Source organism: Streptomyces mauvecolor, from assembly GCF_039532965.1.
In the GTDB taxonomy this organism is placed as follows: Bacteria; Actinomycetota; Actinomycetes; order Streptomycetales; family Streptomycetaceae; genus Streptomyces; species Streptomyces violascens.
Genome location: NZ_BAAASQ010000004.1, coordinates 338689 through 396359, shown reverse-complemented (window position 1 = coordinate 396359; position 57671 = coordinate 338689). Strand labels below are relative to the sequence as shown.

Below are 57671 nucleotides of genomic sequence, written 5' to 3'. Positions count from 1 at the left end.
CCCAAGGGCGGCACCGGCTCCTCGGTGCGCACCCTGCTCCGGCTCGCCGAGCGCACCGCCTCGGGCGACCTCGGCTGAAAGGCCGCGCACAGCCGACACACGGTGCGGCCCCGGGCATGAATCCCGGGGCCGCCCGTGTTCACGCTCCGTACCGTCACGCTTCGGCCGGATTTCGCTGTCGATGAAATCCGTACGCCGCCGCGGTGCGGTGGAGTCACCCCTGAGAAGCGCCGAGTCCGACGATCGGACGTCTCAGACCCCGGCCCCGCGTCCCGCCTTCCGTCAACAAGTGCGAAGATGGGTTCTCGGCAGGACAGGGCCCCCACCACAGGGCCGAAGATAAGCGGCCGAACACCAGCCGCCGCCGGTCATCGACGACCGCGCCCGGCGCACATGCATGGAGGACGTGACGTGGCGAACGACGCCAGCACCGTTTTCGACCTAGTGATCCTCGGCGGTGGCAGTGGCGGCTACGCCGCGGCCCTGCGCGGAGCGCAGCTGGGCCTGGACGTCGCACTGATCGAGAAGAACAAGCTCGGCGGCACCTGCCTGCACAACGGCTGCATCCCCACGAAGGCCCTGCTGCACGCCGGCGAGATCGCCGACCAGGCGCGCGAGGCCGGCCAGTTCGGTGTCAAGGCCACCTTCGAGGGCATCGACATCAACGCGGTCCACGCGTACAAGGACGAGGTCATCTCGGGCCTGTACAAGGGTCTGCAGGGCCTGGTCGCCTCCCGCAAGGTGACCTACATCGAGGGCGAGGGACGCCTGTCCTCGGCCACCTCCGTGGACGTCAACGGCCAGCGCATCCAGGGCCGCCACGTCCTCCTCGCGACCGGCTCCGTGCCGAAGTCGCTGCCGGGCCTGGAGATCGACGGCAACCGCATCATCTCCTCCGACCACGCGCTGACCCTGGACCGCGTCCCGCAGTCCGCGATCATCCTGGGCGGCGGCGTCATCGGCGTCGAGTTCGCCTCGGCGTGGAAGTCCTTCGGCACCGACGTCACCGTCATCGAGGGCCTCAAGCACCTCGTGCCGGTCGAGGACGAGAACAGCTCCAAGATCCTGGAGCGCGCGTTCCGCAAGCGCGGCATCAAGTTCAACCTGGGCACCTTCTTCCAGAAGGCCGAGTACACCGCCAACGGTGTGAAGGTCACGCTGGCCGACGGCAAGGAGTTCGAGGCCGAGGTCCTCCTCGTCGCCATCGGCCGCGGCCCGGTCTCCCAGGGCCTCGGCTACGAGGAGCAGGGCGTCGCGATGGACCGCGGCTACGTCCTGGTCGACGAGTACATGCGCACCAACGTGCCCACCATCTCCGCCGTCGGCGACCTGGTCCCGACGCTCCAGCTCGCGCACGTCGGCTTCGCCGAGGGCATCCTGGTGGCGGAGCGTCTGGCCGGTCTCAAGACCGTCCCGATCGACTACGACGGCGTGCCCCGGGTGACGTACTGCCACCCCGAGGTCGCCTCCGTGGGCATCACCGAGGCCAAGGCCAAGGAGATCTACGGTGCGGACAAGGTCGTCGCTCTGAAGTACAACCTCGCGGGCAACGGCAAGAGCAAGATCCTCAAGACCGCGGGCGAGATCAAGCTCGTCCAGGTCAAGGACGGCGCCGTGGTCGGCGTCCACATGGTCGGTGACCGTATGGGCGAGCAGGTCGGCGAAGCCCAGCTGATCTACAACTGGGAGGCTCTGCCGGCCGAGGTCGCGCAGCTCATCCACGCGCACCCGACGCAGAACGAGGCGCTCGGCGAGGCCCACCTGGCGCTGGCCGGCAAGCCGCTGCACTCCCACGACTAACAGCCCCTCGGGCGCGACGACCACTTCCGCAATTCGTAAGGAGCAACCGAAACCATGTCGGTTTCCGTAACCCTTCCGGCGCTCGGCGAGAGCGTCACCGAGGGCACCGTCACCCGCTGGCTGAAGGCCGAGGGCGAGCGCGTCGAGGCCGACGAGCCGCTGCTCGAGGTCTCGACCGACAAGGTCGACACCGAGATCCCCGCCCCCGCCTCCGGCATCCTGGCCTCCATCAAGGTGGCCGAGGACGAGACCGTCGAGGTCGGCGCCGAGCTCGCCATCATCGACGACGGCACGGGCGCCCCCGCTGCCGCCCCGGCCGCCGAGCCGGTCGCCGCCCCCGCCCCGGCGGCTCCGGTCGCCGAGGCCCCCGCCGCGCCGGCTCCGGCCGCCGCTGCTCCGGCCGCCCCGGCCGCCGGTGGCGCCTCCGGCACCGACGTCGTCCTCCCCGCGCTCGGCGAGAGCGTCACCGAGGGCACCGTCACGCGCTGGCTCAAGGAGGTCGGCGAGGAGGTGGCCGAGGACGAGCCGCTGCTCGAGGTCTCCACCGACAAGGTCGACACCGAGATCCCCGCCCCGGTCGCCGGTGTCCTCCTGGAGATCGTGGTCGGCGAGGACGAGACCGCCGAGGTCGGCGCCAAGCTCGCCGTCATCGGTGCTCCGGGCGCGGCTCCGGCCGCCGCCCCGGCTCCGGCGGCTCCGGCCCCGGTTGCCGCTCCGGCGCCCGCCCCGGCCCCGGCCCCGGCCCCCGTGGCTGCACCGGCCGCCCCGGTCGCGCCCGCCCCGGCGCCCGCCGCCCCGGCCCCCGTGGCCGCTCCGGCTCCGGTCGCCCCGGCTCCGGCGCCCGCCGCCACCGCCGGTGACGACGGCGCGTACGTCACGCCGCTGGTCCGCAAGCTCGCCTCCGAGTCCGGTGTGGACCTGGGCGCGGTCAAGGGCACCGGCGTCGGCGGCCGTATCCGCAAGCAGGACGTCATCGCCGCCGCCGAGGCCGCCAAGGCCCCGGCCCCGGCCGCCGCCCCCGCCGCCAAGAAGGCCGCCCCGTCCGTCGAGGCGTCCCCGCTGCGCGGCCAGACGGTCAAGATGACCCGCATGCGCAAGGTCATCGGCGACAACATGATGAAGGCCCTGCACTCGCAGGCCCAGCTGACCTCGGTCGTCGAGGTCGACATCACCAAGCTGATGAAGCTGCGCGGCCAGGCGAAGGACTCCTTCGCCGCCCGTGAGGGCGTCAAGCTGTCCCCGATGCCGTTCTTCGTGAAGGCGGCGGCCCAGGCGCTGAAGGCCCACCCGGTCATCAACGCCCGGATCAACGAGGACGAGGGCACCATCACGTACTTCGACTCGGAGAACATCGGCATCGCCGTCGACTCCGAGAAGGGTCTGATGACCCCGGTCATCAAGGGTGCGGGCGACCTGAACATCGCCGGCATCTCGAAGGCCACGGCCGACCTGGCCGGCAAGGTCCGCGCCAACAAGATCACCCCGGACGAGCTGTCCGGCGCGACCTTCACCATCAGCAACACCGGCTCGCGCGGTGCGCTGTTCGACACGGTCATCGTGCCGCCGAACCAGGTCGCCATCCTGGGCATCGGCGCCACCGTCAAGCGTCCGGCGGTCATCGAGACCGCCGAGGGCACCGTCATCGGCGTCCGCGACATGACGTACCTGTCGCTCTCCTACGACCACCGTCTGGTGGACGGCGCCGACGCGGCCCGCTACTTGACGGCCGTCAAGGCGATCCTGGAGGCCGGCGAGTTCGAGGTCGAGCTCGGCCTGTAAGGCTCCCAAGGCAGCGTGGGACGGTTGTAAGACTCGTCTCACCAGCGGCCGCGCCCCCGCCCGGGCTCTTCCGGGCGGGGGCGCGGCCGTATTGTTTGGAGGTCACCGCTCGCCTTAAGGAGCCCCCATGACCGTGCCCGTCGTCCACTCGCTGCGCGAGCAGATCCGCGAGCACATCGTGGAGGGGATCGTCAGCGGGCGCTGGAAGCCCGGTGAGCGGATCGTGGAGCGGCGTATCGCGGTGGAGCTCCAGGTCAGCCAGACGCCTGTGCGCGAGGCCCTGCGCGAGCTGGAGAGCCTGCGCCTCATCGAGTCGGCACCCAACAAGGGCGTACGGGTGCGCAATCTGACCGCGGCCGACCTGGAGGAGAGCTACCCGGTGCGGGCCGGTCTGGAGCAGATCGCGGCCGAGCTGGCGGCCGGGCGGCTCGCCGAGGACTGCTCGGCCCTGGAGCCCCACGTGGCGGCCCTGTACGAGGCGGACCGGGCGGCCGACGGCACCGCGCAGGTGCGCCACACCGTCGGTTTCCACCGGGAACTGGTGCGGGCGGCCGACAACAGTGTGCTGTTGCACACATGGGAAGGCCTCGGCATCGAGGTGTTCACGGCGCTGTCCATCCGCTGGCTCGGCACCGTCCAGAAGTCCTACGCGGAGGAGCACGAGGACCTGGTCGCCGCGTTCCGGCGGCGGGATCCGGCCATCGGGGCGCTGGTGAAGGCCCATGTCCTGGGGTGCGCGCCGCGGAGCGCCTGACCTGCGCGGCCGGGTGCCGGGATCCTTCAAAAGCAAGGCACCCGGTGCCCTTTTTTGCGGCACCCTGTGCCGACTTTCGCGATTCGAAGAAGTTTTTGGCTCAGCACTTTGATCGATCATCGATCGGCGGCTTACAGTCGACGGCGGACTCACCGGTCCAAGGCCCCGTCCTGCCAGACAAAGGCCCCCTTTTCTCCACCCCCCTCCTGTCCGGAAGGCGGCGATCATGATCGACCCCGTAGCCAAGTTTCCGAGCGAGCTCGACCAGCTCCCGGACCGTGACACCGAGGAGACCGCCGAATGGGCGGCCTCCCTCGATGCCGTCGCCAAGGCCGCCGGCCCGCATAGGGCCGCGTATCTGATGCGCCGCACGCTCCAGCATGCCGAAGGCGCGGGCCTGGCCCTGCCCAAGCTGCTGGAGACGGACTACGTCAACACCATTCCCTCCTCCTCCGAGCCCGTCATCGACGGCGACGAGGAGATGGAGCGCCGGATCACCGCGTGGAACCGCTGGAACGCGGCGGCCATGGTGACCCGCGGCTCGAAGCACGGCGTCGGCGGCCACATCGCGACCTTCGCGTCCGCGGCCTGGCTGTACGAGACCGGCTTCAACCACTTCTTCCGCGGGAAGGAGGGCGACGGCTCCGGCGACCAGCTCTACATCCAGGGCCACGCCTCGCCCGGCATCTACGCCCGCGCCTTCCTCGACGGCCGCCTCACCGAGGCGCACCTCGACAAGTTCCGCCAGGAGTCGGCCGGCGACGGCCTGCCCTCCTACCCGCACCCGCGCCGCCTGCCCTGGCTGTGGGAGTTCCCGACCGTCTCCATGGGGCTCGGTCCGCTCTCCGCGATCTACCAGGCGCGCTTCAACCGGTACCTCACCAACCGGAACATCAAGGACGTATCGAACTCCCACGTGTGGGCGTTCCTCGGCGACGGCGAGATGGACGAGCCCGAGTCGACGGCGGCCCTCGCGCTCGCCTCCCGCGAGGGTCTGGACAACCTGACCTTCGTCATCAACTGCAACCTGCAGCGCCTCGACGGCCCGGTCCGCGCCAACTTCAAGATCGTGCAGGAGCTGGAGGCCCAGTTCCGCGGCGCCGGCTGGAACGTCGTGAAGTCGCTGTGGGGCGGCGCCTGGGACGAGCTCTTCCAGCTCGACACCACCGGCGCCCTGGTCCGCCGCCTGCGCGAGGTTCCCGACGCCCAGGTGCAGACGTACCAGACCCGGGACGCGGCCTACATCCGCGAGGACTTCTTCGGCAAGGACCCGGCGCTCGTCGAGATGGCGAAGCTGCTCTCGGACGACAAGATCCTGGAGTGCTTCCACCTGTCGCGCGGTGGCCACGAGCCGCGCAAGGTGTACGCCGCCTACAAGGCCGCCCTGTCCCACAAGGGTGCGCCGACCGTCATCCTGGCCCAGACCGTCAAGGGCTTCACCCTCGGTGACGGCTTCGCGTCCAAGAACGCGAACCACCAGATGAAGAAGCTCACGAACGACGAGTTCAAGAACATGCGTGACCTTCTTGAACTGCCCATCTCCGACGCCCAGTTCGTCGACGGTGTCGTTCCCTACGGCCACCCGGGCGCCGACTCCCCCGAGGTCCGCTACCTCCAGGAGCGCCGCGCGGCCCTCGGCGGCCCGGCCCCGGCCCGCCGCAGCCACGCGATCGCCCCGCTGCCGGCCCCGGCCGACAAGTCGTTCGCGGCCTTCGACAAGGGCTCCGGCCACCAGTCCATGGCCACCACCATGGCGTTCGTCCGGCTGATGAAGGACCTGATCCGCGACAAGACGACCGGCAAGCGCTGGGTCCCGATCGTCCCGGACGAGGCCCGCACCTTCGGCATGGAGTCGCTGTTCCCCTCGCTCGGCATCTACTCGCCGAAGGGCCAGACGTACGAGCCGGTCGACCGCGACCAGCTGATGTACTACCGCGAAGCCAAGGACGGCCAGATCCTCAACGAGGGCATCACCGAGGCCGGCTCGATGGCCGACTTCATCGCCGCGTCGTCCGCGTACGCCACGCACGGCGAAGCGATGATCCCCTTCTACATCTTCTACTCGATGTTCGGCTGGCAGCGCACGGCCGACCAGATGTGGCAGCTCGGCGACCAGCTCGGCCGCGGCTTCCTGGTGGGCGCCACCGCCGGCCGGACGACCCTGACCGGTGAGGGCCTCCAGCACGCGGACGGCCACTCCCCGATGATCGCGGCGACCAACCCGGCGGCGATGTCGTACGACCCGGCCTTCGCCTACGAGGTCGCGGCCATCGTCAAGGACGGTCTGCGCCGGATGTACGGCGAGGCGGCCCCGGGCGAGGACCAGAACGTCTTCTACTACCTGACGGTCTACAACGAGCCGATGCCGCAGCCGGCGAAGCCCGCGGGCATCGACGAGGGCATCGTCAAGGGCCTGTACCGCTTCAACACGGCGGAGTCCGCGGGCGTCACCGTCCCGTCCCCCAAGCTCTCGGCTTCGCTCGAGCAGGGAGGTGCCCCCATCGCCCCCCGCATCCAGCTCCTCGGCTCCGGCACCGCGATCCACTGGACCCTTGAGGCCCAGAAGCTGCTCGCCGAGGAGTGGGGCGTGGCCGCCGACGTGTGGTCCGCCACCTCCTGGACCGAGCTGCGCCGCGACGCGCTCGAGGCCGACGCGGCCCTGCTGCGCGGCGAGGAGCGAACTCCCTTCATCCGCACGGCACTTGAGGGCGTGGACTCCCCCGTCCTCGCGGTGTCCGACTACATGCGCCAGGTCCCGGACCAGATCGCGCAGTGGGTCGAGCAGGACTACTCCTCGCTCGGCGCGGACGGCTTCGGCCTCTCCGACACCCGCGAGGCGGCCCGCCGCCACTTCGGCGTCGACGCCCAGTCGATCGTCGTCGCGGCCCTGGCCCAGCTCGCCAAGCGCGGCGAGGTCCCGGTCACGGCCGTGAAGGAAGCGCGCGAGCGCTACGGCCTGTAGGCCTTCACAGGTACGCACGCGTGCCCCGTCCCGATTGCCGGGGCGGGGCACGCGTGCGTGAATGGTCGACCGGGGGCGCCACCACTCCGGGAGCACCGCATGAAGATCTACAACCGCCCGTCGGCGCCCGCCTGGGCCGACCTGTCGACGACCGACGTGGCCGCCGCCAAGGCCTTCTACGGCGGGCTCTTCGGCTGGCAGGGCGCGGACGTGCCGATGGAAGAGGCGGGCGGCTACGGGATGTTCCTGCTCGGCGACCAGTACGTCGGCGGGTACGGGCCCTGCCAGGCGCCTGGGCAGCCGGTGGCCTGGCTGGCGTACTACCAGGTCGACTCCGCCGACGCCACGGCCGCGGCGGTGACCGGCAACGGCGGCTCGATCGTCGCGGGGCCCATGGACGTCTTCGAATCGGGCCGGCTCGCGGTGTTCGCCGACCCCGAGGGCGCGGTCTTCGGCGTCTGGCAGCCCAAGGAGCACAAGGGCTTCGGGATCGCGGACAAGCCGTACAGCATGTGCTGGTTCGAGCTGCTGACCCGGAACGCGGACCAGGCCAGGACCTTCTACCGGACCGTCTTCGGCTGGAGCGGCGACAGCGAGCCGTACGGCAGCTCCGAGTACACGGAATGGGAGCTCGAAGGCAAGAGCTTCGGCGGCATGATGCGGATGAACGAGGACTTCCCGCCGGAGGTGCCGCCGCACTGGATGGTGTACGTCGAGGTCGAGGACTGCGACGCGACCGCGGCGAAGGCGCGGGAACTGGGCGGCGAGGTCCACGTCCCGCCCACGCCGATCCCGCCCGGCCGTTTCGCTCTGCTGCGTGACCCGCAGGGAGGGGTGTTCTCGGTCATCCAGCTGGACGAGGCACATCGGTAGGCATCCACCGTGCGGAACTGCGCGATCAGCCACAGCCCCGGCACATCACAGCCCGAGCACCCTGCATCATGGGCGCATGCGTGCAGCCCGGCTCATCAAGATGGTGCTCCTGCTACAGGCGCGGCCCGCCATGACCGCCACAGAGCTGGCGCGCGAGCTGGAGGTCTCGGAGCGGACCGTCACCCGGGACGCGCAGGCGCTGGCCGAAGCCGGGGTGCCGGTGTACGCGGACCGGGGCAGGACCGGCGGGTACCGCCTGGTCGGCGGCTACCGGACGCGCCTGACCGGCCTCGCCCGCTCCGAGGCCGAGGTGCTGTTCCTGTCCGGAGTGCCGGGCGCGCTGCGGGAGATGGGCCTGGAGGACGCCGCATCGGCCGCCCGGCTGAAGGTCTCGGCCGCCCTGCTCCCCTCCCTCAAGGACGCCCCGTCCGCCGCCGCCCAGCGCTTCCACCTGGACGCCCCCGGCTGGTGGCAGGAGCCCGAGACGCCGGAACTGCTGCCCGCCGTCGCCGAGGCGGTGTGGGACGACCGCAGGGTGCGGGTCGGCTACCGGCGCCCGGGCCGGGCCGAGGCGGAGCGCGAGCTGGAACCGTACGGCCTGGTCCTGAAGGCGGGCGTCTGGTACCTGTGCGCCCGGGCTGCCGACGAGGGCGACGGCTTCCGGGTGTACCGGCTCGACCGGTTCACCGCGGTCGCGGTCGGCGAGGACCGCTTCGTACGCGACGAGAACTTCGACCTGCCGCGCTTCTGGGAGGCCCGCGCCGAGGAGTTCGCGCGCTCGGTGCTCAGGGAGACCGTGGTCGTACGGGTCTCGCCGGCCGGGGCCGCGCGGCTGCCGTACCTCACCGGCGACCGCGGCGCGGTGCGCGAGGCCGTGGAGAACGGTGCGGGGCCGGACGAGCACGGCCGGCTCACGATCACGCTTCCGGTCGAGTCGCAGGACGTGGCGTACGGCCAACTGCTCAGCCTGGGGCCGGAGTTGGAAGTTCTGGAGCCCGCCGAACTGCGCGACCGCTTCGCCGAGGCGGCCCGCGCCCTGCGCCAACTCTACGAATAGGACAGCCGCATTGGCAGATACAGTCAGTTTCCGGCAGACAACTCGCCGTCATTGGCAGGAAGTTGTACGCTGGCAGGGTGCCTGGTAGCAGCGCTTCGACCGATGGACAGCGTCGTCCGCGGGATGTGGTCGCGGACGGCTTACGTGCGCTCATCACCGCCGGTGAGCTGCGGGTCGGTGAGCACATCCCGACCCAGGCCCAGCTCAGCGCGCGTTTCGCCGTGCCGCGTGGCGCGGTCCGCGGCGCGGTCGAACTCCTGGAGCGGGAAGGCCTGATCAGGCGGGCCCAGCAGGGCACCCCGCCGACGGTGGCCCGCCCCGCGGTCGTCCAGGCGTCCGTGAACAACCGGCGCGAGGTGCCCGGCGGGCGCCGCCATTCGCCGCGGCCCGCGGGGATCTTCCTGGGCGAGCGGGTGGCGCAGTGCTTCCGCCAGGAGGAGGTCACCATCGACGCGTACTGCCTCAATGGCGAGACGCTGGCCTCCGCGCTCGCGGGCCCGCTGGTCACCGTGCAGGCCGAGGGCTCGGGCCCGCGCCGGGTGGCGGTGCGCATCCTGCTGCCCGACGCCGAGGCCCCGCTCGCCCTGCCCCAGGTGATCGGCGACCTGCAGAACGGCCGGCCGCGCGAGCGGCTGCGGATCACCAGCAACCACATCTACGGCTCGCTGCGGCACTCGCTGCGCATGCTGAAGGTCCGCGACCTCGTGCCGGACGTGACGGTCGAGGCCCGCAAGGTGTCGATCACCCCGACGCAGAAGGTCTACATCCTCAACGGCCGCGAGGTTCTCGCAGGCCACTACCAGGTGACCGAGCGCACGGTGGATCTCGACCGGAATCCGATCGAGATCTACGACATGCTCGGCGTGGAAGGCATGCTCTTCCGGCACACCGTGGTGGACGACGACCAGGTCACCCGCAGCTATGTCGAGCAGACCCAGCAGTGGTTCGACTCGCTGTGGAACACCATCGCCCGCCCCATGGACCCGAACTGAGCCGGATCCGGAGCGGGCCGTCCTTCAGCCGGCTGCGGTCAGAGCGCGGCGATCAGCAGGAGCACCAGGATCACGGCCGCCACGCACACCAGGTTCGTGCGCGGCCCGGCCGGAACCGGCCCCGGCTCCCGAGGGGCCGCGCCGGCTCCGCCGCCCTTCGCGAGCAGTACGCCCAGGGCGAGCACCAGCAGGCCCGACGGGCCGAGCAGGGACACGACACCTACGTTCGAGAGCAGTTCGAGGACGATTTGCACGCGCGTCTCCAGTCCCATGGAACACCTCCTCCGGTTGTCGCCGCCGGGGACCGCAAGTACTGAGCCCGGTACCTTCATTGGCAGGCGATTGTGTTCCCTTCTCCTACCCGGCCTGAATGGTGGCCATCTATGGTCAGCCCGCTGCATATCGAGCAACACAGCTGTGCCAATGGGGACTTGAGCGACCATCAGGTCCAACCAACCGGTCAATCAGGAGAGTTGACCGATGGATGCAGCCATCTGTCCTGTCCTGACCGCGAGTTGTAGCCTCGCTGGGTGACGACCCACTCCACAGGGGCCGACCGGGACGACGCCGGGGAGACCCCCCGCTACCGACTGGTCGCCGACGCGCTGCGCCAGGACATCCAGAACGGTGTCCCCGCGCCCGGCGAGGCGCTGCCCAAGCAGGAGCAGCTCATGCGCCGTTTCCGCTGCGGGCGCGGCACCGTGCAGAAGGCGCTCCAGCTGCTGCGCGACGAGGGGCTCCTGGAGGAAGGGGTGCCGGGCCGGGGCGCCCGGGTGGCCCGCCAGGCTGCCATCGGGCGGCCATTGGTCTACTACATCTCCCGTGCCTTCGAGGCCCCGCACGTCTCGCTCGACGTCTGGTCGCTGCACACCGAGGAGCTCTCCCGGGCCGTGCAGCAGCAGGCCGAGCTCATCCGGCTCGGCGACCGGCCGGCTCCCCAGTCGGTCCGGGTACGGGTCCTGGTGCCGGATCTCGACACCCACCACCCCTACCCCCGCCACCTCGACGACCCGTCGGACCTGCGCCCGCTGCGGCGCCTTCGCCGGGTCATCCGGATGTACACGGAGGCGCTGCACCACTCGCTCACCCAGCTGGCCGAGGAGGGCACGGTCGGCTCGGTGTCCGTGGAGATCCGGAGTCTGCCGACGGTGCCCGGCGAGAAGCGCTACCTCATCAACGGCAGCCAGATGCTGACCGGCTACTACTTTCTGCGCAGGACCCGCATCCTCGTCGACGCCGAGTCCATAGAGGTACTCGAACTGCACAGCGACACCCTCTTCCCGGCCACCCTGGAGGGGAACGGCGCACGGTCCGTGGAGCGCGCGGAGTTCCAGCAGGTGCAGGCCTGGTTCGACTCGCGCTGGGAGATGGTCGCCACCGCGCTGCCCCTCGACGAGTAGCGAACCGACGGGCGGGCCGAGCACGCGCGTCGAGTGGCGAACGGATGGCGAAGACGCGGCGGGCGAATGGCTACAGGTGTGCCAGGGGTGAGCCAGGAGCGGCAACCGGACGAAAAGCGCCGCTCCGCGTGCGCCGCCTCCCCCTACCCACGATGCTGGTTCCGTGATGGACGAGACGGAGTTCTGGGAGATCGTCGACCGTACCCGCGAGGCCGCCGACGGCGACCCCGAGGAACAGGCCGACCTGCTCGTGGAGCGGCTGCTGCAGTACGACCCCGACTCCGTGCTCGACTTCGCCCGGCACTTCGAGGCGCGCTACAACCGCGCCTACCGCTGGGACCTGTGGGGAGCCGCCGCCGTGCTGCTCGACGGGGCCAGCGACGACGCCTTCGACTACTTCCGCTGCTGGCTCATCGGGCAGGGCCGCGAGGTCTTCGAGGGCGCGCTGCACGATCCGGACGCGCTGGCCGACCTCCTCGGCGAGTTCGACGAGGAGGTCGACGGCGACGGCGAGGAGCTCGGCTACGCGGCGGACGAGGCGTACGAGCAGCTCACCGGTGTCGTCGCGCCCGACCTCGGCATCCCGGCCCAGTCCGAGGAGCCGGCCGGAACGACGCTGGACTTCGAGGACGAGTCGGCGCTGGCGGCCCGCTTCCCCCGCCTGTGGGAGCGCTTCGGGACGGGCTGAGCCGGGCCGTTCACCGGCTCAGTAGTGCGTTCCGCCGTCGATGCGGATCTCGGTTCCGGTGATGAAGCGGCCGTCGTCGCTGGCCAGCATCGCGACCACGGAGGCCACCGTCTCGGGGCCCGCGAAGCCCTGGCCGATGGCCGGGGCGAGCTTCATGAAGAGCGACATGTCGGCGTCGGCGGGCAGGCCGGGGCCCACGCTCGCCCTGGAGGCGCCGGTTCCGTCGGTCATTCCGGAGGAGATCGAGCCGGGCTGTACGGCGGTGAACCGGATGCCCTGCTTGCCGTACTCGGCGGCGAGCGCGTGCGTCATCGACTGGATGCCGCCCTTGCTGGCCGCGTACGCCGCCATGTAGGGGTGGGCGAACATCGCCGAGGTCGAGCTGAAGTTCACGACGGCCGCGCCGTTGCCTTCGAGCAGCGCCGGGATCGCCTCGCGGATCATGAGGAAGGTGCCGGTCAGGTTGACCGCCACGACCTTGTTGAAGTCGGCCAGGCTCGTCTCGTGCGTGTGCGAGGAGCGCAGGATGCCGGCCGCGTTGACCAGGACGTCCAGGCCGCCGAGCGCCGAGACCGCGGCGGCGACGGCCTCGCGCACCGAGCCCTCGTCGGCTATGTCGACGACCAGGGTGGTGAGCCGGCCGATGGCGGCGCCCGCCTTCTCGGCGGTGTCCTTCAGACCGGCCTCGCTGACGTCCGCGGCGACGACGTGACCGCCCTCGGCGAGCAGGCGCAGCACGGTGGCCTGCCCGATGCCGGAGCCGCCGCCCGTGACAAGGGCGCGGCGTCCTTCGTAGCGGTCGGTGACGGTGTTGACGCTCATCGCGGTCCAGCTTTCTTGACGCAGGGGGAGCGGGAGGCTCCTGGTGGATGTTTCCACCGTACGCCTTGATGGCACGCTTTGCCACGAAGTCAATCCATGCAGATGCCCAGGCCCCGGGCGTACGCTTGCGAAGTGACCCAGCCTGTACCGCAGCCCGTTCCCCCACCCAAGGCCTCGCTCACCGAGCGCCGCAAGGCCGCGACCCAGCTCGACATCGCCCGTGCCGCGGCCGCGCTCTTCGCCGAGCACGGGCCCGACGGAACCACCGCCGAGGCCATCGCCCGGCACGCCGGGGTCGCCCTTCGCACCTTCTACCGCTACTTCCGCTCCAAGCAGGACGCGGTCGGCCCGCTGCTCTCGGGCGGCGCCGAACGCTGGCGGGCGCTGCTCGAAGCGGCCGAGCCCGGCCCCCTGGCGAAGACCCTGGAGGTCGCCGTCCGGGAGGCCCTCGCGGTGCCGGACGCGCACGCCGCCGAGCAGTTCCGGTGGACCCGGGGACTGCTGCGCGCGGCCGAGCACGACGCGGCGCTGCGCGCGGTCTGGTACCGCGTGAACCAGGACTCCGAGGAGCGCCTGCTGCCCGTGCTCGCGCGCCTCGCGGGGCCGGGGGCCGACGCCCTGGAGGTACGGCTCGCGGCGGCCGCGGCCACCGACGCGATCCGGGTGGCCCTCGAAGCCTGGTCCGCCACCGACGCCGCGGCCACAGGCCCGGGCTCCCCCGCCGAGCTCGCGGTGCGCTGCCTGCGCGAACTCACGGGCGGAATGCGGCTGTTGGGCCACTGAGCCCGTTCAGCCGAGGTCGAGCCAGGCCAGCGCGGCGGTCGTCAGGGCCGTGACGCCGGTGGTCAGGGTGGGTTCGACCAGCGGGGCGAAGAAGGGCGAGTGGTTGGAGGGGATGTCCTGGTCGACGGTACCCGCGGCGGACGCGGCGCCGAACACCTCGGCGTCCGCGCCCCCGAACAGCCAGTAGCAGACCGGCACCTGGGCCTCCGTACCGAACAGGCCGACGTCCTCGCTGCCCGTCACCGGACCCGGGTCGAGCACCTTGTCGTCGCCTATGACCGCGCCGACGGCGGCCATCGTCCGCGCCACCGCGTCGGCGTCGTTGACGACCACCGGGAAGGAGTCGATCCCGGTGATGTCGGGCTCGCGGTCCGCCCCGGCGACGGCGGCCTCGCCCCGCACGATCCGTTCGACGGCGGCAAGGACCCTGGCCCGCACGGTCTCCTTGTACGTCCGGATGTTGATCTTCAGCTCGGCCTCGTCCGGGATGATGTTGTCCTTGGTCCCGGCGTTCAGCGCGCCGACGGTCACGACGGCCGTCTCGCCGCCCGGGATCTCGCGCGAGACGATCGTCTGGAGCCGCAGCACGGTCGAGGCGGCCATCACCACCGGGTCGACGGACGTCTCGGGCCGCGAGGCGTGCGCCCCCTTGCCGTACATGACGACCTTGAGCCCGTCGGTGGCGGCGAAGGCGGGGCCCGCGTGCGCGCCGATCAGCCCGGCCGGGAACGGGCCCACGTGCTGGCCGAGCACGACGTCGGGCGTCCCGAACCGCTCGTAGAGCCCGTCGTCGAGCATGGCCCGTGCGCCCTGCGCGATCTCCTCGGCGGGCTGGAACACGCCAAGGACGGTGCCGCTCCACAGCGAGCGGGAGTCGGCGAGCAGCTTGAGCGCGCCGAGCAGGCAGGTCACGTGCATGTCGTGCCCGCAGGCGTGCATGACCCCCTCGACGGTGGAGGCGTAGTCGAGCCCGGTCCGCTCGCCGACCGGCAGCGCGTCGAAGTCGGCCCGGAGCAGCACGGTGGGCCCGGGCCCGTTCCTCAGGACGGCGACGACGCCGGTGCGCCCGACCCCGGTGGTCACCTCGCACCCGAACTCCCTTGCCCGGTCGGCGACTTCGGCGGCGGTGCGGTGCTCGGCGAAGGACAGCTCGGGGTGCGCGTGCAGATCGCGGTAGACGGCGGCGAGGTCGGCGCGGATGGCATCGAGCCCGCGCAGGGCGATACCGGCCGCGTCGGCGGCGGCCTTGGCGGCATGGTTCGAGTGGCTGGGGTGTGACACGGGCCTGCCTTTCGGGGGTGATCGGCGGTCAGGCGGTCAGGGCACGTCCCATGAGGACGTCGTCCACGTACTCGCCTTCGAGGAGGAACTCGCCGGGCAGTACGCCTTCCACCGCGAAGCCCTCCGCCTCGTACAAGGCGCGGGCCGGGGCGTTGTGGCCGAGGACACGCAGGGTGATGCGGGTGGCGCCCTGACGGCGCGCGTGCTCGCAGGCGGCGCGCAGAAGGGCTCGCGCGACGCCCCGGCCACGCGCGGCTTCGGCGACTTCGAGCCCCTGGATCTGCCGGACGTGCCGGTTGCAGGCGAGCGAGGTGGCCGAAACCAGCCGGATGAACCCGACGACCTGACCGTCCGTCTCCGCGACGAGATAGTCCGAAGGCTGGTGCCGCTCGTCGAAGAAGGGCTCGTACGGAGGTGTCGGACGCGGCTGTACGGAGTGCAGTGGGGACCAGGCGGCCCGGCTGAGCGCGCCCAGCGGCTCGCCGTCGGGGCACTGGGCGGCGCGTATGAGCAGAGGAGGAGAAGTACTGGGCTCGGTGTACGACTCGGGCATGCGGCCACTGTGCCATGCGGGCCGTGGAGCGCGAGGATGGGATCCATGAAGATCGCGGTGACGGGTTCGACAGGACTGATCGGTGCGGAGCTGGTGCGCTCGCTGCGGGCGGACGGGCATGAGGTGCTCCGTCTCGTACGGCGCGAGGCCGAGGGCCCGGACGAGGTCGAGTGGGATCCGGCGCGCCAGTACGTGGACACGGCGGGCCTGGTGGGATGCGAGGCGGTGGTGCATCTGGCCGGGGCGGGGGTGGCCGACCACCGCTGGACGGCCGCGTACAAGAAGAAGATCCGGGACAGCAGGGTGCTCGGCACGGCGGCGGTCGCGGAGGCGATCGCCTCGCTCGACACCCCGCCGAAGGTGCTGGTCAGCGGGTCGGCCATCGGCTACTACGGCGACACGGGCGGCCGTCCGGTGGACGAGTCGGCGCCGCCGGGCGACGGGTTCCTCTCACGGGTGTGCGTGGAGTGGGAGGAGGCGGCGGCCGCCGCGGAGGAGGCGGGCATCCGGACGGTGTTCGCCCGTACGGGTCTGGTGGTGGCCCGCGACGGCGGGGCCTGGGCGAAGCTGTTCCCGCTGTTCCGGGCGGGGCTGGGGGGCCGGCTCGGGAGCGGGCGCCAGTACTGGTCGTTCATCGCGCTGCACGACGAGGTGGCGGCGCTGCGGTTCCTGATCGACACGGAGTCGCTGTCCGGCCCGGTGAACCTGACCGCCCCCGAGCCTGTGACGAACCGGCAGGTGACGGCGGCGATGTCCCGCATCCTGCACCGCCCGGCCCTCCTCCCCGTCCCGGCGGCTGCGATGCGGCTCGCGGTGGGCGGGGCGGCCTCGGACGCCCTGTCCAGCCAGCGCGTCCTGCCGTCCCGGCTGCTCTCGGCGGGCTTCAGGTTCGCGTTCCCGAGCGTGGAGGGGGCGATTGGGGCGGCGGCGGGGTAGCGCTCGTCCTCACCCCACCAGGCCTCAAGGGCCAGGACCCCGATGGCGGGCTCAAGATGCCGGCCTCGCCGGCACCAGTCCCGCCAGGGGCGCGGGGAACTGCGCGAGCAACCACGGCGGCCCACAAGTCGTACTCCCACCCATCCGCGGGGGTCCGGGGCGCAGCCCCAGGGATGGCCGCCCCAGCATGGGAAACCCCTCCCCCGCCCACCCCCGGACGGGACTCGTGCGCCCGGCATGCTCCAACGTGCGCGGCCCCGCCCACCCAGAACGTACCTACTCTCTCCTCGAACTGCCGCATTCCGTGGGCCAGTTGGGGGCATGAGGCCTCCACCTACCGCGCCTACCCCGGGGAGGGCCACGTGCTCAGCACCGCACACCATGCGGACGTACTCATCGTGGGGGCCGGGCTCGCGGGCCTGTCAGCGGCTCATCAGCTGACCGGCGCGGGAGTCACGGTCAGCGTCCTGGAGGCGGCCCCTTCCGTGGGCGGCCGCATGTCGACCACCACGGTCGACGGCTTCCGCCTCGACCGGATCGGCCAGCTCCTTTCGACCTCGTACCCGGAACTGACCCGCACTCCGGGCCTGGAGGACCTGCCGCTGCGCCCGTTCTCGCCCGGCGTCCTCGTGCACAGCGAGGGCCGACGCTACCGGGCGGGCGCGACAGGGAGCGCGAGGGGCGCACTGGCCGCCGCGCGCGCCCGCGCGAGCGCCCCTCGGGGCACGGTCACCCCGCTCGGGGGCGCACTCGACCAGGCCCGGCTCGGCAAGGCGCTCGCCAGGCTGGCCGCGACCCCGGTCGAGCGGATCGTCGCCCGGCCCGAACTCCCCATCGGCCAGGCCCTGTCGGGCCGGGGCCTGCCCGCCCGCACCCTGGACGGCTTCGTCCGCCCGCTGCTCTCCGCCCTGCTCTGCGACCCGGACCTGACCACGTCGAGCCGCTGCGCCGACCTCGCACTGCGCGGCTTCGCACGCGGCCGGCTGTGCGTCCCGGCGGGCGGCGCGGCCACCCTGCCGGAGCTGCTCGCCGCGGCCCTGCCGCCCGGCACGGTGCGTACCGATGTGAAGGTGACGGCCGTCGCCACGACCTCGGTCACCACCGCCGACCACGGCGTGCTCGGCTGCCGCTCGCTGCTCCTGGCCACCGACGCCCCGGCCGCCGCCGAACTGCTGCCCGGCCTGCGGGTGCCCGCGTTCCACCCGCTCACCGTGCTGCACCACGCCGCCCCGCACGCCCCGCTCGCCGACCCCGCGCTGCTCCTGGACGCGGACCGCAGCGGCCCGGTGGCGTACAGCTCGGTCATGAGCGAGGTCGACCCGAGCCGGGCGCCGCGCGGCCGGGCGCTGATCACCTCGACCGTGCTCGGCACCCCGCCCGACGACCTGGAGCGTGCGGTGCGCCGCCAACTGGCGCGGCTGTACGCCACGTCCACGGACGGCTGGGAGCTGCTCGCCGTGCACCACACCCCCCAGGCCGTGCCGTCGATGCCCGCCCCGCACGATCTGCGCCGCCCGGTCCGGCTGCTCGCCGGCCTGTACGTGTGCGGCGACCACCGCGACACCAGCACCGTCCAGGGCGCCCTGTACTCGGGCCGCCGGGCCGCCCAGGCGATCCTCGCCGACCTGGGCGTCCAGTCCTGGCACTCGGCCCCGGAGGTGATCCGCAAGGCGGCCTGACCCCCGCCGCCCTCAGCCCAGCGCGGCCACCCGGTCCCGGTAGTTGCGCACCGCGGCGGCGTCCCGGTACGGCTCCAGGCGGCGCTCGAAGTCGCGTACGTACTCGACCGCGCGCGCCGAGCGCATCTCGCTGGCCTGCTGGGCCGCCTCCGCGCCCAGCGCGCACGCCTGGTCGAGTTCGCCGAGGCCGAGCCGGGCCGTGGCGAGCACGACCCGGCAGAACAGCCGGGACCGGGCGTAGCCGGGCGCGCGCAGCTGCAGCGAGCGCTCGGCGTGCTGGGCGGCCGCGCGGTACTGCTGGAGGTCGCGGTGGCAGTGGCCGAACTCGTCGGCGAGCTGCGCCTCGTCGAAGAAGCGCGCCCAGTGCGGCACGTCGTCGCCCGGCCGCGCGCTCTCCAGGGCCCGCTCGGCCCGCACGAGCGAGGCGGTGCACGCCCGCACCTCGCCGAGCACGCCGTGCCCGCGCGCCTCCACCGCGTTGAGGAGCGACTGCACGACGGGCGGCGCCGCCGACCCGACGCCCTGCTGGGCGACCCGGGCCAGCTGCACCGCCTCGCGGCCGTGCCCCAGATAGACCGCCTGCCGGCTCATGGTGACCAGCACGTACGAGCCGTACGCCCGGTCCCCCGCCGCCTGGGACAGCCGCAGCGCCTGCACGAAGTACCGCTGGGCGAGCCCGTGCGCGGCGATGTCGTACGAGGTCCAGCCGGCCAGTCTGGTCAGGTCCGCCGCGGCGGCGAAGAGCCGGCGGCCCACGTTCTCGCCGTACGTGCCGCGCAGCATCGGCTCGGCCTCGTGCTCCAGATAGCGCACCAGGGCCTGCCGCGCGTGCCCGCCGCCGTAGGCGTGGTCCAGGGTGCGGAACAGCTCGCCGACCGAGCGGAGCGCCGCGATGTCCCCGCTGGTCACCCGCTGGCCCGGGCCGCGGTCGGTGGTCCGCTGGCGGGGCACCGACGGGCGGCCCTGGACCGGGATGCGGGTCACGTTGCCCTGCGGGCTCGGCTCGCCGCGGCCCACCCGGTCGTCCGCCCGCCCGATCAGCCAGTCCCTGCTGGGGACCACCAGGCCCGCCGGGGTGAACGCGATCTTGCGGAGCTCGGCGTGGCTGCCCGAGTCCTTGCGCCAGAGCCCGCTGACGATGTCGACGGCCTCCTCGGGCGTCGCCGCGAACTCCAGGCCCGCGTACACGGGCGCGCAGGCGTCGAGCCCGAGGTCCTGTGCGGAGAGCCGCCGGCCGAGCCGCCGGGTGAACACCTCGGCGATCAGCGCGGGTGTGGTGCCGCGCGGTTGCTGGCCGCGCAGCCACCGCGTGACCGAGGTCTTGTCGTAGCGAAGATCCAGGCCGTGCTCCAGACCGAGCTGGTCAACGCGACGGGCGAGCCCGGCATTGGAGAACCCGGCTTCTGCGATCAGTGCGGCGAGCTGGCGGTTGGGGGTGCGCTGCGAGGGTCGTTCCGTCATCAGCTCTGCGTTCTCCTGCCTTCCGGGCCAATCTTGCAGCCCTCATGGAACGGCGAGAATTTAGCGGTCAATACGGCCGGTGCCGCCACCTTCGCCCCGCATTCATCCGATCGTGTGGTGACGTGCCGTTTCTGCCCGGGTCTGGGGGCCGTGCGGAGGCCCTCGAACACGGTCGTACAGTGAATGAGGGCGCGCACCGCATTGCATCCGCAGTGCATCCGAGAAGTTCGACAGGGGAGCTGGCGTGAACGAGCTGCGATTTGTCCGGCTGGGATTCGGCGAGGACGCGGTCGAGTACCAGGAGGCCTGGGACGAGCAGCGCCGGGTGCACGCGGCCCGGTTCGCCGACGAGATTCCGGACACCTGCCTGCTTCTGGAGCACCCCCCGGTCTACACCGCGGGCCGGCGCACCGAGGACAGCGAGCGCCCCCTGGACGGCACTCCGGTCATCGACGTCGACCGCGGCGGCAAGATCACCTGGCACGGCCCCGGCCAGCTCGTCGGCTACCCGATCCAGAAGCTGCCCCGCCCGGTGGACGTCGTCGCGCACGTACGCCGCCTCGAAGAGGCCCTGATCCGTACCGCCGCCGACTTCGGCCTGGCGACCACCCGGGTCGAGGGCCGCAGCGGCGTCTGGGTGCTCGGCGACCCCGTCGAGCAGCGCCCGAAGCTCGGCGGCCTCTCGCTCGACTTCGACCCGCGCCTGAACGACGACGAGTTCGACGCCCGCCTCAACGGCCCCGAGTACGCGCCCTCCAACGCCGGCCAGCGCCGCGAGGACCGCAAGCTGGCGGCCATCGGCATCCGCGTCGCCAAGGGCGTCACGATGCACGGCTTCTCGTTCAACGTGAACCCGGACAACACCTGGTTCGACCGGATCGTGCCGTGCGGGATCCGCGATGCGGGTGTGACGTCGCTCTCGTACGAACTGGGCCGCGAGGTGACCATCGCGGAGGTCCTCCCGGTGGCCGAAAAACACCTGCGCGACATCCTGGAGAACGCGGAACTGGCCCCGCGGGAGATCGAGCAGGCCTCGGCGTAAGGGCGGAGCCCCCAGGGCGCCGAGGGAATGCAGCAGAGCCCCCCCGGGTTACCCCCGGCGGGAGCCGCACCCCACCTAAGCAAACAACGGGCGTACCCTAGGTTCGCCGAAGAATCGAAGTCACAGGGAGCCGGACGTGTCCGCAGTCGCACCCGACGGACGCAAGATGCTGCGCCTGGAGGTCCGGAACAGCCAGACCCCCATCGAGCGCAAGCCCGAGTGGATCAAGACCCGGGCGAAGATGGGCCCCGAGTACAACCAGCTGCAGAAACTGGTGAAGAGCGAGGGGCTGCACACGGTCTGCCAGGAGGCGGGCTGTCCGAACATCTTCGAGTGCTGGGAGGACCGCGAGGCGACCTTCCTCATCGGCGGCGACCAGTGCACCCGGCGCTGCGACTTCTGCCAGATCGACACGGGCAAGCCCGAGGCGCTCGACCGTGACGAGCCCCGCCGCGTCGGCGAGTCGGTCGTCACGATGGACCTGAATTACGCCACCATCACCGGCGTCGCCCGCGACGACCTGGCGGACGGCGGCGCCTGGCTGTACGCGGAGACGGTGCGCCAGATCCACGCGCAGACCGCCGAGCGCGCCGAGGGCCGCACCAAGGTCGAGCTCCTGGCTCCCGACTTCAACGCGGTCCCCGAGCAGCTGGAAGAGGTCTTCTCCTCCCGCCCGGAGGTCTTCGCGCACAACGTCGAGACGGTGCCGCGGATCTTCAAGCGGATCCGCCCCGGCTTCCGTTACGAGCGCTCCCTCGACGTGATCACCAAGGCCCGCGACTACGGCCTGATCACCAAGTCGAACCTGATCCTCGGCATGGGCGAGACCCGCGAGGAGATCAGCGAGGCGCTGCAGCACCTGCACGACGCGGGTTGCGAACTCATCACGATCACCCAGTACCTGCGCCCCTCCGTGCGCCACCACCCCGTCGAGCGCTGGGTGAAGCCGCAGGAGTTCGTGGAGCTGAAGGAGGAGGCCGACGAGATCGGCTTCTCCGGTGTGATGTCGGGTCCGCTGGTCCGCTCCTCCTACCGTGCGGGCCGGCTGTACCAGCAGGCGATGGAAGCCCGGAGCGCCGCACCCACGGCGTAAGCCCGGCAGCCCGCACGTGAAGCCGCTCACAAGCGGCTACTGATCAGTAACGGCCGATACGACGCGGCTCGTACCTTCCCCGCAGGTCGGGGCATGCGTACGGGCCGCGTCAACGTTTTCCGGCTCCGCATCAATGTTTCATTGGCGTTTGACCGCTCGGACACGCCCTGGTAACACCAATCAGTGACCCTGGCTTTACGCACCGCGCATGCCCCCACAGCCATCGCCCGTTTCTGACTTCCCGTCCCGAGGGGGGACCTCGACGATGCAGGCCGCTACCGCTCCGCAGACCGTGCGAGCCACCACGCTTCCGTCCGTCACCGGCGCGCTGCGCGCCATGGAGTCGCTGATCATGGGCTCCGGCCAGCGCACCGCCCGCCGCAACGCCTGGACCGCGGTTCTGGAGGACCGGCGCCGGGCCAAGGACCGCGTCGAGGCCCAGCACGTACTGGAGGCCGTGGCCACCCGCCGCTCCTAGGCCACGTAAACTTCCTGGTATGGCGAGGAAGGCAACCGCAGAGAGCGCTGCGAACGATGCGAATGCGGGGCGACTGAAGCAGATCGCCCTGACCTACAAGATGACCCGCAAGGCCGATTCCAAGATCGGACTTGTCATCGCCGGCGTGGGAATCGTCGTCCTCGGCGTCTTCCTCGCGATCGGTTTCCTGCTGGGGCACCCGGTCTATCTCGGCATTCTGGGCCTCCTGGTGGCCGTGCTCGCGATGGCGATCGTCTTCGGGCGGCGTGCCGAGCGGGCGGCGTTCGGTCAGATGGAGGGCCAGCCGGGCGCGGCGGCCGCCGTGCTGCAGAACATCGGGCGCGGCTGGACCACCACCCCGGCCGTGGCGATGAACCGCAGCCAGGACGTCGTCCACCGGGCCGTCGGCCGGGCCGGCGTCGTCCTGGTGGCCGAGGGCAACCCGAACCGGGTGAAGTCCCTGCTGGCCGCCGAGAAGAAGAAGATGGCCCGCATCGTGGTGGACGTCCCGGTCCACGACGTGATCGTCGGTGACGGCGAGGGCCAGGTGCCGCTGAAGAAGGTGCGCACCACGCTCCTGAAGTTCCCCCGCGTGCTGTCCGGCCCGCAGGTGACCGCGGCCAACGACCGGCTGCGCGCCATGGGCGACCTGATGAGCAACATGCCGCTGCCGAAGGGTCCGATGCCCAAGGGCATGCGGATGCCGCGCGGCGGAAAGATGCGCTGACCCTCACCTCGTACACGAAACCTCGTACGCGAAACCTCGTACACAAACGAAGGCGGGCCGGACCGACATGGTCCGGGCCGCCTTCTGGCATGCGGGAGGCGGTTCAGATCCTGACCTGGACCGCGCGGGCCAGGCGGTCGTGCAGGCCGCGGCCGTCCCGGTCCCAGATCAGCGCGGGGATCGCCAGGCACAGCAGTACGGTGCGGACGGTGACCCGGACGATGCCGAGCCGGCCGCCCTCCTCGGCGACCACGCGCAGGCCGAGCAGCCGCTTGCCGGGGGTGAACCCGACGGTGCCGACCGTCAGCACGCCGAGCACGAAGAACACCAGGAGCGCCCAGTTGTTGGCGGCCTGCATGTTGCCGCGGGCGATCAGCTGGTAGGCGATCAGGGCGCACAGGCCCCAGTCGATGAAGATGGCGCCGAAACGCCGGCCGAGGGGGGCCACCGAGCCGGGGCCGTCCTTGGGCAGACCGAGCCGCTCGCCCCGATAGCCGAAGTCGACGCCCATCTCCTCGGCGGCCGCGCGGGGCCCCGAGAGCCACGATCCGATTGCTTGCCTGTTGTCCACGGATCCCACGGTACTGCGCCCGTTTTCGATCACTTCGGCCCGGGTCGGTCTTGGCGGCTGCGTCACCAGCCCGGTTAACTTGGGCGAAACAAACGGGTCACGCTTGAGAAATCCCGCCTGCCTATGGTCGGCTCCAGCGTGTGCCACCGCACTGGCCGCACGACCGAGCTGCAACCCCGCCCCTCCCCGGGTGGGAGTAGGAGGAGTTGGATGTTCCAGAACGGCGACGACGCGAAGAAGTTCATCGCGGACAACGACGTGAAGTTCGTCGACGTCCGGTTCTGCGACCTGCCGGGCGTGATGCAGCACTTCACGATTCCCGCGAAGGCGTTCGACGCGACGGAGGAGCTCGCCTTCGACGGCTCGTCGATCCGCGGCTTCCAGGCCATCCACGAGTCCGACATGGCGCTGCGTCCGGACCTGTCGACGGCCCGCCTCGACCCGTTCCGCCGGGACAAGACGCTGAACATCAACTTCTTCATCCACGACCCGATCACGGGCGAGCAGTACAGCCGCGACCCGCGCAACATCGCCAAGAAGGCCGAGGCCTACCTCGCCTCCACCGGCATCGCGGACACCGCGTACTTCGGCCCCGAGGCCGAGTTCTACGTCTTCGACTCGGTACGTTTCGAGACCTCCGCGAACCAGGGCTTCTACCACATCGACTCCGAGGCCGGCGCCTGGAACACCGGTGCGGAGGAGAACAACCGCGGCTACAAGGTCCGTTACAAGGGCGGCTACTTCCCGGCCCCGCCGGTCGACCACTTCGCCGACCTGCGGGCCGAGATCTCCCTGGAGCTGGAGAACTCCGGCCTCCAGGTCGAGCGCCAGCACCACGAGGTCGGCACGGCCGGCCAGGCCGAGATCAACTACAAGTTCAACACGCTGCTCGCCGCGGCCGACGACCTGATGCTCTTCAAGTACATCGTGAAGAACGTCGCCTGGCGCAACGGCAAGACCGCGACCTTCATGCCGAAGCCGATCTTCGGCGACAACGGCTCGGGCATGCACGTCCACCAGTCCCTGTGGGCCGGCGGCGACCCGCTGTTCTACGACGAGCAGGGCTACGCGGGCCTCTCGGACACCGCCCGCTACTACATCGGCGGCATCCTCAAGCACGCCCCGTCGCTGCTCGCCTTCACCAACCCGACGGTGAACTCCTACCACCGCCTGGTCCCCGGCTTCGAGGCCCCGGTCAACATGGTCTACTCGCAGCGCAACCGCTCCGCCGCGATGCGCATCCCGATCACGGGCTCCAACCCGAAGGCCAAGCGCGTCGAGTTCCGCGCCCCGGACCCGTCGTCGAACCCGTACCTCGCGTTCTCCGCGCTGCTCCTCGCGGGCCTGGACGGCATCAAGAACAAGATCGAGCCGGCCGAGCCGATCGACAAGGACCTCTACGAGCTGGCTCCCGAGGAGCACGCCAACGTCCAGCAGGTCCCGACCTCCCTGCCGGCCGTCCTGGAGGCCCTGGAGGCCGACAACGAGTACCTGCAGGCCGGCGGTGTCTTCACCTCCGACCTGATCGAGACCTGGATCGACTACAAGCGCACCCACGAGATCGCCCCGATCCAGCTCCGCCCGCACCCGCACGAGTTCGAGCTGTACTTCGACATCTAGGCCCCCGCGGCTCCGCGACACCCCGAGCCCCGCTGCCCCTCCCGGGCGGCGGGGCTCGCCGCGTTTTCCGGTTCGCTCCCCCTATTGAGTGGATCACCGTACGACACGGGCCCCCTGGGGGATTCATGCGGGAAAGTAAGCGGATTCCTAGCTAGGGGGCGGCATGGCGGAGGTGTTGGGCGGGCAGCCCGTCGATGAGCAACTGCGGTACCGGTCAAGCTCGTTGGAGGCGGCGCAGCGGCGGCCGGTGACCACGCGGACCATGGCGCGGCGGCTGCCTCAGCTCGTGCGGAAGGCGCTGGCGCTGGCCTGGCGGGTGGACCGGCGGGCCGTGCTCGTACTGCTCTGCTGTCAGGCTCTCTCGGGGTTCTTCGAGGCGTTCGGGCTGCTCGCCACGACGCGTACGATCACCGCGCTGATCGCGAGCGGCGACATCGCGCACCGGCTGCGCGACGCGCTGCCGTCGATCGCGGTGCTGGCCGGGGCGGCCGGGCTGCGGGCGCTGCTCGGGATCGTGGTGGTGAACATCTCCGGCCGGCTCTCGCCGCGGATCTCCCGCGAGGCCGAGATGCAGATGCTCGGGGCCGCCGTACAGGCCGAGTTGTCGGCGTACGACCAGCCCGGGTTCAACGACAAGCGCGAGGCGGCCGACCGGGGCGCCGAGGTCGCGCAGCAGCTCCTCACCGACTCGCAGGACCTCATGGCGTGCGTGGCCTCGCTGATCGCGGCGGCCGGGGTCGTGACCGTCCTGCATCCCGCGCTGCTCCCCCTGCTCCTGCTCGCCGCGCTGCCTCAGGGCATCGCCGGGGTGAAGGCCGCGCGGGTGCACTACGAGGCGTCGCGGGCGATGAGCGCCGAGCGGCGCACGCTGAGTCTGCTGCGCTGGTTCGTGATCGACAAGGACACCGCCGACCAGCTGCGGTCCTGCACGATGGCGGACTTCCTGCTGGAGCGGTACCGGGCGATCGGGCGACGGGTGGACGCGGCGACCGACAAGGCGGTGCACCAGGGCGCCCGTTACTCGGTGATCGGCGCCCTGGCGGGCGGCCTGGCGGCGGGCCTGGTGTGGGGCGCGCTGGCCTGGCTGCTCGGGTCGGGGCGCATGTCGGTGGCGTCGGCGGGCACCGCGGTGTTCGCGCTGCGTACGGTCGCCTCCTCGCTGCACGGTGTCGTCGGGTACGGGACGCGGCTGTTCCGGACCGGGCTCTACCTGGACGACTGGGCGGAGTTCATCGAGCAGGCCGGCGGGCACCGGATGGCGCGCGGCACACTGGCGCCGCCCGCGCCGGACGTCGTGCGGGCCGAGTCGCTGACGTACCGCTATCCCGGCAGCGAGCGGCCCGCCCTGGAGAAGGTGACGGTCGAGGTGCGCAGGGGCGAGGTGCTGGCGCTGGTCGGTGAGAACGGGTCCGGCAAGACCACCCTCAGCAAGCTGCTCACCGGCCTCTATCTGCCCAGCGAAGGGGCAGTGACCTGGGACGGGGTCGGGGTGGAGCGGTGCGATCCGCTCGCCCTGTGGCGGCGGACCGCGGTCGTGCCGCAGGACTTCGCGCACTGGCCCATGTCCGCGCGCGACAACATCACGCTGGGGCAGCCGCACGGCGGCGACGAGTCGGTACGCCGGGCCGCCGCCCACTCCGGCGCGGCGGAGGTCGTCGACGGGCTGCGCAGCGGGCTCGACACGCTGCTCGCGCGGGAGTGGTTCGGGGGTGTGGAGCTGTCCGGCGGACAGTGGCAGCGGATCGCGATCGCGCGGGCCTTCCACCGCCCGGCCGGGCTGCTGGTGATGGACGAGCCCACGAGCGCCCTCGACGCGCGCGCCGAGCACCGCATCTTCACCGGGCTGCGGACGATCGCCCGCGACCGGGCGGTGGTCCTGGTGACCCACCGCCTCGCGAACGTCGCCGTCGCGGACCGCATCGTGGTCCTCGACCGGGGCCGGGTCATCCAGGAGGGCACCTTCGCCCAACTCGTCGAGGACGACGGCCTGTTCAGGGAGTTGTGGACGCTGCAGAACGACCGCGGAGGGGTGCCGGGGCCGCGTGAGGGTGCGTAGCCGCACCGGGGCCCGGGCAACAGGCCGGCTCCTCACGCACCCGGGCCCGCCGCCCACTTCTGCTCGACCTTGCCGAGCCTCCAGTACGCCAGCGCCGCCGCCCACACCACCACGAACAGGCCGACGATGACGAAGCCGACGTTGTCCAGGTTCAGGTCCGCGATCCAGCCGCTGACCGGGTCGGTGAGGTCGAGCTTCTCGTGCAGGACGCCGACCAGTTCGATGGTGCCGATGAAGAAGGCCACCGCGATCGAGAGGCCGGTGATGGTGAGGTTGTAGTAGACCTTGCGGACCGGGTTCGAGAACGCCCACTGGTAGGCGAAGTTCATGAACGTGCCGTCCAGCGTGTCGAACAGGCTCATCCCGGCCGCGAACAGCAGCGGCAGGCACAGGATCGCGTACCAGGGAAGTCCGGCGGCGGCGCCGGTGCCGGCCATCACCATCAGGGTGACCTCGGTCGCGGTGTCGAAGCCGAGGCCGAAGAGGAAGCCGAGCGGGTACATCTGGCCGGGCCGCGAGATGGATTTGGTGAAGCGGCCCAGGATGCGGTTCATGAAGCCCCGCGAGTCCAGGTGCGCTTCGAGTTCCTTCTCGTCGTACGCACCGGCGCGCATCGCCCGAAACACCTTCAGGATGCCGAACAGGGCGACCAGGTTGAGGGCGGCGATCAGATAGAGGAAGGAGCCGGAAGCGGTGGTTCCGACCACGCCCATCACCTGGTGGGCGCTGGAGTCCTCGTCCATCAGGGTGCCCGCGAGGTGGGCGCCGCCGGCCACCAGGCCCGCCATGACCACGACGACGCTGGAGTGGCCGAGCGCGAACCAGAAGCCGACGGACACCGGACGCTTGCCGTCGGCCATCAGCTTGCGGGTGGTGTTGTCGATGGCCGCGATGTGGTCGGCGTCGAAGGCGTGCCGCATGCCGAGGGTGTAGGCGGTGATGCCGAGGCCGATGCCGTACGTCTTGGTGCCGACCGCGTAGTGCTCGGGGGCCACGAGCAGGAACAGGACGCCGAAGGCGACGACATGGAGGGCGGCTATCACCGCGAGCAGGACGGCGGTGCGGACGGTGTCCTCGCGCCGCCAGTGGAAGGACGGCACGGCGGCGGCGCCCGTCTCGGGGGACGTGCGAACGGGCAGGGTCATGCGGGTCACGCTCCAGCACCTCGTGGATCACTTCGTGAGATGCCGCGGCCGGTCTCCTGGCTGACGGGCGGGTGCCTTGGTCCCGGCCTTCCCGGGCAGGTGGATCCTGGCCAGTGGCGTCGCGAGGGGACGGCGGCTCCCCGGAACCCGGGGAACCCGATCACAGTGGCGAGGGCCGCTCCGGTTTCGCACCGGTCTTCCCGAACACCACGGCGACGTCACCCTAGACGCTGGGAAGTTGCCTGCCCAGCTGCACACCTGTGCAGGTATCGAAGATCACACGGGCCACGTGGGCACGGCCCTGCGAAAATGCGCGCATGCATCTCGTTCCCGCCGAGCGCGCCGGCCACCGCACCATCGACGGCCACCGGGTCTGCGACGCCATCGCGGCGATCGGCGACCCCGGCCGGGTACGGGCCTGGGCCGACCGGTTCTCCCTGCTCGCCGACCCCAACCGGCTCGCGCTGCTGCTCGCCCTGCACCGGGCGGGCCCGCTCGCCGTCTCCGATCTGGCGGTGGCGACGGGCATGCGCGACCCGGCCGTCTCGCAGGCCCTGCGGCTGCTGCGGGCGGCCGGAGCGGTCGCCGGTGAGAAGGAGGGGCGGGTGGTGCGCTACCGGGTGGTCGACGAGGCGACCGCGCGCCTCCTCGACGAGTACGGGGCGGAGTACGGCGCGGACGCACGGAGTTGAAGAACGGCCCGGGGCACGCCTGCGGCTTCCCGAAGGCGTGACCCGGGCCGGGACGCAGGTACTGCTCAGCGCCCGTCGTAGATCAGCGCGCGCACCATCCGGCAGGTCGTCTCCGACGGCGGGTGCACTCCGATGAGCGCGGCCACGGTGCGTATCGTGCGGTCCGGCGCCTGCTCCGGCCGGTACACCCCCGTGTCGAGCAGGGCGATGGCCAGGCGCATGGCCTTCAGACGCCGGTTGTGGGACTCGTACCACACGCGCGGACGCCCGGCGGGGAGCGGCACCTTGTGAAGGGTCTTGAGGGACAACTGTTTCGGGGCGTGCGAGGTGAGTACGGCAGCGGTCATGGGCATCCTCCTGGGCAGTCGGGAACCCTCACTTACTGCTTCAATTTTACTGGGGGGCACTGACAATCGGCCCTGGCCAGCCGGGCTTTGGGGGCGGATCGCGGGTAGCCTGGCGGGCATGGAGATCTGGATCAACCCGGCCTGTTCGAAGTGCCGCAGCGCGGTGGACCTGCTGGAAGCGGAGGGCGCCGAGTACACGGTGCGCCGCTATCTCGAAGACGTGCCCTCGCCCGACGAGATCCGGGCCGTGCTCGACCGGCTCGGGCTCGAACCGTGGGACATCGCGCGCACCCAGGAGGCTGTCGCGAAGGAGCTGGGACTGGGGGGCTGGCCTCGCGAGGCGGACTCCCGCGAGCGGTGGATCTCGGCGCTCTCCGAGCACCCCAAGCTGATCCAGCGGCCCATCATCACGGCGGACGACGGGTCGGCGGTGATCGGCCGGACCGAGGAGGCGGTTCGGGACGCTCTGTCCCGGTGAGCTCGGGGGTGCGGCTTCCCCTGCGGGGTGCTGGTCCGGTCCCTGCGGGGAGGGGTTCTTAGGCGCGGGCCGTCGTGGCTGGTCGCTCCCCCAAGTTCTCGGCTTCGCTCGAACAGGGGGGACCCCATCGCGGCGGAGCCGCACCATGGCACAGCCCCGCGCCCCTCAAGGACATGGGGCCGCAGCCCACATCACGCCCCCCCTCACCCCCGCCCCAACTGCTCCTCCGCGTCCGCCAGCAGCTCCGTGATGCGTGCCCCGAACCGTACGTCGCACGGATGCGGCACCCCCGTTCGGGACGCTTCCAGCAGGGCGTCGAGCGCCGCGCCGAACGCGTCCAATGCGCCTCCCCAGCCCGGCATCGCCGCCGCGCCCTCCTCGCCCCGCACCGAGACCTCCACACCCGCGGCGGCCGGGGGTGCGGTGAAGCTCAGGTCGACGGTGCTGGAGGCGCCCGAGGCGTGGCGCAGGATCAGGTGGGCGGTGTCGCCGGGGCCCGCCGCGGCCGTCAGGGCGGTCACCTCGCCGAGCACCCCGGTCAGCACGGCCAGCGCGTGCGGGCCCACGTCCCACAGCGCGCCCTTCTCACCCCGCCAGGGCGACGCGGCGTACGGAGTGCTCTCGGCGCCCGGGGTGAACAGCGACCCGTACCACTGGGCCCGCCCGGTGAACCAGCCGTCCACGGCGGCCTGTTGGGCCACCCACGCCGCGGTCTCCTTCGCGAAGCGCAGGGTGAAGAAGACGACGGAGGCGACCCGGGCGCGCGCGGCCGCCTCGGCCAGCTCGCGGGCGCCCGCCACGTTCGTCGCGACCGGCTTGTCCAGGAGCAGGTGGCAGCCCGCCTGAGCGGCCCGGATCGCCAGCGGGGCCTGGACGTCCGGCGGCAGCGCGAAGGCGACCGCGTCGCAGTCCGCGAACAGCGCGTCGGCGTCCTCGTACACCGCGACCCCGTGCTCCCCCGCGAGCGCGGCCGCCGCCTCGGGGCGCCTCCCCCACACGCCCACGAAGTCGACGCCGGGGTGCGCGGCGAGCGCCGGGGCGTGCGTGGCGACGGCCCAGGGGCCGGTGCCGAGGAGGCCGATGCGGGTGGTGCCGGCAGTCTGGTTCATGGGGACCAGTCTGCCGGGAACGGACACGCGGGCTCACGGCGGAGGGCCACCCCCGGTATACGAGGCAGCCGTAGGCCCGCGTACGACCGGCTCGTTCGGAGGAACCGCCGATGCTCCCGGCATCCCACTCGGCGGAACACCAGAGGCTCCCCAGAAGCGAGGGCTTCCCGGCACCCCAGGTAACACCGGGTTCACAAACGGGCAACGGACGGGAAATGCCGGGGTGTGAGGCTGCCGGGCATACAGCAGCGCCGCAGCGTGGCAGCGCGCAGGCACCCCGCAGCTCCCGCAAAGGATGGCTTCCGTGACGTACAAGGCCGAGTACATCTGGATCGACGGCACCGAGCCGACCGCCAAGCTCCGTTCCAAGACGAAGATCATGGCCGGTTCGCCCGTCGCCGTCGCCGAGCTGCCCATCTGGGGCTTCGACGGGTCCAGCACCAACCAGGCCGAGGGCCACGCGTCGGACCGCGTCCTGAAGCCGGTGTTCTCCTGCCCGGACCCGATCCGCGGCGGCGAGCACATCCTCGTACTGTGCGAGGTCCTGAACATCGACGGCACCCCGCACGAGTCCAACACGCGTGCCCTGCTGCGTCCGCTCGCCGAGCAGTTCGCGGCGCAGGAGCCTATCTTCGGCATCGAGCAGGAGTACACCTTCTTCGACGGCGACCGCCCGCTCGGCTTCCCCGTCGGCGGCTTCCCGGCCGCGCAGGGCGGCTACTACTGCGGCGTCGGCGCGGACGAGATCTTCGGCCGCGAGATCGTCGAGAAGCATCTCGACCACTGCCTCGCCGCGGGCCTCGGCATCTCCGGCATCAACGCCGAAGTGATGCCCGGCCAGTGGGAGTTCCAGGTCGGCCCGCTCTCCCCCCTTGAGGTCTCCGACCAGCTGTGGATCGCCCGCTGGCTGCTCTACCGCACCGCCGAGGACTTCAACGTCTCCGCCACCCTCGACCCCAAGCCGGTCAAGGGCGACTGGAACGGTGCGGGCGCGCACACCAACTTCTCCACCAAGGCCATGCGCGAGGGCTACGCCGCGATCATCACCGCGTGCGAGGCGCTCGGCGAGGGCTCCAAGCCCATGGACCACGTCAAGAACTATGGCGCCGGCATCGACGACCGCCTGACCGGCCTGCACGAGACCGCCCCGTGGGACCAGTACAAGTACGGCGTGTCCGACCGCGGCGCCTCGGTGCGCATCCCGTGGCAGGTCGAGGTGGACCAGAAGGGCTACATCGAGGACCGCCGCCCCAACGCCAACGTCGACCCGTACGTGGTGACCCGCCTCATCGTCGACACCTGCTGCACCGGTCTGGAGAAGGCCGGCCAGGTCTGAGCCCCGACGCGATGCGCGAAGGGCGTCCGCCGCTGATGCGGTGGGCGCCCTTCGGGGTTCTGCCGGGAGGGGCTCCCTCGTGGAGGGATGGATTCCGGTCACGCTGCGCCAAGGATCCGTATCATTCCGTGGGAGGGGGCTCCTGCTGCGGGCGGATCGTCTGGTTGAATGGGGACATGGCCAGCATCCAGAACCCCGCGACAGGTCGCAGCGACCTCGAGCCGTTCTGGCCGTCCCGCCAGGACCACGATTTCGACCGGGTGTGTTGCCGCGCGACGAACGCGCCGGCCCTCTAACGCCTCGATCCACTCCAGGCCTTCGGCCCGCGCGCAACGACGTACGTCCCCTGCCGACGACTCCCCGCGCGAAAGAGCTGACCCCTCATGGCGAACACCCGTACTCTCCCCTCCGCCGACGCCCCCACCCCCCTGCCGCTCGGCCGGCACCGACTGCGGGCCGTGGACCGCGACGAGACGGCAGGCCCTGCCCCGTCCCAGGTCGTCGACTTCCTTCCGCCGGGCGCCACTTGGCTGCCCGCACCCCAGCACACCCTGCCCGCGCTGCCGGGCCGGCCGCCGATGGTCGGCTATCTGGTGCTGGTCCCGGCCGACCAGCAGCCCGCGCTGCTCGCCGCGGCGCCCGAGCCCCTGACGCCCGCCCCGGTCGAGCCCGCCTCCTTCGGCGGGGACGCGCTCGTACGGATCGACACCGTACGGCGCACCGCCGAGGTGGACGGGGCGCAGCTCGACCTCACCTACCTCGAATTCGAGCTGCTCGCCCACCTGGTGGCCCATCCGCACCGGGTGCACACGCGCGACCAGCTGGTGACCACGGTGTGGGGCTACGGCCACGTCGGCGACGGCCGCACGGTCGACGTCCATGTCGCCCGGCTGCGGCGCAAGCTCGGGGCCGAGCACCGGGGGGCGATCCAGACGGTTCGGCGGGTGGGGTACAAGTACGCGCCCTGACAAGCGGGTTGGGTGGGGCGGGGCGCCCGTGGGGTGCCCCGCCCTTTCGCGTGCGGCGGCCCGTTCCGCTTCGCAGGGCGCCTCACCGACCGGGCGAACCGCGGGATCAGAGGGTGTTGCCAGCAACACCCCGAAAGCGGGGGCGGAGCCCAGTGACCGACGGCGGTCGGCCCGGCGACACTGGAGGCCGGGCACCAGGGAGACGGGGAAGCACATGAACACGGCCAAGGCACGGGACGCTCTGCTGGCGGGGCCACGGGGATTCGCCCTCGGTCTCGTCTCGATCGTCGGATCGATTCTGCTCTTCACGCTCACCGTCGTCTCCATCGGCCTCATACCCATCGGCGTCGGCGTGCTGGCCACCCCGCTCGTCGTCGAGCGGGTGCGGGCCCACGCGAACTTCCGGCGGGAGCTGGCCGCTCGCTGGAGCGGGGTGCGGATCCCGTCCGCGTACCGGCCGGTGCCGCACCGGCCGGGTCTGGCCGGGTGGGTGGAGCGGTGCACGGTCATGCTGCGCGACCCGGCGACCTGGCACGACCTGCGCTGGATGCTCGCCGACATGACGGCGGGGTTCGTCACCGCGCTGCTGCCACCGGTCCTGATCCTGTACATGGTGTACGGCTGGGTCCTCGCGCTCGGGGTGTGGCGGCCGATCGCGGACGCGGGCGGCGACTGGTTCCTGTTCGTCCACGTCGTCAGCCAGGGGACCGCGTACGCGGCCGCGGCGCTCGGCACCGCGATGTTCGTGCTCGGCATGTTCGTCAACCCGGCCCTGCTGCGCGGCCACTTCCAGCTGGCCCGGGCGCTGCTCGCGCCGTCCCGCGAGGCCGAGCTGGCGCAGCGCGTGGACCGGCTGACCGAGACCCGGCACGACGCGGTGGACACCTCGGCGGCCGAACTGCGCCGCATCGAGCGGGACTTGCACGACGGGGCGCAGGCCCGCCTCGTCGCGATGGGCATGAACCTGGGCACCATCGAGGCGCTCGTCGAGACGGACCCGGCGAAGGCCAAGCAGCTCCTCGCGAGGGCCCGCGCGTCCTCCGCCGAGGCGCTGACCGAGCTGCGCGACCTGGTGCGCGGCATCCACCCGCCGGTCCTCGCCGAGCGCGGACTTGCCGATGCCGTACGGGCGTTGGCGCTGCGCCTTCCCGTTCCGACCGACGTGTCGGTGGACCTTCCGGAGCGGGCCCGCGCCGAGGCGCCGGTCGAGTCGGCCGCGTACTTCGCGGTCAGCGAGGCGCTCACCAACGCGGTCAAGCACGCGGACGCGGACAGCATCTGGGTCGACCTGTCGTACGGATCGGGCGCGCTGCGCGTGTCCGTCGGCGATAACGGCAAGGGCGGTGCGCGGACCGGGGCGGGCACCGGCCTGAGCGGGGTCGAGCGCCGGCTCGGTACATTCGACGGCGTCCTGGCCGTCAGCAGCCCCGCGGGCGGTCCCACCCTGGTGACCATGGAGATCCCTTGCGAGTTGTCCTAGCCGAGGACCTGTTCCTGCTCCGCGACGGCCTGGTCAGGATGCTGGAGGCGTTCGACTTCGAGATCCTCGCCGCCGTCGAGAGCGGACCGGAGCTGACCCGGGCCTTCGCCGAACTGGAGCCGGACGTCGCGATCGTCGACGTCCGGCTTCCGCCGTCGCACACCGACGAGGGGCTCCAGTGCGCGCTCGCCGCCCGCCGCGCCCGGCCCGGCCTGCCGGTCCTGGTCCTGTCCCAGCACGTGGAGCAGCTGTACGCGCGCGAGCTCCTCGCGGACGGCAACGGCGGGGTCGGCTACCTCCTCAAGGACCGGGTGTTCGACGCGGCGCAGTTCATCGACGCGGTACGCCGGGTGGCGGGCGGCGGCACCGCGATGGACCCGCAGGTCATCCAGCAGCTCCTGTCCCGCCGGGTGCGGGACGAGCCGATGGGCGGGCTCACCCCGCGCGAGCTGGAGGTGATGGAGCTGATGGCGCAGGGCCGCTCGAACGCGGCGATAGCCGAGCGCCTGGTGGTGACCGAGCGGGCCATCGCCAAGCACACCTCCAACATCTTCGTGAAGCTGGGCCTGCCGGTCTCCGACGACGACAACCGCCGGGTCCTCGCGGTGCTCGCCTACCTCGACCGCGGCTGAGGCGAGCGGGGCCGGGGCCGCGACTGCGGGGCTCGGCGGCCGTTTCGGGTTAGCCTGGCACAACAATGAACCGCATGATCACGCCCTGGGGCGAGCACGACCTGACCCGATTCCCCGAAGACCCCCGCGACCAGCTGCGGGCCTGGGACGCCGCCGACGAGTACCTGCTGCGGCACCTCGCCGGGATCACGGACCTGGACCTCTCGGGAACCGTCGTCGTCATCGGCGACCGCTGGGGCGCGCTCACCACGGCGCTCGCCGGGCACGGCCCCGTACAGATCAGCGACTCGTTCCTGGCCCAGGAGGCGACCCGGGCCAACCTGGCGCGGGCGGGCTCCGCGCCGGATTCCGTACGTCTCCGCTCGACGCGGGACGAGGTGCCCGAGCGGGTCGACGTGCTGCTCGTACGGGTGCCCAAGAGCCTCGGGCTCCTGGAGGACCAGCTGCAGCGGATCGCGCCGTCGGTGCACGCGGGCACGGTCGTCGTCGGCACCGGCATGGTCAAGGAGATCCACACCTCGACGCTGAACCTGTTCGAGCGGATCCTCGGCCCGACGAAGACCTCGCTGGCCGAGAAGAAGGCCCGCCTGATCTTCACCACGCCGGACCCGGAGCTGGTCAGGCCCAAGAACCCGTGGCCGCTGACGTACTCCCTGGAGCTGGGGATCGGCCCCGCCTCCGGGCTCGCCGTGACCAATCACGCCGGGGTGTTCTGCGCCGACCGCCTCGACATCGGCACCCGCTTCCTGCTCCAGCACCTGCCCGAGCGCACCGGCCCGGACCACGTCGTGGACCTGGGCTGCGGCAACGGCATCGTGGGGACGGCGGCGGCGCTCGCCAACCCCGAGGCGCGGATCACCTTCGCCGACGAGTCGCACCCGGCGATGGCCTCGGCCGAGGCCACCTTCCGGATGTGTGCGGGGCCCGCGCGCGAGGCCGACTTCCGGCTCGGCGACGGCCTCGCCGACTTCGAGCCCGGCACCGCCGACCTGGTCCTGAACAACCCTCCGTTCCACACCCACCAGGCGACGACGGACCGCACCTCCTCGCGCATGTTCGCGGACGCCCGCACGGCGCTGCGCGAGGGCGGCGAGCTGTGGGTGGTCGGCAACCGCCACCTCGGCTACCACGAGAAGCTCCGCCGCATGTTCGGCAACTGCGAACTCATGGCATCGGACCCGAAGTTCGTGGTGCTGCGCGCGGTGAAGCAGGCGCGGTAAATCCTGAGGGAGTCTCAACTCTCCTGAATCTCCTGAGGCGTTGAACGCCCCACGCTTCCCATCCGTATGGAACTGCGCGCTTCAAGCGAAGGAGTTCCATGGGACGCATCGCACGCTCACCACGAAAACGGCAGGCCCTCCCCCGCCGGATGACGATGGCCGCGGCCGCACTCATTCTGGGCGGAGGCGGGCTTGTCGCGGTCAATTTCTATGCCTCCGCCAGCGAAGGCGGTTCGGGCGGTTCGGGATCGCCCGGGCACGACATGGCGCAGATGCGGATGCTGTCGACCATCGACTGCCCGGACGTGGGCAATTCCCTGTCCACCGTGCCCGATGCGGCGAAATCACGCGTGGACCGCCGGCTCGCCGACCTCGATACGCAGATCACCGACGCGTATACGAAGTTCGCCGACAACAAGGACCGCATCCAGCGCGATCCCCGCCTCGCGGACACGATGGTGCTCAACCCGCTGAAACAGCAACGCACCGATTCCATCGGCCAGATCGCGGACGCCACGGGCCAGCCGGACCTCAACAACAAGGGGCTCGCCGCCTGCACCATGCGGGCCGCCGACGTCCAGGCGTCCAATGACGGCAACCAGGCCGACGCCCAGGACAACGGCCAGGGCAACGGCCAGAACCTCGCCGACAACGTCACCGCCTCCGGCCCCGCACGCAGCGACTTCGTCGACATCCGCTCCGTACGGCCGAACGCCGCCACCCCGCAGCCCGGGCGCGGCGCCTCCACCGGCACCTTCACCAGCGACTGCGGCCGCAACCAGAACGGCAAACGCAACCCCGACAATGTCATCGTCGCGCCGGGCGTGAGCAATGGCGCCCACCATATGCACGATTACGTCGGAAACCAGGCGACGGATGCCTTCTCCAGCGATGCCGATCTCGCCCGGGGCAACACCAGCTGCCGCAATCAGGGCGACAAGTCCACCTATTACTGGCCGGTCGTACGGGTCCTCAATCAGGGCAACGACACGGACGCCCGTGCGGACGGCGGCGGCAAGGACAAGAACGTCGGAAAGATTCAGACCCCGGTCCAGGCCACGATCCAATTCGTCGGAAGCCCGGTGAGCAAGGTCACCGCGATGCCCCGGTTCCTGCGGATCATCACGGGGGACGCCAAGGCGTTCACCAATGGCAATGCGAATGCCAATGCCTCGTGGAGCTGTACCGGATTCGAGAACCGCCAGCTCAAGGACAAATACCCACTGTGCCCGCAGGGCAGCAAGGTGGTCCGTACCTTTAAATTCCAGAGCTGCTGGGACGGCAGGAACACCGACAGCGCCAATCACCGCACCCATGTCGCCTTCGCGGACAAGAGGGGTGCCTGTCCGGCCGGATTCAAGGCAATTCCCCAGCTCGTGCAGCGCATCGTCTACGACGTGCCCGCCAAGGCGGGCGCCTTCGCCGTGGACTCGTTCCCCGAGCAGCTCCACAAGCCCGTCACCGATCACGGTGACTTCATCGACGTCTTCAGCGATCAGCTGATGGGAAAGGCGGTGAACTGCATCAACACCGGGCGCTCCTGCGCCTGACCCCCTGCGCGTGCGCGCGAGGAGGCATCTGCCGCTGCGCGGCCGACCCGGTCAGTGTCCGGAATGCATGGTCCCGGTCTCGACACTGCCACCGAGCCGGCCGTGCAGTGCCGTGACCACCGGCTGTTCGCCGACCGCCACCCACTTGCGCCCGACCAGGTAGACGCCGCCGTAGTCCCGCGCCTCGTTGATCCACTCCCGCTGGCCGCGGTCGGTGGCGAAGGTGGCGAGCACGTAACGGCCGTCCTTCGTCGTGCAGTTGGCCTGTCGCAGCTCGGCCGAGTTCGTCGAGACGACGGGCTTGCAGTCGGCCCGCGCGGCCAGTTGCTCCAGCGTTCCGCTCGCGGTCGTGGGCGGGTGCGTGGACGAACCGCAGCCGGTCACCACCGCGACGGCCACAACGACCCCAAGGACCACTCGTGCATCGTTTCGCATCGCCCCATCTTCCCCCCAACTCCCTTATAAACAAGGCGACTTGGCGATATTTTCCGGGAGAAGAGACGGCCGGTTCCCCGATGGGTGATCATGGACGCATGCGTGTACCCACCCTCGCCCCCGCCTACGTCGGCGGCGTCCAGCTCATCGCGTACGCGAGCCGGCGGCTGCTCGGCGAGCGGGCCCGCCAGGACCTGCTGCGCTCGTGCTCCACCAATGTCGACAACCTGGAGGCCGGGCGGTACGGGACCCTCGCCACGAGCGCGCTGCTCGTCGAGGAGCCGATGGAACTGCCCTACGCGCTGCTCCTGCTCGCCGTGCTCGGCTGCGCGGAGTACGCGCACGGGGCCTGGTGGGCGGCCGGGGTGTTCCTGTTCGGCCACGTCGGCGCGACGCTCCTCGTCTACGGCGGGCTGCGCGCGGGCCGCCCCTCGCCCGCCACCCGCTCCGCCTTGGACGTGGGCACCAGCTACGGCCTCTACGCGACCCTCGGCGCGCTGACCTCGGCCCTGCCGCCCGGCCCGCTGCGCGCCGGCGCCCGGATCGCGCTGCTCGCCCTCGCCGCGAAGCCCCTCCTTCGACCGGAGCGCACCTTCACCGACGCGGGACATTTCACGGCACTGGGGCTCGGTCTCGGGGTGGCGACGGCCGTGGACTACCGTTCGGATCGAAACCGGTAGATTTCACCCGCTCAGGAGCCGCCCGCACATGATCGCGATCCCCGCCACCACCGTCGCCAACCTGCGCGACCTCGGCGACACTCCGCTGTCCGGCGGCCGCACGGTCCGCTCCGGGCTCGTCTTCCGCGCCGGTCAGCTCGACCGCATGGACCCGGCAGCCGATCCGGCGGTGGCCGCGCTCGGGCTGCGCACGATCCTCGACTTCCGCACCGACGCCGAGCGCGGCGACCACCCCGACCGGGTGCCGGCCGGTGCCCGCCTCGTCGTCGCCGACGCCCTTGCCGACAAGATCTCGGCGACCGGCGCGCCCGCCGCCGCCCAGCTCAAGCACATCCTGGCCGACCCGGTCGTGGCCGAGGAGCACCTCGGCGGCGGCAAGGCGCAGGCCCTGTTCGCCGACACCTACCGCTCGCTCGTCTCGTCCCACTCCGCCCGCTCCGCCTACCGCACGCTCCTGACCGAGCTCACCGCCGACGACGCGGGCCCGCTGCTCTTCCACTGCACGGCGGGCAAGGACCGCACCGGCTGGGCGGCGACGGTGATCCTCACGCTGCTCGGCGCCGACGAGGCGACCGTCGAGCGCGAGTACCTGTCGGTGAACCCGGCGGTGCGCCAGGCGTTCGCCCCGCTCATCGAGGGCTTCACCGCGCAGGGCGGCGACCCGGAGATCGCGCTCGCCATCATCGGCGTCGTACCGGAGTACCTGGCGGCGGCCCTGGAAGAGGTCGCCACGCAGTACGGCTCGATGGAGAAGTACGTCCGCGAGGGGCTCGGGGTGCCGGACGACGCGGTGGCCCGGCTGCGCGAACGACTCATCGCCTGATCGACTCGCACCGGCGTCAACTCGCCGGAGGACTCAGCCGGTTGGGTACGGGGTGACCATCTCCACATTCGCTCGTTTTGCTGAACGTGGCCCCAGAGCAGGACATCCTCAACCCACCCGCACCCTCCGTCGGCGTCGAGCAGGCCGAGGCCGCGCTCGTCGAGCACTATCCGCGACTCGTGCGGCTCGCCTACCTCGTGCTCCCGCCGTCGCTCGGGCGCAACCGCCGGGTGGTGACCGCGCACGCGATCGTGCAGCGCTCGCTGCCGCGCGGCCGGAGCGGCACCGGCGACGGCCCCGACGACGGCCTGATCCCCGGGGCGCGGCGGGCCGAGGCCGGCGGCGGTCCGGGGTATGTGTATGTGCGGCGGCGCGTGGTGCGCCAGGCGCTCGAAGCGGGGCTTCCGCTGCGCCGCAGGGCCTGGCCCAAGCGGGCGCAGTTCCCGCCGCTGCTGCCGCAGGTCTGGGGCCTGCGGCTGTTCCCGCGTTCGGGCGGAGCCGATGAACTCGCCCTGGACCAGCGCCTCTCCGCCCTCTCCGGGCCCGCCCGGGCGGCCTACGTACTGCGCGGTCTCGAGCGGCTCGGCGACGACGAGGTGTGCGCGGAGCTGAACGCGGCCGGGGTCACCGAGGCCCGCAAGGCGCTCACCGAGGCCGACGCCACCGAGACCCAGGCCGGACTGCTCGAATCCGCCGAGTTCGACCCCTGCTCGCTCCAGGCCCGGCCCACCGATCTGATGCGCCGCCGCCAGCACGGCCGGGCCGCGCTCGCCGCCGTCGCCGCCCTCGTGGTGTGCGGGGCGCTCATCGGCCTGCCGGGCGACGGCTGGGGGCCGGACGGCGCGGCCGCGCCGCCCTACACGCAGAACCCGGCGGCCCAGGCCGCGCTCGACCCCGGCCATCTGCTGCGGGTCGAGCCCACGGCGTGGACGACCGCGACCCGTACGGACTTCTCGGTGTGGCCGGCCCGGGGCGATCTGCTCGGCGACGCGGGGCTGCTGCGGCGGGCGCTCGCCGTGTGGGCGCGGCCGGGCGGGTCCGTGCAGGTCTCGGCGACGCCGGGCACCCCCTCGGGTCCGCCGATGGGCGCGCCCCAACTCCTGTTCGCGGGCGTTGTGGACCGGGCCAAGGTCGTGCTGCTCTACGACGGGCTGCGGGTCGCCCGCTATGCCGAGCCGCGTGACGGCACGGCCGGGGCCGCGCTCGACTTCGCGCGCGTGGATGCCGCCGATGCCTCGTCGGCGAGCGCGCTCGTGGTGGGCCGGACCGACGGCAACGTGCGCTATCTGACCGCGCCCTGGGTGCGCCAGGTCTCCGTACGCGATCTGCTGACCCCGGACGCCGCCGCGCGACCGCTGCACCGGGACGAGGACGGGGTGACCGACCCGGTCGTCTCGCCCGCGCAGGCCCGCCAGTGCACGTCCTGGGAGGCGCTCGAATTCCACGACGACAGCGGGGTGCGGCTCGTCACCGACCTCGGCGAGCTGGCCCCGGCCCGGCTGACATGGGGGCCGCCCCATGACCCGCACGATGTCGGCGACCGCTCCGCGCGGGAGGGCTGGGCGCGCACCGCGTGTCTGCTGCCCACCGTCCGCACGCACGGGGTGCGCTCCGTCAACAACTGGCAGTTCGCCCAGCAGGCGCTGCCCGAGAACAACGGCACCGCCGACTGGATCTGCACCCGGGCCGAGACCTGGCGGGGCGCGGGCGGCCGGGTGTTCGCCCAGTTCCAGGCGCCCTCCGCCAAGCTCGCGCCGGGCGCGATCGCGGCCCGTGCCGAGAACTCCGCGGCCTGCGGGATCCGGGAAGCGCGGGTCCTTGCCGGGGTGCTGTGGAAGTCGCGCGGCGGGAACTGGTTCGTGCTCGCGGCGGGCAGCGAACAGGTGTCGTCGGTGGCCCTGTCCGGCGGGATGACCGGCAGCGGGCGGGGCAATCTCCTTGCCGTACGGGCCAAGGAGGGGGCGCGTGCCGAACTGGGCGGGCGGCTCTCGGACGGGACTGCGATCAGCAGCCTGCGCTGACCGGTCCGGCCGAGCCCGGTCCCTCGAACAATCCGGTGCGCACCCCTGTCGCTGCGGCGTACCCGTCAGTACATTGACGCCATGTCTAATACGCCGCAGCCCGCTCCGGTCGCGGAGGAGCGCATCGAGCTCAAGGCCCGGAACGTCTCGTTCGAGTGGGAGAAGACCCCCCTCCACTGGATACCCGGCGACCCGTTCACCGGCCACACCATCAATGTGCTGCACCTGTTGCTGCCGGCCGGTGAGCGCTGGTTCGTGCATGTGTACAAGCAGGTCCTGCCGTACATCACGGACGACCGGCTGCGCGAGGACGTCATCGGCTTCATCGGGCAGGAGGCGATGCACTCCGCCGCGCACGACGACGTACTGCCCCATCTGAAGAAGCTCGGTCTCGACCCGACGCCGTACACCGCGCAGGTGGACTGGCTCTTCGAGAAGCTGCTCGGCGACCGGACCCTGCCGCCGGGCAGGGCGCGCGAGTGGTGGCTGATGGAGCGGGTCGCCACCATCGCGGCGATCGAGCACTACACCGCGTTCCTCGGCAACTGGATCCTCAACGCCGAGACGCTCGACCGGCGCGGCGCCGACCCGATGATGCTGGACCTGCTGCGCTGGCACGGCGCCGAGGAGGTCGAGCACCGGTCGGTGGCGTTCGAGCTGTTCATGCATGTCGACGGCGGCTACCGGCGCCGGGTGCGCACCTGGGCGACCGCGTTCACCGCGCTCGCCTTCCTGTGGCAGCGCGGGGCCCGCTTCTTCATGGACAACGACCCGACGCCGACGGTCGGCAGGGCGAGCCTCGGCGCGTTCTACCGGGCCGGCAAGAAGGGGATGCTGCCCTCCACCCCCGCCATGCTCAAGTCCATCCCGCGCTATCTCAGCCGCACCTACCACCCCTCCCAGGAGGGCAGCACCGCCCAGGCCGTGGCCTACCTCGCCTCCTCCCCCGGCGCCAACGGAGGCCGCTGACATGCGCCGTGCCACCACGTTCGCCCTGGCCGCCGGGGCCGCGCTGCTCACCCGGCGGGCACTGCGCCGCCGCATCGCCGCCTCGCCCCTGTGGCCGATGCCCGCCCTGGAGGAGCCCGTCTCGGGGCGCGGCACCCGGCGCTCCACCATCACCCTGAAGCTGGCCGTCACCGAGCGCACCGAGCCCGCCGAAGGCGTCGTACGGCTGCGCCTTGCGGCCCTGGACGGCTGCGAGCTGCCCGCCTGGGAGCCCGGCGCGCACCTCGATCTGGTGCTGCCGTCCGGTCTCGTACGGCAGTACTCGCTCTGCGGCGACCCGGCCGACCGCGCCTCGTACACCGTCGCGACGCGCCTCATCGAGGACGGCCGGGGCGGCTCGCGCGAGGTGCACGAGCAGCTCCAGGAGGGGGCCGAGCTGTCGGTGCGCGGGCCGCGCAACCGCTTCCCGCTGGTGACGAGCCCTGCGTACGTGTTCGTCGCGGGCGGCATCGGGATCACGCCCGTTCTCCCCATGATCAAGGCAGTTGAGGCCTCCGGCGCCGACTGGCGGCTGCTGTACGGCGGCCGCTCGCGGGCCACCATGCCCTTCCTCGACGAGATCGAGAAGCTGGGCGGGCGGGTCACCGTCGTCCCGCAGGACGAGTCGGGACTGCCGGATCTCGCCTCCTTCCTCGCCGACTCCCCTGCCGACGCGGCCGTTTACTGCTGCGGGCCCGATCCGCTGATGGACGCGGTCACCGCCGTGCTCGGCCCCGGGCGCACCCCGCACCTGGAGCGGTTCGCGCCCGGCGCGGCCCCGGCGGGCGCCGCCTTCGAGGTCGAGCTGCGCCGCTCGGGGCGCACACTGGCCGTTCCGGCGGACAAGTCGCTGCTCGCCGCCGTGCGCGAGGAGCTGCCGGGCGTCTCGTACTCCTGCGAGCAGGGTTTCTGCGGGACCTGCCAACAGCGGGTCCTGGAGGGCGAGATCGACCACCGCGACGAGCTGCTCACGGACGCGGAGCGCGACGGCTCGATGCTGATCTGTGTATCGAGGTGCCTCGGCAAGAAGCTGGTGCTCGACGTATAGGGGGTGGCCGCCAAGACAGGCCGGGTCAGGGAGCGGGGTCTGGTGCGTGCAGCTGCAAGGCGGAGGAGGGAGTCATGGCGGAGCCATGGCGAGTGACGACAACGCCGCAGATGTGCGTGCCAGACCCCGCGAGCCCGGCCTGCCTTGGCGGCCACCCCCTAGGTACTCTGTTCGCATGACGACCGGGGTACGGCGCAGGATGGGCGTCGACGAGCGCAGGCAGCAGTTGATCGGGGTCGCCCTGGAGCTGTTCAGCCACCGCTCGCCCGACGAGGTGTCCATCGACGAGATAGCGGCGGCCGCGGGGATATCGCGGCCGCTGGTGTATCACTACTTCCCCGGCAAGCAGAGCCTGTACGAGGCCGCGCTGCGCCGGGCCGCGGACGAGCTCGCGGGCCGGTTCATGGAGCCCCACGAGGGCCCGCTCGGCGCCCGGCTGCTGCGGGTGATGGGCCGGTTCTTCGACTTCGTCGACGAGCACGGGCCCGGCTTCTCCGCGCTGATGCGGGGCGGCCCCGCGGTCGGCTCGTCCACCGCGAACGCCATGATCGACGAGGTGCGCAACGCCGCCTACCTCCAGATCCTGGCGCACCTCGGGGTCCAACAGCCGCCCGCCAGGCTGGAGTTGGTCGTACGGTCCTGGGTCTCGCTCGCCGAGTCGACGGCGCTGATCTGGCTGGACGGGCGGCGGATTCCGCGCGGCGAGCTGGAGTTGCAGCTGGTGCACGACTTCGCGGCGCTCGCCGCGGTGAGCGCCGCCTACGACCCGGAGATGGCCGCGATCGTGCTGCCCATGCTGGCGCACGAACCCGCCGACGGCCCGTTCGGCGAGCTGGTGGACCGGCTGGGCGCCCTGCTCCCGCTGGTCCCCGCGCCACGCGTGGGGTGAGCCCTGCGGCATGATCGACGGCATGACGTCCGAACTCGTCCTCGACCTCGCCGACGACTCCGATGTGCCCGCGCTGACCTCGCTGTACGACGGTGCCGCGCGCTGGATGCTCGACAACGGCATCGACCAGTGGCAGCCCGGCGGCAAGGACGCCGAGCACTTCCGGCTGCGCATGGAGGAGGGCGAGGTGTGGCTCGCCCGCACCGCCGGCGGCGAAGTCGTCGGGGCGTACGAGTTGTGGTGGCAGGACGAGCCCGCCTGGGGTCCGCAGCCGCCAGTGGCCGGTTATGTGCACCGCCTGATGGTGGACCGCGCGGCCGCGCCCGCCGGCACGGGGCGGGCTCTGCTGACCCACGCGGAGGAGCGGATCGCCGCGAGCGGCCGCGCGCTGTGCCGCCTGGACTGCCGCTCCGACAACCCGGGGCTGCTCCGCTACTACCGGAGCATCGGTTACACGAGGGTCGGCGAGCAGACGGGGAAGACGGACGGCGAAGGCGGCAGCCCGTACGCGGTCACGCTGTGGGAGAAGGCCCTCGGTCCGCGCTGAGGCGCAGGGCCAGCAGGGCCACGTCGTCCTCCAGGTCGTCGCCGAAGCGGTCGAGCAGGGTGTCGCAGAGCGCCTCGGTGCCGGGCGGGGCGGCCGCCGCCGTGCGCCTGAGGCCTTCCAGTGAGTCCGCGAGGTCGGTGCCGCGGCGCTCGATGAGGCCGTCCGTCACCATCAACAGGCCGTCGCGGGGCCCCAGTTGGAGCCGGGTCGAGGGCGGGTGACGCAGGCCGAGGCCGAGCAGCGGGCCCCGCGTCTCGACGAATGAGGCCTCGCCCCGGTGGGGCAGGAGCAGTGGCGGGAGGTGTCCGGCGCCCGCGATGCGGGTCTCGCCGGTGTCCGGGTCGATGAGGGCCAGGCACAGGGTCGCGGTGGCCTCGGGGTGGTAGAGCTGGAGCATCCGGTCCAGGCGCCGGACCAGGGCGGCCGGTTCGTGGTCGTCGGTGGCGTACGCGCGCAGGGCATGGCGGAGTTCGACCATGACGGTGGCCGCGTCCAGGGAGTGCCCGACGACGTCGCCGACGCCGACGAGGAGTCCCGCGGGCGTGCTGAGCGCGGTGTAGAAGTCGCCGCCGATCTCGGCGCGGCTGGAGGCGGGGACGTAGCGCAGGGCGATGTCGGCGCCGGGCAGCCGGGGTGCGCTCTGCGGCAGGAAGCTGCGTTGCAGGGTGAGCGCGATGTGGCGTTCCTCCGCGTAGGTGCGCAGGGATTCCGCGGCGACGGCCAGGGACTGGGCGAGCCGGGAGAGCAGTTCCTCGGTCTCCTGGCCGTACGGCAGCCGGGCCGGGACGGCGAGGCAGACGGGCGGCTGGTCGGCCTGGCTGCGGGCGAGCACCAGGCGGGCCCCTTCGATGCCGAAGAGTTCCGGCAGCCACAGCGGGGCCGGGGCGAGCACGGAACGTACGCCGGTGCAGCCCGCCATGGCGCGGCGGAGCAGCACGGCGAGCGCGGGGATCCCGGTGGCCCGGGCCGGGCGGGCCGCGCCGCCCGCGTGGAGGAAGGCGTCGGTGCCGAACACGAAGGCGGTGACCGGGCCCGAGGTGAGCGGCATGGCTGCGGCCGCGGCCGCATCGGCGAGTTCCTGCGGGCAGCGCGCCAGGTGCAGGGCGGCGGTCGCCTCGGCGAGGCGGCTGAGCCGGCCGGCCAGGGCGGCCGATTCGTGGCGCAGCCGGGCGCCGCGCAGCGCGGCCCGGATGACGGCCTGGATCTCCTCGGGCTCGACCGGCACGGTGAGATAGGCCTCGGCGCCCGCGTCCAGGCCCCGGCTGCGGTCGTGCGGGGTGATGGAGGCGGCCGAGAAGTGCACGACGGGCATGGGCGCTATGCCGGGGTGGGACTTGATGCGGCGGCACAGCTCGAAGCCGTCCAGGTCGGGCAGGCCCACGTCGACGAGGGCGGCGTCGGGCAGCGCTCCCGCGCGCAGCCGGGTGTCGAGTTCGATGAGCGCGGCCGAGGCGGTGGCGAGCGACACGACGCGGTGGCCCGCGCGGCTGAGCACGGCTCCCATGGCGCAACGGTTGGCGTCGACGTCGTCGACCACCAGGACGGTCGTGTCACAGGTCGCGGACATCGTCGTACTCACCGCCGATCGTCTCCGAAGGCCCGCCGGTCAAAGCGTGTCGCTCCGCGGTACCGGCCCGTCCCCCACCGTAGCGCCGCATCTCGGACAGGGGCGGCCGCATGCGGCTTTCGTCAACTCCCGTCCGGCAAACCACCCTTGAGGGCCAGTGCGAGCCCGTCGTCGAGGCCGGTGGCCACGCCGCGGCCGAAGGCCGAGTCGTACGCCCCGTCGCCGAGCGCGGCGCGCGCCCGGCGCTCGCACTGCTCGCGCACGGCGGTCAGCTCGGGCGCGCCCATCTGCGCCTTGCCGACGGTGCGCCAGCACTCCTGGCCGACGCCGAGGAACAGGGCGCCGTCCTCGCCTTCGCCCTGGGCGGTGACCGCGCAGGCCAGCAGGTCGAGGCCGATGGCGATGCCGAAGCTGTCGTGCAGGAGGCGCTTGCCGGCGAGCATGGCGCGGGCGTGGGCGGCGGCCTCGGCGGGCCGGTCCAGGGCGAGCGCGTTCGCCGCCAGCATGTAGTCGGCGTACGCCCGCATCCAGCGCTCGCCCCGCGCGGCGCACTCGTCGCGAAGCAGCACGGCTTCGGCGGACGCCTCGGTGTGGCGGGCCAGGTTGGTGAGGGCGTAGATCCGGGCGAGCGCGCACAGTACGCGGCCGGCCGAGAAGCCGGTGTCCTGGGCGAGGGCCGGGTCGAGGATGCCGAGGGCCCGTTCGGGGTCGCCGGGCATCAGGACGCTGCCGCCGTACAAGTAGGCGGCGCGCAGCCGGAGTTCGGGGTCGGTGGCGGTCCGGGCGCACTCCTCGCCGAGCCGGTGCGCCATCACGAAGTCGCCCTGCAGGAAGGCGCACATGCCGAGCGCCCACACGGCGGTGGCCCGGTACGGTCCGGGGCCCGGGCAGCCGTCCAGGGCGCGCTGGAGGTAGCCGCGGCCCTCGCGCAGGCGGCCGCAGCAGAACCAGACGAACCAGAGCGAGCCCGCCATGTCGAGGGCCGCCTCGGGGTCGGTCGCGAGGAGGTGTTCGAGCGCGGTGCGCAGATCGGCGTGCTCGGCCTCCAGGCGTACGTACCAGTCGAGCTGCCCGGGCCCCATCCAGGCCCGGTCGGCCTCGTGGGCGATCCGGCGGAAGCGGCGGGCGTGCCGGTCGGCGACCTCGGGGGTCTCGCCGAGTTCGTCGAGCCAGCGCAGGCCGTACTCGCGGATGGTGTCCAGCATGCGGTGGCCGAAGCGGCCGGATGGTTCGAGCCGGGTGCGTACGACGGATTTGTCGATGAGACCGGCCAGCACCTGCTCGACGGCGCACGCGGGCAGCGGGCCGCCCGCGCCGATGTGCTGGGCGGCGGCGAGGTCGAACTCGCCCGCGAACACGGAGAGCCGGGCCCACAGGAGCCGTTCCAGCGGTTCGCACAGCTCGTGGCTCCAGCCGATGGCGGTGCGCATCGTCTGGTGGCGGGGCAGGGCCGCGACGCGGGTGTCGGCGAGCACCTCGAAGCGGGAGCCGAGCCGGGTGGCGAGCTGTTCGACCGACCACAACCGGAGCCGGGCGCCCGCGAGTTCGAGGGCGAGCGGGATCCCGTCGAGGCGCCGGCAGACGTCGGCGGCCGCGGCCTCGCGGGCCGGGTCGGCGAAGCTGAGGTGGGGCACGGCCTCGGTGGCGCGCTCCTTGAACAGGGTGAGCGCCTCCCCGGCGACGGCCAGCGGCTCCAGGGGGAAGACACGTTCCTGCGGCCGGCCGAGCGGTTGCCGGCTGGTGGCGAGGACGGTGAGCCCCGGCGAGGTCTGGAGGAGTTCGCCGATCAGATGGCCGCAGGCGCTGATCAGGTGCTCGCAGGTGTCGAGCACCAGGAGCGGACGTTTGTCGGCGAGCCAGGAGCAGAGCGCCTCGCAGGCGGTGCGCAGGCTCTGGTCGAAGACGTCGAAGGCGTCGGCGACGGTGGCTGCGAGTAAGTTCCGGTCCCGCAGCGGCGACAGCTCCACCCACCAGACCCCGTCGGGGTAGCGGCCCTCGATCCGCCGGGCGGTCCGCAGCGCGAGCCGGGATTTTCCGACCCCGCCGGGTCCCGTGACGGTGACGAGCCGATGCTGTTCGAGGAGGCCGTCCAGGGTGGTCAGTTCGACCGACCGACCGATGAAACTCGTGCTCTCCGCAGGAAGATTCCCCACCACGGGCACAGTCTGGACCACAGTGCGGTCATCGACTCAACCCGCGGCGGGGAACAACCGAATCAGGTCACCGAACGACCCGGAATGATCGGTTCAGTGTTGCTTGAAGACCGCAACGGTACGGGCCGGGACTGTGAAGCTCCCCGAACTCTGATCGTATGTGGCCGTCTTCACGACCGGGTCGGCCCCGGCCGCCTGGCGCGGGTGCAGCGCGTACGCGGTGCCCGCGAGGGCCGACACGCGCTGCGTCCGGGCCTCGGGGGTCGCGTTGAAGACGACGACCAGCGGGCCCAGCCGCATGGTGATCACGCCCGGGGTCTCGCCCGTGCCGGACAGCGGGAACGAGAGCGCCGACTGGACCTGGTCCGCGGTGGCGAGCCCGAACGCGCTCTCGCTGCCCCGGATGGCGAGGAGGTCCTGGTAGGCGGCCGAGGTCCCGTTGATCTGGGCGCAGCCCGGGGTCAGCGACGGATTCGTCAACAGGGGCTTGGCGTAGGGCCACTTGGACTGGTTGTCGGCCGCCATGGGAAGGCCGCGCCCGAACCCGTTGCCCGCCCGGCAGTCCCAGTGCAGCGCGTTGAACCAGTCACCGCTGTTGAACGAGTTGCGGTCGAGCGACTTCGAGCGCAGCAGGTCGCTGCCCGCCTGGGACAGGGCCGGACCCTGCGAGAGGGCCGCGGTCGCGAGGGCGAGGACCTGCATGCGGGAGCGGTCGGCGGCCGATGTACGGGCGGGCAGCTTGTAGGCGAGCGCGTCGTACAGCGACTCGTTGTCGTGGGCGTCGGCGTAGGCGAGGGCGTCGCCCGGCGCTGCCGCGTAGCCCGCCGGAGCGCCGTTGTAGTCGACCTCGGAGCCCTTGACGCTGCGGCCGGAGCTGTCGGTGAAGGTGTACGCGGCGAGGTTGCCGGTCAGGCCCACCTTGAGGAGGTCCTGGTAGTGCAGGAGGCGGGCCTTCTGCTCGGCCGGAGTGCCGTTCGCCGTCGAGGAGTTGGGGTCGGTGTAGAGGCCGGAGGCGAAGCCCTGGACACCCGGGTCGGCGTCGAAGGGTCCTCCGCCGCGCACCGCGTCGCGGGCCCGGTCGGAGAACGTGGCGATGCCGGTGCCCGCCATGTTCTTCTGGGTGGCCTGCACGAAGCGGGCGTCGTCGGCGACCTCGCCGAAGTTCCAGCCCTCGCCGTACATGATGATCTTCTTGCCGTCGACGCCGTCCCTCGCGGGCGTCAGCGCGTCGAGCGCCTTGCGCACGGCCAGGATGTTGGCCTTCGGGTGGTGGCCCATGAGGTCGAAGCGGAACCCGTCGACCTTGTACTGCTTGGCCCAGGTCACCACCGAGTCGACGACGAGCTTGCCCATCATGGCGTTCTCGGGCGCGGTGTTGGCGCAGCAGGTGGAGTCGGCGACGCTGCCGTCGGGCATCAGCCGCTGGTAGTAACCCGGCACGATCTTGTCGAGCACCGAGTCGTCGGCCTGCCCGCTCGCGGCGGTGTGGTTGTAGACGACGTCCATGACGGTGCGCAGCCCGGCATTGCCGAGCCCCTGCACCATCTGCCGGAACTCGACCGTGCGGCGGGTCCCGTCGGGATCGCTGGCGTAGGAGCCCTCGGGGACGGTGTAGTGCAGCGGGTCGTAACCCCAGTTGTACGCGTCCTTCGCGGCCGCCTTGGCGACGCAGGCCTGCTGCTCCTCTGAGTCGGGCGCGTACACCTTCAAGTCGCAGGTGGGCGTGGTCTGTTCGGACTTCTTCTCGGGGATCCCGGCGATGTCGAAGGCAGGCAGCAGATGGACGTAGGAGGTGCCGGACTTGGCGAGCTGGGCCAGGTGCTTCATGCCGTCGGAGCCGGTGTCGGTGAAGGCCAGGTACTGGCCGGGGTGGTGCGAGGTGGGGTCCGCGATGGAGAAGTCGCGGATGTGCAGCTCCTGGATCCGGGCGTCGCGCAGCGGCACGGCGGCCGGCTTCTTGAGCGTGGCCCAGCCCCTGGGGGCGAGCTTCGGGTCGGAGAGGTCGACGACCAGGCTGCGGGCCGAGTCGGCGGTGAGGGCGGTCGAGTACGGGTCGGTGACCAGGTTGGTCACGACCTTCTGCACGCTCGGCGCCCACACCTTCACGGCGTACCGGTACGGCTTGCCCGACCAGGACGCGGGCCCGGTCACCGACCAGACGCCGGAGGTGTCGTCGCGGCGCATCGCAAGCGTTCGCCCGTCGAGTTCGAGGGAGACCTGCTGTGCGGTCGGCGCCCACAGGGACAAGGTGGGACGGCCGCGGTCGAAGACCGGGCCGAGAGCGGCCTTCCCGGCGGCGCCGCTGTACAGGTCGTCGAGAATGCCCTGGGTCTGGACGCCGGTCGCGGCGAGCAGCGCCCCGTTCGCGGCCCGCTGGGTCGCGACGATCTGGCCCTTGAGGGACTCGCGGACACGGGCCCGGTCGCGGGCGTCCACGGTGAACGCCGGATAGTCCTTGAGCTGCGGGAACCTGGCCTTCTGCGCGTCACTCAGCGCGGAAGGCGTGAGCCGCAGCCACTGGCCCTCGTCCGAGAGCGCGCCGTCCTTGACGGTGATGCCGCCGCCCGGCGCGTACACCAGCTGCTCGCTGGTCGCGTCGGTCGCCTTCACCTTCCAGACGACGGTGTTCCGGTCGATCCACTGCGCCTCGGACTTGCCGAGGTCGAGCGAGACACCCGAACTCGCCTGCGGCAGAAGGTACTTGGGTTGACCGGCTAGCAGCCAGACCTCGTTGCCGTAGGTGGCGAGGTCGAGGGACTGGTCGTCGGGGAGGTCCTTCTGGTCGCCCTTGTGCAGGATGTAGCTCAGCGAGGTCGCGCCCTGGGCGAGCGGCACCTCGAAGGTGAGCCCGTACGCGTCGCGGCCGGCCGGCATCAGCGGCTTGGACCAGTCGGTGGGCGAGGCGGCGCCGGTCCAGGTGTGCAGGCCCCAGCCGTCGTAGTCGCCGTCGGGGCGGGAGTAGTGCAGGACCACCTTGGACTTGTCCTGCGGCGGGTGGGCGCCGGGCGGTGCCTGCTCGGACTGGCCGTCCTTGCCCTGCTCCACCCACACCTCACCGGTGCGGCCGAGGTCGACGGTGCGCTGCGGCCCGTCGGCGGTGTCGCCCTTGGCGACGGTGTACGCGAGCGATCCGGCGCCCTGCGGGAGCTTGATCCAGGCGAAGGCGCCGTAGGCGTCACGCCCGGTGAAGGCGGCGCTCTGGCCGTCGGCCTTCAGCTGCCAGCCGTCGTAGTCCCCGGCCGGGCGCCGGTAGTGCACGACGGCGTAGTCCCGCGCGACGGCCGTGGGCTTGGCGGGCGGCGGGTTCTGCCCCGCCGTCGTGGAGGCGAGCGCGCTCGCGGTCCGTCCGCTGCTGTCCAGCACAACTGCCTTGTAGCGCACGGGAGTTCCGGCGGCCAGGTCCAGGTACTGGGTGACTTTGTAGGGGGCGTGGTCGGCGGAGCCGAGCGTCTGCCACTTTCCGTTGCCGCTCTGCGCGGCGAAGACGACCCGGTCGAGCTGTCCGCCGCCGACGTCGGCGGAGACCTCCACGGTGCCGGTGGCGCCTGGCGCGGGAGCCTTCAGGGTGATCGTCGGCTCGGCGGCGGGCGCGGGCAGCGGGGCCGCCGCCTTCAGGACGAGGGAGGACAGCGCGGGCACCGTCACCTCGACGGTGGCGTCCGATCGGCTGCGTACCGAACCCGACCCCCCGTACAGCACACCGAAGTCGGCATCGGCCGAACCGGTGGGCACGGAGACCGTCTTCGGCCCGGTGGCGTTGTTCACGGCCACCAGGTACTCGGTGCGCGTCTTGGCGTCCGTACGCGAGAAGGCGTAGACGGAGTCCTTGGCGTAGCGCTCGGTCTGGACGCCGTCGCGCAGCGCCGGGTTGGCCTTGGTGAGGCGGGACAGGTCGGCGATGGTGCGGTAGAGCGGGTGCGTGGGGTCGTAGGCGTCCGAGGCGTGGGTGCGGTCGGTGCCCAGCTCGTCGTCGTCCAGGTAGTCGGGGACCTTCGAGGCGAACATCGTCTGGCGGGCGTCCTTGTCGCCGCCCGCGCCGGTGAAGCCCTGTTCGTCGCCGTAGTAGACGACCGGGTTGCCCCGGCTGAAGAACATCAGCTCGTTGGCGAGCCGGTCGCGCTGGAGCAGTTCGGCGTCGCTCGCTCCCGGGTGGTCCTGCTTGAGGAAGGTGCCGATGCGGCCCATGTCGTGGTTGCCGAGGAAGGTGACCTGCTCGTAGGCGTTGGCCTTGTCGGTGGTGTAGCGGTAGTCGTCGGCGAAGAGGGAGGCGAGCTTGGTGGCCGGGGCGCCCTGGGAGGCGTACTGGCGGGCCGCGTCCTGGAAGGGGAAGTCGAGGGTCGCGTCCAGGCGGCCCCGGGTGACATACGGGGAGGTGATCGCGGGGTCGGCGGAGTAGACCTCGCCGAACATGAAGAAGTCCGGCCGGCCCTGCTTCTTCGCGTACGCGTCGAGCGCGGTCGCCCACTGGGTCCAGAAGTCCAGGTCGACGTGCTTGACGGTGTCGATGCGGAAGCCGTCCACGGCGAAGTCGTGGACCCACTTCTCGTAGATCTGCTCCATGCCGGAGACGACCTCGGGCCGCTCGGTCCACAGGTCGTCGAGCCCGGAGAAGTCGCCGTACTCGGCGCTCTCACCGGCGAAGGTCGAATCACCCCGGTTGTGGTACATGGTCGGGTCGTTCAACCAGGCCGGGACCTTCTTCTCCTTGACGACGGGCGTGTAGGGGAAGGAGCTGGAGTCGACCTTCTTCATTCCGGCACGGTCGTCGAAGGGGCGGCCGCCGGTGTCGAGGTAGGGGTAGGCGCCCTTCGGGCGGTAGCCGTACTGCTTCTCGGCGTAGTCGACGGTGTCGGCGGTGTGGTTGGTGATGACGTCGAAGAAGACCTTCATGCCCTTGGCGTGGGCGCCCGCGATGAGCTTCGCGAGGTCGGCGTTGGTGCCGAAGTGCGGGTCGACCTGGGTGAAGTCGGTGATCCAGTACCCGTGGTACCCGGCGGACGCGTCCTTGCCGGTGCCCTGCACGGGCTTGTTCTTGAAGATCGGGGCGAGCCAGATGGCGGTGGTCCCGAGCCCCTTGATGTAGTCGAGCTTCTGCGTCAGGCCCTTGAGGTCGCCACCCTGGTAGAACCCCTTGTCGGTGGGGTCGTACCCGGTGTCGAGCCGCGAGCCGGTGAGTCCACCGCGATCGTTCGAGGTGTCCCCGTCGGCGAACCGGTCCGGGAGCACGAAGTAGAACTGCTCCCGGGTCGCGTCGTGCCGGGCCGGCTCGGCGGCGAGCCGCGCGTCGCCGGGCGGCGCGGGCGGCTTCGGCGCGGCCGTGGCGGGCAGCGCGGGCACGAGCGCCGCACACAGGGCGGCCGCGAGCGCGACGGCCGTTCTTCGCAGGGGGATCACCGGGTGCTCCTCAGTCGTACGGGGTTCTCGGCATTCGGGGTGGAACGGCGGGGCCGCCCGGCGCCCGGCGGGACGGGAGGGGGCGCCGGGCGGCCCGGTTCAGGGGATCAACTACCGCCGCATGTACGGGAGTCCACCTGTAGGGCAAGGGCGGTGTTGGCGCCGAGCGTGGCGGTGAACTGTCCGGAGGAGTCGACCGTCACGCCCCGTCCGCTCTGCACGTCGCAGTACGCACCGGCCGGAAGGGAGGTCTGGAAGGTGCGGGTCAGCGCGGACGACTCGTGGTTGATGGCGACGTACGCCTTGGAACCGCGGCCGAAGGCGATCTGGTTGTTCCCGTTGTCCCACCAGTTGGTGACGGACTGGCCGCGGGCGGTGTTGTGGAAGGCGACCATGCTCTGGATCTCGGGCCACTTGTGCTGGCACTTCCAGCCGTCCGTCCAGCAGGCGTTGACGGTGCCGCCGTTCGGCGGGCCCGCGTCGTTGTCGGTGAACTCGTAACCGGAGTGGACGTCGGGCGAGCCGTAGGGCCAGGCCAGCATGAAGACGTTGGCCAGGGTGTAGTTCGCGCCGTCCTTGTAGGTGAGGGTGGAGCCGTTGCGCTCGGTGTCCCAGTTGTCGACGAACACCCCGGCCTGGGCGCTGGGCAGATAGCCCCAGCCCTCGCCGAAGTTCTTCAGATAGGCGAGTTTCTCGGAGGTGAAGACCCGCTTGAGGTCGCGCCCGTACCGGAACTCCTGGACGTCGCCGTTCGGCAGGTACTCGGTGGGCTGGACCGCCTCGCCCGCCCCGTAGATGACTTCCTGCTTCAAGTAGGCGGAGGGGTTGGTCAGTTGGGCCTTGATGGCGGCGATGTCCTCGGTGGCGATGTGCTTGGCCGCGTCGATGCGCAGCCCGTCGACGCCGAGCGAGAGCAGGTCGTTGAGGTACTGGGCGATGCGGCTGCGGACGTACGGCTCGTTGGTGTCGAGGTCGGCGAGCCCGACCAGCTCGCAGTGCTGCACGTTCCAGCGGTCGCTGTAGTTGCTGACCTGGCTGGTGCAGTCGTCCATGTCCTGGGACTGGTAGATCCCGGGGTAGTTGTACTTGGTGTACGAGGAGCCGCCGGTGCCGGTGCCGGAACCGGCCGCCATGTGGTTGACGACGGCGTCCGCGACGACCTTCACGCCGGCCGCGTGGCAGGCGTCGACCATGTTCTTGAAGGACGTGCGGTCCCCGAGCCGGCCGGCGATCTTGTAGCTGACCGGCTGGTACGAGGTCCACCACTGGGGGCCCTGGACGTGCTCGGTGGCGGGCGACACCTCGACGTAGCCGTAACCGGCCGGGCCCAGGGTGTCCTTGCACTCCTTGGCGACCGAGTCGTACTTCCACTCGAAGAGCTCGGCGGTGACGTCCCGGTCACCGGGGGCCGAGGCGACGGCGGTGGGGACGCCGGGCGCGGCCAGGAAGGCCGCCGAGACGGCCGTGACGAAGGCGAGAGCGGCTGCGGTTCTTGGTATGCGGTTGGGGGGCTTCATGGGGGCGGTCCTCCTGCGGCTCCGAGGGAGGCGATTCAGCGTGGCTTGAATGTTCTTGCTGCAAGACTGAAAGCGCTTCTGAGCAGGTGACCGTAGGAGGACGTAAGGATCAGGTCAATGGTTTGGGCAGAATCCGGAGCGTGAGATTGCTCGTCTGCAAGGAGTTGCGCGGCAGGTGAGCGGGGTGCGAGTGCGGTGCGAGCGGGGCTCAGGCGGGGGCGTAGCCGCGGGCGCGGACGAGGTCGTGGGTGAGCCGGGTGAACGCGCGGGCTGCGGCACTGCGATACGCGCTCTCGCGGCGCAGCAGGGCGACCGTGCGGGCGGGCAGCGGCGGGTCCAGTGCGACGGGCGCGAGGTGCGGGTGGTCGTGCGTGACGGCGTCGGGAAGGACGGTGGCGAGCGGGGTGCGGCGGACGATCTCGGTCAGCGCCTGGATGGAGTTGGCCTCGACGGCAATGCGGGGGGTGACGTGGTGGTGCCCGAGGTAGGCGTCGATGTGACCGCGGGTGGCGAAGTCGCCGCTGAGCAGGGCGAGTTGACGCTCGGCGAGATCCCGGACCGCGAGCTCTCCGTGCCCCGGGGCCGGGGCGCCGACGACCAGACCGAGGGTCTCGGTGAACAGGGCGGCCGCTTCGATGCCGGGCAGGTGCGGCCCGTCGAAGGCGATGCCGAGATCGAGCTCGTCGGCGAGCAGAGCGGCCTCGATGCGGTCCTGCGCCAACTCCCGTACGTCCAGGGCGATTCCGGGGTGGCGGGTGTGCAGCTCGGCGACGAGGGGCCCGACGAGGTACGCGGTGAAGGTCGGGGTCACGGCGAGGCGCAGGCTGCCGCGCGAAAGGTCGGCGGTGTCCAGCACGGCACGCTCGGCAGCAGCCAGGTCCCGTAGGGCACTCCGCGCGTAGTGGGCGTAGGTCTCACCCGCGTCGGTGAGCCGCACCGCGCGCCCGGAGCGGTCGAGGAGCTGCACGCCGACCGTGCGCTCCAGCTGCTTGATCTGCTGGGACAGGGTGGGCTGGGAGATCCGCAGCTCTTCGGCGGCGCGGGTGAAGTTGCCGTGCTCGGCGACGGCGAGCAGGTAGCGCAGATGACGCAGTTCCGGGGCCATGGCCCAACTATAGATGGAATCGATAACAGTCATGGAAATTGCGTCTTGGACGCTATAGCTGCTGGTCATGCATGGTGGATCTCGTCAGCCCCTCAGGGCCGGCCACCACCGAAGGGAGTGACCATGCAAGACCTCGCCGAG

The 57671-nt window shown here is 71.6% G+C and carries 50 protein-coding genes and 1 riboswitch (2 of these 51 only partly in view); of the genes, 35 read left to right on the top strand and 15 right to left on the bottom strand.

Annotated elements, in window-relative coordinates:
• From ABD346_RS04905 to ABD346_RS04870, 8 genes are all read left to right on the top strand, one after another.
• Window positions 1-78, top strand: the final stretch of a protein-coding gene (locus ABD346_RS04905; RefSeq protein WP_344371896.1) for a leucyl aminopeptidase. 1443 nt of this gene lie to the left of the window's left edge; the window shows 78 of its 1521 coding nt (coding positions 1444-1521); its start codon lies beyond the left edge, outside the window; its stop codon occupies window positions 76-78.
• A 333-nt stretch (window positions 79-411) separates the two neighbouring features.
• Window positions 412-1800: a dihydrolipoyl dehydrogenase gene (gene lpdA / locus ABD346_RS04900; protein ID WP_189961025.1), complete on the top strand. Its 1389-nt coding sequence runs from the start codon at window positions 412-414 to the stop codon at window positions 1798-1800.
• Window positions 1801-1854: 54 nt separating this feature from the next.
• On the top strand, window positions 1855-3579 hold the full coding sequence (gene sucB, locus ABD346_RS04895) for a 2-oxoglutarate dehydrogenase, E2 component, dihydrolipoamide succinyltransferase (RefSeq protein ID WP_344371893.1): 1725 nt from the start codon (window positions 1855-1857) through the stop codon (window positions 3577-3579).
• Window positions 3580-3706: 127 nt separating this feature from the next.
• Window positions 3707-4333, top strand: coding sequence for a GntR family transcriptional regulator (locus tag ABD346_RS04890; protein WP_189961023.1), 627 nt, complete (start codon window positions 3707-3709; stop codon window positions 4331-4333).
• A gap of 226 nt (window positions 4334-4559) precedes the next feature.
• Complete coding sequence (aceE, locus tag ABD346_RS04885; RefSeq protein ID WP_344371889.1) at window positions 4560-7295, top strand: pyruvate dehydrogenase (acetyl-transferring), homodimeric type; 2736 nt, start codon at window positions 4560-4562, stop codon at window positions 7293-7295.
• 99 nt (window positions 7296-7394) lie between these two features.
• Complete coding sequence (locus ABD346_RS04880) at window positions 7395-8168, top strand: VOC family protein (protein ID WP_344371887.1); 774 nt, start codon at window positions 7395-7397, stop codon at window positions 8166-8168.
• A 76-nt stretch (window positions 8169-8244) separates the two neighbouring features.
• A complete protein-coding gene (locus tag ABD346_RS04875) occupies window positions 8245-9225 on the top strand; it encodes a helix-turn-helix transcriptional regulator (RefSeq protein ID WP_344371884.1) in 981 nt (326 codons plus the stop codon).
• 77 nt (window positions 9226-9302) lie between these two features.
• Entirely contained in the window at window positions 9303-10217 is a 915-nt protein-coding gene (locus tag ABD346_RS04870) for a GntR family transcriptional regulator (protein ID WP_344371882.1), read from the top strand.
• A 38-nt stretch (window positions 10218-10255) separates the two neighbouring features.
• On the opposite strand, the gene ABD346_RS04865 is transcribed toward ABD346_RS04870, so the two are convergent.
• On the bottom strand, window positions 10256-10489 hold the full coding sequence (locus tag ABD346_RS04865; protein ID WP_344371879.1) for a hypothetical protein: 234 nt from the start codon (window positions 10487-10489) through the stop codon (window positions 10256-10258).
• A gap of 258 nt (window positions 10490-10747) precedes the next feature.
• Here ABD346_RS04865 and ABD346_RS04860 point away from each other — a divergent pair, with 258 nt between their 5' ends.
• Together ABD346_RS04860 and ABD346_RS04855 are read left to right on the top strand one after the other, a co-directional pair.
• The gene (locus tag ABD346_RS04860; protein ID WP_344371877.1) at window positions 10748-11617 is read left to right on the top strand and encodes a GntR family transcriptional regulator; all 870 of its coding nucleotides are present in this window, start codon (window positions 10748-10750) and stop codon (window positions 11615-11617) included.
• A gap of 166 nt (window positions 11618-11783) precedes the next feature.
• The gene (locus ABD346_RS04855) at window positions 11784-12305 is read left to right on the top strand and encodes a DUF4240 domain-containing protein (RefSeq protein WP_344372186.1); all 522 of its coding nucleotides are present in this window, start codon (window positions 11784-11786) and stop codon (window positions 12303-12305) included.
• Between the two features lie 18 nt (window positions 12306-12323).
• On the opposite strand, the gene ABD346_RS04850 is transcribed toward ABD346_RS04855, so the two are convergent.
• Window positions 12324-13127 carry an SDR family NAD(P)-dependent oxidoreductase gene (locus ABD346_RS04850; RefSeq protein ID WP_344371875.1) on the bottom strand — a complete coding sequence of 268 codons (804 nt, stop codon included), beginning with the start codon at window positions 13125-13127 and terminating at the stop codon, window positions 12324-12326.
• A gap of 102 nt (window positions 13128-13229) precedes the next feature.
• On the opposite strand from ABD346_RS04850, the gene ABD346_RS04845 reads away from it, so the two are divergent.
• Window positions 13230-13910, top strand: a complete 681-nt coding sequence (locus ABD346_RS04845) for a TetR/AcrR family transcriptional regulator (RefSeq protein ID WP_381227407.1) — start codon at window positions 13230-13232, stop codon at window positions 13908-13910.
• A gap of 6 nt (window positions 13911-13916) precedes the next feature.
• Here ABD346_RS04845 and ABD346_RS04840 read toward each other — a convergent pair whose 3' ends face one another.
• Complete coding sequence (locus tag ABD346_RS04840) at window positions 13917-15134, bottom strand: amidohydrolase (RefSeq protein ID WP_381227405.1); 1218 nt, start codon at window positions 15132-15134, stop codon at window positions 13917-13919.
• An 85-nt stretch (window positions 15135-15219) separates the two neighbouring features.
• Window positions 15220-15744, bottom strand: coding sequence for a GNAT family N-acetyltransferase (locus ABD346_RS04835; RefSeq protein WP_344371871.1), 525 nt, complete (start codon window positions 15742-15744; stop codon window positions 15220-15222).
• A gap of 36 nt (window positions 15745-15780) precedes the next feature.
• Here ABD346_RS04835 and ABD346_RS04830 point away from each other — a divergent pair, with 36 nt between their 5' ends.
• On the top strand, window positions 15781-16680 hold the full coding sequence (locus ABD346_RS04830) for a TIGR01777 family oxidoreductase (RefSeq protein ID WP_344371869.1): 900 nt from the start codon (window positions 15781-15783) through the stop codon (window positions 16678-16680).
• Between the two features lie 362 nt (window positions 16681-17042).
• Window positions 17043-18359, top strand: coding sequence for an NAD(P)/FAD-dependent oxidoreductase (locus tag ABD346_RS04825; protein WP_344371867.1), 1317 nt, complete (start codon window positions 17043-17045; stop codon window positions 18357-18359).
• A gap of 12 nt (window positions 18360-18371) precedes the next feature.
• Here the strand turns inward: ABD346_RS04825 and ABD346_RS04820 are convergent, their stop codons facing one another.
• Window positions 18372-19820: an NsdA family TPR-like regulatory protein gene (locus ABD346_RS04820; RefSeq protein WP_344371865.1), complete on the bottom strand. Its 1449-nt coding sequence runs from the start codon at window positions 19818-19820 to the stop codon at window positions 18372-18374.
• A gap of 244 nt (window positions 19821-20064) precedes the next feature.
• Between ABD346_RS04820 and lipB the strand changes: the two genes are divergently transcribed.
• From lipB to ABD346_RS04800, 4 genes are all read left to right on the top strand, one after another.
• Window positions 20065-20862, top strand: a complete 798-nt coding sequence (gene lipB / locus ABD346_RS04815) for a lipoyl(octanoyl) transferase LipB (RefSeq protein ID WP_344371862.1) — start codon at window positions 20065-20067, stop codon at window positions 20860-20862.
• Between the two features lie 136 nt (window positions 20863-20998).
• Entirely contained in the window at window positions 20999-21955 is a 957-nt protein-coding gene (lipA, locus tag ABD346_RS04810) for a lipoyl synthase (protein ID WP_344371860.1), read from the top strand.
• A gap of 265 nt (window positions 21956-22220) precedes the next feature.
• Complete coding sequence (locus ABD346_RS04805; RefSeq protein WP_053723984.1) at window positions 22221-22433, top strand: SCO2195 family GlnR-regulated protein; 213 nt, start codon at window positions 22221-22223, stop codon at window positions 22431-22433.
• Window positions 22434-22452: 19 nt separating this feature from the next.
• On the top strand, window positions 22453-23160 hold the full coding sequence (locus ABD346_RS04800; protein ID WP_053723983.1) for a DUF4191 domain-containing protein: 708 nt from the start codon (window positions 22453-22455) through the stop codon (window positions 23158-23160).
• Between the two features lie 103 nt (window positions 23161-23263).
• Here the strand turns inward: ABD346_RS04800 and ABD346_RS04795 are convergent, their stop codons facing one another.
• Entirely contained in the window at window positions 23264-23731 is a 468-nt protein-coding gene (locus tag ABD346_RS04795) for an RDD family protein (protein WP_344371855.1), read from the bottom strand.
• A gap of 210 nt (window positions 23732-23941) precedes the next feature.
• Here ABD346_RS04795 and glnA point away from each other — a divergent pair, with 210 nt between their 5' ends.
• Window positions 23942-25351: a type I glutamate--ammonia ligase gene (gene glnA, locus ABD346_RS04790; RefSeq protein ID WP_344371853.1), complete on the top strand. Its 1410-nt coding sequence runs from the start codon at window positions 23942-23944 to the stop codon at window positions 25349-25351.
• Between the two features lie 163 nt (window positions 25352-25514).
• Window positions 25515-27407 carry an ABC transporter ATP-binding protein gene (locus ABD346_RS04785; protein ID WP_344371851.1) on the top strand — a complete coding sequence of 631 codons (1893 nt, stop codon included), beginning with the start codon at window positions 25515-25517 and terminating at the stop codon, window positions 27405-27407.
• 32 nt (window positions 27408-27439) lie between these two features.
• Here ABD346_RS04785 and nicT read toward each other — a convergent pair whose 3' ends face one another.
• Entirely contained in the window at window positions 27440-28552 is a 1113-nt protein-coding gene (gene nicT, locus ABD346_RS04780; protein WP_344371848.1) for a Nickel transporter NicT, read from the bottom strand.
• A 29-nt stretch (window positions 28553-28581) separates the two neighbouring features.
• Window positions 28582-28779: riboswitch (cobalamin riboswitch) on the bottom strand.
• A 90-nt stretch (window positions 28780-28869) separates the two neighbouring features.
• Here nicT and ABD346_RS04775 point away from each other — a divergent pair.
• Window positions 28870-29244, top strand: a complete 375-nt coding sequence (locus tag ABD346_RS04775) for an ArsR/SmtB family transcription factor (RefSeq protein ID WP_344371845.1) — start codon at window positions 28870-28872, stop codon at window positions 29242-29244.
• 65 nt (window positions 29245-29309) lie between these two features.
• On the opposite strand, the gene ABD346_RS04770 is transcribed toward ABD346_RS04775, so the two are convergent.
• Complete coding sequence (locus ABD346_RS04770) at window positions 29310-29591, bottom strand: hypothetical protein (RefSeq protein WP_344371842.1); 282 nt, start codon at window positions 29589-29591, stop codon at window positions 29310-29312.
• Window positions 29592-29709: 118 nt separating this feature from the next.
• Between ABD346_RS04770 and ABD346_RS04765 the strand changes: the two genes are divergently transcribed.
• Window positions 29710-30069 (top strand): arsenate reductase family protein, encoded by a 360-nt coding sequence (locus ABD346_RS04765; RefSeq protein WP_344371840.1) that lies wholly within the window; start codon window positions 29710-29712, stop codon window positions 30067-30069.
• Window positions 30070-30272: 203 nt separating this feature from the next.
• Here the strand turns inward: ABD346_RS04765 and ABD346_RS04760 are convergent, their stop codons facing one another.
• A complete protein-coding gene (locus tag ABD346_RS04760; protein WP_344371837.1) occupies window positions 30273-31178 on the bottom strand; it encodes a Gfo/Idh/MocA family protein in 906 nt (301 codons plus the stop codon).
• A 304-nt stretch (window positions 31179-31482) separates the two neighbouring features.
• Between ABD346_RS04760 and glnII the strand changes: the two genes are divergently transcribed.
• From glnII to ABD346_RS04730, 6 genes are all read left to right on the top strand, one after another.
• Complete coding sequence (gene glnII / locus ABD346_RS04755) at window positions 31483-32514, top strand: glutamine synthetase (protein WP_344371836.1); 1032 nt, start codon at window positions 31483-31485, stop codon at window positions 32512-32514.
• Between the two features lie 383 nt (window positions 32515-32897).
• On the top strand, window positions 32898-33482 hold the full coding sequence (locus ABD346_RS04750; RefSeq protein WP_344371834.1) for a winged helix-turn-helix domain-containing protein: 585 nt from the start codon (window positions 32898-32900) through the stop codon (window positions 33480-33482).
• Window positions 33483-33696: 214 nt separating this feature from the next.
• On the top strand, window positions 33697-34962 hold the full coding sequence (locus ABD346_RS04745; protein WP_344371831.1) for a sensor histidine kinase: 1266 nt from the start codon (window positions 33697-33699) through the stop codon (window positions 34960-34962).
• Entirely contained in the window at window positions 34947-35594 is a 648-nt protein-coding gene (locus ABD346_RS04740) for a LuxR C-terminal-related transcriptional regulator (RefSeq protein WP_344371828.1), read from the top strand. Before ABD346_RS04745 ends, ABD346_RS04740 begins: the two co-directional genes overlap by 16 nt.
• Before the next feature lie 74 nt (window positions 35595-35668).
• A complete protein-coding gene (locus tag ABD346_RS04735) occupies window positions 35669-36814 on the top strand; it encodes a methyltransferase (protein WP_344371826.1) in 1146 nt (381 codons plus the stop codon).
• A gap of 98 nt (window positions 36815-36912) precedes the next feature.
• Complete coding sequence (locus ABD346_RS04730) at window positions 36913-38364, top strand: DUF1996 domain-containing protein (protein WP_344371825.1); 1452 nt, start codon at window positions 36913-36915, stop codon at window positions 38362-38364.
• Between the two features lie 51 nt (window positions 38365-38415).
• Here ABD346_RS04730 and ABD346_RS04725 read toward each other — a convergent pair whose 3' ends face one another.
• The gene (locus ABD346_RS04725; protein WP_344371823.1) at window positions 38416-38799 is read right to left on the bottom strand and encodes a hypothetical protein; all 384 of its coding nucleotides are present in this window, start codon (window positions 38797-38799) and stop codon (window positions 38416-38418) included.
• Between the two features lie 98 nt (window positions 38800-38897).
• On the opposite strand from ABD346_RS04725, the gene ABD346_RS04720 reads away from it, so the two are divergent.
• From ABD346_RS04720 to ABD346_RS04690, 7 genes are all read left to right on the top strand, one after another.
• Entirely contained in the window at window positions 38898-39479 is a 582-nt protein-coding gene (locus ABD346_RS04720) for a rhomboid-like protein (protein ID WP_344371821.1), read from the top strand.
• 28 nt (window positions 39480-39507) lie between these two features.
• On the top strand, window positions 39508-40302 hold the full coding sequence (locus tag ABD346_RS04715; RefSeq protein ID WP_344371819.1) for a tyrosine-protein phosphatase: 795 nt from the start codon (window positions 39508-39510) through the stop codon (window positions 40300-40302).
• A 77-nt stretch (window positions 40303-40379) separates the two neighbouring features.
• Complete coding sequence (locus tag ABD346_RS04710) at window positions 40380-42323, top strand: hypothetical protein (RefSeq protein ID WP_381227332.1); 1944 nt, start codon at window positions 40380-40382, stop codon at window positions 42321-42323.
• Between the two features lie 81 nt (window positions 42324-42404).
• Window positions 42405-43292, top strand: coding sequence for a metal-dependent hydrolase (locus ABD346_RS04705; protein ID WP_344371814.1), 888 nt, complete (start codon window positions 42405-42407; stop codon window positions 43290-43292).
• A gap of 1 nt (window position 43293) precedes the next feature.
• On the top strand, window positions 43294-44358 hold the full coding sequence (locus tag ABD346_RS04700; protein WP_344371812.1) for a PDR/VanB family oxidoreductase: 1065 nt from the start codon (window positions 43294-43296) through the stop codon (window positions 44356-44358).
• A 175-nt stretch (window positions 44359-44533) separates the two neighbouring features.
• Window positions 44534-45247 (top strand): TetR/AcrR family transcriptional regulator, encoded by a 714-nt coding sequence (locus ABD346_RS04695; protein ID WP_344371810.1) that lies wholly within the window; start codon window positions 44534-44536, stop codon window positions 45245-45247.
• Between the two features lie 22 nt (window positions 45248-45269).
• The gene (locus ABD346_RS04690; RefSeq protein ID WP_344371808.1) at window positions 45270-45794 is read left to right on the top strand and encodes a GNAT family N-acetyltransferase; all 525 of its coding nucleotides are present in this window, start codon (window positions 45270-45272) and stop codon (window positions 45792-45794) included.
• On the opposite strand, the gene ABD346_RS04685 is transcribed toward ABD346_RS04690, so the two are convergent.
• From ABD346_RS04685 to cynR, 5 genes are all read right to left on the bottom strand, one after another.
• Window positions 45760-47373, bottom strand: a complete 1614-nt coding sequence (locus tag ABD346_RS04685) for a SpoIIE family protein phosphatase (RefSeq protein ID WP_344371806.1) — start codon at window positions 47371-47373, stop codon at window positions 45760-45762. The two genes, ABD346_RS04690 and ABD346_RS04685, sit on opposite strands and share 35 nt — an antisense overlap.
• Before the next feature lie 110 nt (window positions 47374-47483).
• Window positions 47484-49517, bottom strand: a complete 2034-nt coding sequence (locus tag ABD346_RS04680) for an ATP-binding protein (RefSeq protein WP_344371803.1) — start codon at window positions 49515-49517, stop codon at window positions 47484-47486.
• A 90-nt stretch (window positions 49518-49607) separates the two neighbouring features.
• On the bottom strand, window positions 49608-54908 hold the full coding sequence (gene pulA, locus ABD346_RS04675; RefSeq protein WP_344371801.1) for a pullulanase-type alpha-1,6-glucosidase: 5301 nt from the start codon (window positions 54906-54908) through the stop codon (window positions 49608-49610).
• A 107-nt stretch (window positions 54909-55015) separates the two neighbouring features.
• Window positions 55016-56425, bottom strand: a complete 1410-nt coding sequence (locus tag ABD346_RS04670; protein WP_344371800.1) for an alpha-amylase — start codon at window positions 56423-56425, stop codon at window positions 55016-55018.
• Window positions 56426-56633: 208 nt separating this feature from the next.
• Window positions 56634-57530 (bottom strand): transcriptional regulator CynR, encoded by an 897-nt coding sequence (gene cynR / locus ABD346_RS04665; protein ID WP_344371798.1) that lies wholly within the window; start codon window positions 57528-57530, stop codon window positions 56634-56636.
• A 123-nt stretch (window positions 57531-57653) separates the two neighbouring features.
• On the opposite strand from cynR, the gene ABD346_RS04660 reads away from it, so the two are divergent.
• Window positions 57654-57671, top strand: the 5' end (the start) of a protein-coding gene (locus ABD346_RS04660) for a carbonic anhydrase (protein WP_344371797.1). Its footprint extends 546 nt past the window's final position; only the first 18 of its 564 coding nucleotides appear in the window; the start codon lies at window positions 57654-57656; its stop codon lies beyond the right edge, outside the window.

Bases quoted from the DNA above. Each gene is read 5' to 3' on its own strand.
- sucB (WP_344371893.1), top strand. From the start codon at position 1,855: ATGTCGGTTTCCGTAACCCTTCCGGCGCTCGGCGAGAGCGTCACCGAG.
- ABD346_RS04890 (WP_189961023.1), top strand. From the start codon at position 3,707: ATGACCGTGCCCGTCGTCCACTCGCTGCGCGAGCAGATCCGCGAGCAC.
- aceE (WP_344371889.1), top strand. From the start codon at position 4,560: ATGATCGACCCCGTAGCCAAGTTTCCGAGCGAGCTCGACCAGCTCCCG.
- ABD346_RS04880 (WP_344371887.1), top strand. From the start codon at position 7,395: ATGAAGATCTACAACCGCCCGTCGGCGCCCGCCTGGGCCGACCTGTCG.
- ABD346_RS04875 (WP_344371884.1), top strand. From the start codon at position 8,245: ATGCGTGCAGCCCGGCTCATCAAGATGGTGCTCCTGCTACAGGCGCGG.
- ABD346_RS04865 (WP_344371879.1), bottom strand. From the start codon at position 10,489: ATGGGACTGGAGACGCGCGTGCAAATCGTCCTCGAACTGCTCTCGAAC.
- ABD346_RS04855 (WP_344372186.1), top strand. From the start codon at position 11,784: ATGGACGAGACGGAGTTCTGGGAGATCGTCGACCGTACCCGCGAGGCC.
- ABD346_RS04850 (WP_344371875.1), bottom strand. From the start codon at position 13,127: ATGAGCGTCAACACCGTCACCGACCGCTACGAAGGACGCCGCGCCCTT.
- ABD346_RS04845 (WP_381227407.1), top strand. From the start codon at position 13,230: ATGCCCAGGCCCCGGGCGTACGCTTGCGAAGTGACCCAGCCTGTACCG.
- ABD346_RS04835 (WP_344371871.1), bottom strand. From the start codon at position 15,744: ATGCCCGAGTCGTACACCGAGCCCAGTACTTCTCCTCCTCTGCTCATA.
- ABD346_RS04830 (WP_344371869.1), top strand. From the start codon at position 15,781: ATGGGATCCATGAAGATCGCGGTGACGGGTTCGACAGGACTGATCGGT.
- ABD346_RS04820 (WP_344371865.1), bottom strand. From the start codon at position 19,820: ATGACGGAACGACCCTCGCAGCGCACCCCCAACCGCCAGCTCGCCGCA.
- ABD346_RS04805 (WP_053723984.1), top strand. From the start codon at position 22,221: ATGCAGGCCGCTACCGCTCCGCAGACCGTGCGAGCCACCACGCTTCCG.
- ABD346_RS04800 (WP_053723983.1), top strand. From the start codon at position 22,453: ATGGCGAGGAAGGCAACCGCAGAGAGCGCTGCGAACGATGCGAATGCG.
- glnA (WP_344371853.1), top strand. From the start codon at position 23,942: ATGTTCCAGAACGGCGACGACGCGAAGAAGTTCATCGCGGACAACGAC.
- ABD346_RS04785 (WP_344371851.1), top strand. From the start codon at position 25,515: ATGGCGGAGGTGTTGGGCGGGCAGCCCGTCGATGAGCAACTGCGGTAC.
- nicT (WP_344371848.1), bottom strand. From the start codon at position 28,552: ATGACCCTGCCCGTTCGCACGTCCCCCGAGACGGGCGCCGCCGCCGTG.
- ABD346_RS04775 (WP_344371845.1), top strand. From the start codon at position 28,870: ATGCATCTCGTTCCCGCCGAGCGCGCCGGCCACCGCACCATCGACGGC.
- ABD346_RS04770 (WP_344371842.1), bottom strand. From the start codon at position 29,591: ATGACCGCTGCCGTACTCACCTCGCACGCCCCGAAACAGTTGTCCCTC.
- ABD346_RS04765 (WP_344371840.1), top strand. From the start codon at position 29,710: ATGGAGATCTGGATCAACCCGGCCTGTTCGAAGTGCCGCAGCGCGGTG.
- ABD346_RS04760 (WP_344371837.1), bottom strand. From the start codon at position 31,178: ATGAACCAGACTGCCGGCACCACCCGCATCGGCCTCCTCGGCACCGGC.
- ABD346_RS04750 (WP_344371834.1), top strand. From the start codon at position 32,898: ATGGCGAACACCCGTACTCTCCCCTCCGCCGACGCCCCCACCCCCCTG.
- ABD346_RS04745 (WP_344371831.1), top strand. From the start codon at position 33,697: ATGAACACGGCCAAGGCACGGGACGCTCTGCTGGCGGGGCCACGGGGA.
- ABD346_RS04735 (WP_344371826.1), top strand. From the start codon at position 35,669: ATGATCACGCCCTGGGGCGAGCACGACCTGACCCGATTCCCCGAAGAC.
- ABD346_RS04730 (WP_344371825.1), top strand. From the start codon at position 36,913: ATGGGACGCATCGCACGCTCACCACGAAAACGGCAGGCCCTCCCCCGC.
- ABD346_RS04725 (WP_344371823.1), bottom strand. From the start codon at position 38,799: ATGCGAAACGATGCACGAGTGGTCCTTGGGGTCGTTGTGGCCGTCGCG.
- ABD346_RS04720 (WP_344371821.1), top strand. From the start codon at position 38,898: ATGCGTGTACCCACCCTCGCCCCCGCCTACGTCGGCGGCGTCCAGCTC.
- ABD346_RS04715 (WP_344371819.1), top strand. From the start codon at position 39,508: ATGATCGCGATCCCCGCCACCACCGTCGCCAACCTGCGCGACCTCGGC.
- ABD346_RS04705 (WP_344371814.1), top strand. From the start codon at position 42,405: ATGTCTAATACGCCGCAGCCCGCTCCGGTCGCGGAGGAGCGCATCGAG.
- ABD346_RS04700 (WP_344371812.1), top strand. From the start codon at position 43,294: ATGCGCCGTGCCACCACGTTCGCCCTGGCCGCCGGGGCCGCGCTGCTC.
- ABD346_RS04695 (WP_344371810.1), top strand. From the start codon at position 44,534: ATGACGACCGGGGTACGGCGCAGGATGGGCGTCGACGAGCGCAGGCAG.
- ABD346_RS04690 (WP_344371808.1), top strand. From the start codon at position 45,270: ATGACGTCCGAACTCGTCCTCGACCTCGCCGACGACTCCGATGTGCCC.
- ABD346_RS04670 (WP_344371800.1), bottom strand. From the start codon at position 56,425: ATGAAGCCCCCCAACCGCATACCAAGAACCGCAGCCGCTCTCGCCTTC.
- cynR (WP_344371798.1), bottom strand. From the start codon at position 57,530: ATGGCCCCGGAACTGCGTCATCTGCGCTACCTGCTCGCCGTCGCCGAG.